General features: G+C 42.6%; 59 protein-coding genes (2 of these 59 cut by a window edge). 5 read left to right on the top strand and 54 right to left on the bottom strand.

Annotated features, from left to right (window positions below):
- From MKX60_RS18760 to MKX60_RS18675, 18 genes are all read right to left on the bottom strand, one after another.
- Positions 1-225, bottom strand: the 5' portion of a protein-coding gene (locus MKX60_RS18760; RefSeq protein ID WP_341061133.1) for a GNAT family N-acetyltransferase. Its footprint begins 12 nt before the window's first position; only the first 225 of its 237 coding nucleotides appear in the window; the start codon lies at positions 223-225; the stop codon falls past the left edge of the window.
- Positions 226-335: 110 nt separating this feature from the next.
- On the bottom strand, positions 336-605 hold the full coding sequence (locus MKX60_RS18755) for a PQ-loop domain-containing transporter (protein ID WP_076286400.1): 270 nt from the start codon (positions 603-605) through the stop codon (positions 336-338).
- A gap of 87 nt (positions 606-692) precedes the next feature.
- Complete coding sequence (locus MKX60_RS18750) at positions 693-1,667, bottom strand: ROK family protein (protein WP_076286401.1); 975 nt, start codon at positions 1,665-1,667, stop codon at positions 693-695.
- A 106-nt stretch (positions 1,668-1,773) separates the two neighbouring features.
- Entirely contained in the window at positions 1,774-3,282 is a 1,509-nt protein-coding gene (gene pdxR / locus MKX60_RS18745; RefSeq protein ID WP_076286402.1) for a MocR-like pyridoxine biosynthesis transcription factor PdxR, read from the bottom strand.
- A gap of 33 nt (positions 3,283-3,315) precedes the next feature.
- Complete coding sequence (locus MKX60_RS18740) at positions 3,316-3,627, bottom strand: AzlD domain-containing protein (protein WP_042187788.1); 312 nt, start codon at positions 3,625-3,627, stop codon at positions 3,316-3,318.
- Positions 3,624-4,367 (bottom strand): AzlC family ABC transporter permease, encoded by a 744-nt coding sequence (locus tag MKX60_RS18735; RefSeq protein WP_076286403.1) that lies wholly within the window; start codon positions 4,365-4,367, stop codon positions 3,624-3,626. Before MKX60_RS18735 ends, MKX60_RS18740 begins: the two co-directional genes overlap by 4 nt.
- Positions 4,368-4,513: 146 nt before the next feature.
- Positions 4,514-5,617, bottom strand: coding sequence for a PRK06851 family protein (locus MKX60_RS18730; protein WP_076298901.1), 1,104 nt, complete (start codon positions 5,615-5,617; stop codon positions 4,514-4,516).
- A 91-nt stretch (positions 5,618-5,708) separates the two neighbouring features.
- Positions 5,709-6,164 (bottom strand): NUDIX hydrolase, encoded by a 456-nt coding sequence (locus MKX60_RS18725; RefSeq protein WP_076298900.1) that lies wholly within the window; start codon positions 6,162-6,164, stop codon positions 5,709-5,711.
- A gap of 154 nt (positions 6,165-6,318) precedes the next feature.
- Positions 6,319-7,086 (bottom strand): SDR family NAD(P)-dependent oxidoreductase, encoded by a 768-nt coding sequence (locus MKX60_RS18720; RefSeq protein WP_341060647.1) that lies wholly within the window; start codon positions 7,084-7,086, stop codon positions 6,319-6,321.
- A gap of 160 nt (positions 7,087-7,246) precedes the next feature.
- Positions 7,247-7,867: a thermonuclease family protein gene (locus tag MKX60_RS18715; RefSeq protein WP_341060646.1), complete on the bottom strand. Its 621-nt coding sequence runs from the start codon at positions 7,865-7,867 to the stop codon at positions 7,247-7,249.
- Between the two features lie 171 nt (positions 7,868-8,038).
- A complete protein-coding gene (locus tag MKX60_RS18710) occupies positions 8,039-9,217 on the bottom strand; it encodes an MFS transporter (RefSeq protein ID WP_341060645.1) in 1,179 nt (392 codons plus the stop codon).
- 82 nt (positions 9,218-9,299) lie between these two features.
- The gene (locus MKX60_RS18705) at positions 9,300-9,611 is read right to left on the bottom strand and encodes an ArsR/SmtB family transcription factor (RefSeq protein WP_060624147.1); all 312 of its coding nucleotides are present in this window, start codon (positions 9,609-9,611) and stop codon (positions 9,300-9,302) included.
- Positions 9,612-9,658: 47 nt separating this feature from the next.
- The gene (gene mraY, locus MKX60_RS18700) at positions 9,659-10,612 is read right to left on the bottom strand and encodes a phospho-N-acetylmuramoyl-pentapeptide-transferase (RefSeq protein WP_341060644.1); all 954 of its coding nucleotides are present in this window, start codon (positions 10,610-10,612) and stop codon (positions 9,659-9,661) included.
- Positions 10,613-10,933: 321 nt separating this feature from the next.
- Positions 10,934-11,563 carry a hypothetical protein gene (locus MKX60_RS18695; RefSeq protein WP_341060643.1) on the bottom strand — a complete coding sequence of 210 codons (630 nt, stop codon included), beginning with the start codon at positions 11,561-11,563 and terminating at the stop codon, positions 10,934-10,936.
- A gap of 115 nt (positions 11,564-11,678) precedes the next feature.
- Entirely contained in the window at positions 11,679-12,422 is a 744-nt protein-coding gene (locus MKX60_RS18690; protein WP_179085851.1) for an ABC transporter permease, read from the bottom strand.
- 48 nt (positions 12,423-12,470) lie between these two features.
- Positions 12,471-13,220 carry an ABC transporter permease gene (locus tag MKX60_RS18685; protein WP_042193809.1) on the bottom strand — a complete coding sequence of 250 codons (750 nt, stop codon included), beginning with the start codon at positions 13,218-13,220 and terminating at the stop codon, positions 12,471-12,473.
- Positions 13,221-13,347: 127 nt separating this feature from the next.
- Positions 13,348-14,403 carry an ABC transporter ATP-binding protein gene (locus MKX60_RS18680; protein WP_042187774.1) on the bottom strand — a complete coding sequence of 352 codons (1,056 nt, stop codon included), beginning with the start codon at positions 14,401-14,403 and terminating at the stop codon, positions 13,348-13,350.
- 78 nt (positions 14,404-14,481) lie between these two features.
- A complete protein-coding gene (locus MKX60_RS18675) occupies positions 14,482-15,261 on the bottom strand; it encodes a GTP cyclohydrolase II (protein ID WP_341060642.1) in 780 nt (259 codons plus the stop codon).
- Between the two features lie 193 nt (positions 15,262-15,454).
- On the opposite strand from MKX60_RS18675, the gene MKX60_RS18670 reads away from it, so the two are divergent.
- Positions 15,455-15,781, top strand: a complete 327-nt coding sequence (locus tag MKX60_RS18670) for a winged helix-turn-helix transcriptional regulator (protein WP_042127276.1) — start codon at positions 15,455-15,457, stop codon at positions 15,779-15,781.
- A 91-nt stretch (positions 15,782-15,872) separates the two neighbouring features.
- On the opposite strand, the gene MKX60_RS18665 is transcribed toward MKX60_RS18670, so the two are convergent.
- From MKX60_RS18665 to MKX60_RS18580, 18 genes are all read right to left on the bottom strand, one after another.
- Positions 15,873-16,757: an ABC transporter permease subunit gene (locus MKX60_RS18665; RefSeq protein WP_341060641.1), complete on the bottom strand. Its 885-nt coding sequence runs from the start codon at positions 16,755-16,757 to the stop codon at positions 15,873-15,875.
- Complete coding sequence (locus MKX60_RS18660) at positions 16,754-17,716, bottom strand: ABC transporter ATP-binding protein (protein WP_042187768.1); 963 nt, start codon at positions 17,714-17,716, stop codon at positions 16,754-16,756. The genes MKX60_RS18665 and MKX60_RS18660 overlap by 4 nt, the downstream gene beginning before the upstream one ends.
- On the bottom strand, positions 17,713-18,834 hold the full coding sequence (locus MKX60_RS18655) for a hypothetical protein (protein ID WP_341060640.1): 1,122 nt from the start codon (positions 18,832-18,834) through the stop codon (positions 17,713-17,715). The genes MKX60_RS18660 and MKX60_RS18655 overlap by 4 nt, the downstream gene beginning before the upstream one ends.
- Positions 18,835-18,887: 53 nt before the next feature.
- Positions 18,888-19,406: a sigma-70 family RNA polymerase sigma factor gene (locus tag MKX60_RS18650; protein WP_076286416.1), complete on the bottom strand. Its 519-nt coding sequence runs from the start codon at positions 19,404-19,406 to the stop codon at positions 18,888-18,890.
- A gap of 173 nt (positions 19,407-19,579) precedes the next feature.
- The gene (locus MKX60_RS18645) at positions 19,580-19,897 is read right to left on the bottom strand and encodes a hypothetical protein (RefSeq protein ID WP_341060639.1); all 318 of its coding nucleotides are present in this window, start codon (positions 19,895-19,897) and stop codon (positions 19,580-19,582) included.
- Between the two features lie 146 nt (positions 19,898-20,043).
- A complete protein-coding gene (nagE, locus tag MKX60_RS18640) occupies positions 20,044-21,498 on the bottom strand; it encodes an N-acetylglucosamine-specific PTS transporter subunit IIBC (RefSeq protein ID WP_076286417.1) in 1,455 nt (484 codons plus the stop codon).
- Positions 21,499-21,546: 48 nt separating this feature from the next.
- Complete coding sequence (locus tag MKX60_RS18635; protein WP_042187759.1) at positions 21,547-22,053, bottom strand: PTS sugar transporter subunit IIA; 507 nt, start codon at positions 22,051-22,053, stop codon at positions 21,547-21,549.
- A gap of 22 nt (positions 22,054-22,075) precedes the next feature.
- Positions 22,076-22,948: a PRD domain-containing protein gene (locus MKX60_RS18630; protein ID WP_076286418.1), complete on the bottom strand. Its 873-nt coding sequence runs from the start codon at positions 22,946-22,948 to the stop codon at positions 22,076-22,078.
- Between the two features lie 214 nt (positions 22,949-23,162).
- Positions 23,163-23,549 carry a DivIVA domain-containing protein gene (locus MKX60_RS18625; RefSeq protein WP_042187755.1) on the bottom strand — a complete coding sequence of 129 codons (387 nt, stop codon included), beginning with the start codon at positions 23,547-23,549 and terminating at the stop codon, positions 23,163-23,165.
- A gap of 93 nt (positions 23,550-23,642) precedes the next feature.
- Complete coding sequence (locus tag MKX60_RS18620; protein ID WP_042187753.1) at positions 23,643-24,002, bottom strand: helix-turn-helix transcriptional regulator; 360 nt, start codon at positions 24,000-24,002, stop codon at positions 23,643-23,645.
- A gap of 307 nt (positions 24,003-24,309) precedes the next feature.
- Entirely contained in the window at positions 24,310-25,326 is a 1,017-nt protein-coding gene (locus MKX60_RS18615) for an extracellular solute-binding protein (RefSeq protein ID WP_341060638.1), read from the bottom strand.
- 108 nt (positions 25,327-25,434) lie between these two features.
- Positions 25,435-26,517, bottom strand: a complete 1,083-nt coding sequence (locus tag MKX60_RS18610; protein WP_042187748.1) for an ABC transporter ATP-binding protein — start codon at positions 26,515-26,517, stop codon at positions 25,435-25,437.
- 23 nt (positions 26,518-26,540) lie between these two features.
- Positions 26,541-28,196 (bottom strand): ABC transporter permease, encoded by a 1,656-nt coding sequence (locus MKX60_RS18605; RefSeq protein WP_076286420.1) that lies wholly within the window; start codon positions 28,194-28,196, stop codon positions 26,541-26,543.
- A 91-nt stretch (positions 28,197-28,287) separates the two neighbouring features.
- Positions 28,288-29,325: an ABC transporter substrate-binding protein gene (locus MKX60_RS18600; RefSeq protein WP_076286421.1), complete on the bottom strand. Its 1,038-nt coding sequence runs from the start codon at positions 29,323-29,325 to the stop codon at positions 28,288-28,290.
- Positions 29,326-29,347: 22 nt separating this feature from the next.
- A complete protein-coding gene (locus tag MKX60_RS18595) occupies positions 29,348-30,136 on the bottom strand; it encodes a DUF3919 family protein (RefSeq protein ID WP_042187743.1) in 789 nt (262 codons plus the stop codon).
- Positions 30,137-30,206: 70 nt separating this feature from the next.
- Positions 30,207-31,613 (bottom strand): sensor histidine kinase, encoded by a 1,407-nt coding sequence (locus tag MKX60_RS18590; RefSeq protein ID WP_341060637.1) that lies wholly within the window; start codon positions 31,611-31,613, stop codon positions 30,207-30,209.
- Positions 31,614-31,616: 3 nt separating this feature from the next.
- On the bottom strand, positions 31,617-32,282 hold the full coding sequence (locus MKX60_RS18585; protein ID WP_076298889.1) for a response regulator transcription factor: 666 nt from the start codon (positions 32,280-32,282) through the stop codon (positions 31,617-31,619).
- A 275-nt stretch (positions 32,283-32,557) separates the two neighbouring features.
- Entirely contained in the window at positions 32,558-33,133 is a 576-nt protein-coding gene (locus MKX60_RS18580) for a GNAT family N-acetyltransferase (protein ID WP_076298888.1), read from the bottom strand.
- 121 nt (positions 33,134-33,254) lie between these two features.
- Between MKX60_RS18580 and MKX60_RS18575 the strand changes: the two genes are divergently transcribed.
- Positions 33,255-34,145: a GNAT family N-acetyltransferase gene (locus MKX60_RS18575; RefSeq protein ID WP_341060636.1), complete on the top strand. Its 891-nt coding sequence runs from the start codon at positions 33,255-33,257 to the stop codon at positions 34,143-34,145.
- 88 nt (positions 34,146-34,233) lie between these two features.
- On the opposite strand, the gene MKX60_RS18570 is transcribed toward MKX60_RS18575, so the two are convergent.
- From MKX60_RS18570 to hrpB, 6 genes are all read right to left on the bottom strand, one after another.
- Positions 34,234-34,596, bottom strand: coding sequence for a YmaF family protein (locus MKX60_RS18570; RefSeq protein WP_076298886.1), 363 nt, complete (start codon positions 34,594-34,596; stop codon positions 34,234-34,236).
- A gap of 102 nt (positions 34,597-34,698) precedes the next feature.
- A complete protein-coding gene (locus MKX60_RS18565) occupies positions 34,699-35,637 on the bottom strand; it encodes a GNAT family N-acetyltransferase (RefSeq protein WP_341060635.1) in 939 nt (312 codons plus the stop codon).
- A gap of 407 nt (positions 35,638-36,044) precedes the next feature.
- A complete protein-coding gene (locus MKX60_RS18560) occupies positions 36,045-36,173 on the bottom strand; it encodes a hypothetical protein (protein WP_256716254.1) in 129 nt (42 codons plus the stop codon).
- A 26-nt stretch (positions 36,174-36,199) separates the two neighbouring features.
- Entirely contained in the window at positions 36,200-37,066 is an 867-nt protein-coding gene (locus MKX60_RS18555; RefSeq protein ID WP_341060634.1) for an NAD-dependent epimerase/dehydratase family protein, read from the bottom strand.
- Positions 37,067-37,297: 231 nt separating this feature from the next.
- Positions 37,298-37,882 (bottom strand): general stress protein, encoded by a 585-nt coding sequence (locus tag MKX60_RS18550; RefSeq protein ID WP_341060633.1) that lies wholly within the window; start codon positions 37,880-37,882, stop codon positions 37,298-37,300.
- Between the two features lie 96 nt (positions 37,883-37,978).
- The gene (gene hrpB / locus MKX60_RS18545) at positions 37,979-40,471 is read right to left on the bottom strand and encodes an ATP-dependent helicase HrpB (protein WP_341060631.1); all 2,493 of its coding nucleotides are present in this window, start codon (positions 40,469-40,471) and stop codon (positions 37,979-37,981) included.
- A 157-nt stretch (positions 40,472-40,628) separates the two neighbouring features.
- On the opposite strand from hrpB, the gene MKX60_RS18540 reads away from it, so the two are divergent.
- On the top strand, positions 40,629-41,048 hold the full coding sequence (locus tag MKX60_RS18540; protein WP_076298882.1) for a GNAT family N-acetyltransferase: 420 nt from the start codon (positions 40,629-40,631) through the stop codon (positions 41,046-41,048).
- Between the two features lie 119 nt (positions 41,049-41,167).
- Here MKX60_RS18540 and MKX60_RS18535 read toward each other — a convergent pair whose 3' ends face one another.
- Complete coding sequence (locus MKX60_RS18535; protein ID WP_341060630.1) at positions 41,168-41,566, bottom strand: DnaJ family domain-containing protein; 399 nt, start codon at positions 41,564-41,566, stop codon at positions 41,168-41,170.
- A gap of 1,208 nt (positions 41,567-42,774) precedes the next feature.
- Between MKX60_RS18535 and MKX60_RS18530 the strand changes: the two genes are divergently transcribed.
- Positions 42,775-43,254, top strand: coding sequence for an SRPBCC family protein (locus MKX60_RS18530; protein WP_076298880.1), 480 nt, complete (start codon positions 42,775-42,777; stop codon positions 43,252-43,254).
- On the opposite strand, the gene MKX60_RS18525 is transcribed toward MKX60_RS18530, so the two are convergent.
- From MKX60_RS18525 to MKX60_RS18510, 4 genes are all read right to left on the bottom strand, one after another.
- Positions 43,243-44,052, bottom strand: a complete 810-nt coding sequence (locus tag MKX60_RS18525) for an SDR family oxidoreductase (RefSeq protein WP_042187718.1) — start codon at positions 44,050-44,052, stop codon at positions 43,243-43,245. The genes MKX60_RS18530 and MKX60_RS18525 overlap by 12 nt on opposite strands.
- Positions 44,053-44,190: 138 nt before the next feature.
- On the bottom strand, positions 44,191-45,057 hold the full coding sequence (locus MKX60_RS18520; RefSeq protein ID WP_042187715.1) for a transglutaminase family protein: 867 nt from the start codon (positions 45,055-45,057) through the stop codon (positions 44,191-44,193).
- Positions 45,054-46,007, bottom strand: a complete 954-nt coding sequence (locus MKX60_RS18515) for an alpha-E domain-containing protein (protein ID WP_076282772.1) — start codon at positions 46,005-46,007, stop codon at positions 45,054-45,056. Before MKX60_RS18515 ends, MKX60_RS18520 begins: the two co-directional genes overlap by 4 nt.
- A 72-nt stretch (positions 46,008-46,079) precedes the next feature.
- Positions 46,080-47,543, bottom strand: a complete 1,464-nt coding sequence (locus tag MKX60_RS18510; RefSeq protein ID WP_076282773.1) for a circularly permuted type 2 ATP-grasp protein — start codon at positions 47,541-47,543, stop codon at positions 46,080-46,082.
- Positions 47,544-47,895: 352 nt separating this feature from the next.
- On the opposite strand from MKX60_RS18510, the gene MKX60_RS18505 reads away from it, so the two are divergent.
- Entirely contained in the window at positions 47,896-48,783 is an 888-nt protein-coding gene (locus MKX60_RS18505) for a DUF1835 domain-containing protein (RefSeq protein WP_341060629.1), read from the top strand.
- A gap of 127 nt (positions 48,784-48,910) precedes the next feature.
- Here MKX60_RS18505 and ftsY read toward each other — a convergent pair whose 3' ends face one another.
- The 7 genes from ftsY to fabD all read right to left on the bottom strand — a co-directional run.
- A complete protein-coding gene (gene ftsY / locus MKX60_RS18500; RefSeq protein WP_042187710.1) occupies positions 48,911-49,909 on the bottom strand; it encodes a signal recognition particle-docking protein FtsY in 999 nt (332 codons plus the stop codon).
- 105 nt (positions 49,910-50,014) lie between these two features.
- Positions 50,015-53,584 carry a chromosome segregation protein SMC gene (smc, locus tag MKX60_RS18495; protein WP_341060628.1) on the bottom strand — a complete coding sequence of 1,190 codons (3,570 nt, stop codon included), beginning with the start codon at positions 53,582-53,584 and terminating at the stop codon, positions 50,015-50,017.
- Between the two features lie 171 nt (positions 53,585-53,755).
- Positions 53,756-54,460: a ribonuclease III gene (gene rnc, locus MKX60_RS18490; protein WP_042127220.1), complete on the bottom strand. Its 705-nt coding sequence runs from the start codon at positions 54,458-54,460 to the stop codon at positions 53,756-53,758.
- 12 nt (positions 54,461-54,472) lie between these two features.
- A complete protein-coding gene (fabF, locus tag MKX60_RS18485; protein ID WP_076282776.1) occupies positions 54,473-55,711 on the bottom strand; it encodes a beta-ketoacyl-ACP synthase II in 1,239 nt (412 codons plus the stop codon).
- Between the two features lie 218 nt (positions 55,712-55,929).
- Positions 55,930-56,163, bottom strand: a complete 234-nt coding sequence (locus tag MKX60_RS18480; protein ID WP_036686493.1) for an acyl carrier protein — start codon at positions 56,161-56,163, stop codon at positions 55,930-55,932.
- 225 nt (positions 56,164-56,388) lie between these two features.
- Positions 56,389-57,138 (bottom strand): 3-oxoacyl-[acyl-carrier-protein] reductase, encoded by a 750-nt coding sequence (fabG, locus tag MKX60_RS18475; protein WP_042187706.1) that lies wholly within the window; start codon positions 57,136-57,138, stop codon positions 56,389-56,391.
- A 52-nt stretch (positions 57,139-57,190) separates the two neighbouring features.
- Positions 57,191-57,671 carry the 3' portion of an ACP S-malonyltransferase gene (gene fabD / locus MKX60_RS18470; protein ID WP_341060627.1) on the bottom strand. The gene runs 443 nt beyond the window's last position, so only the last 481 of its 924 coding nucleotides appear in the window; the start codon falls outside the window, past its right edge; it ends in the stop codon at positions 57,191-57,193.

Below are 57,671 nucleotides of genomic sequence, written 5' to 3'. Positions count from 1 at the left end.
TATTTTCATAAAGATTCCAGCGATGAATGTTTCATGAGGACTTGTTCTTTTAACAATTTCATACGGCTTAAACCCTAACCTGGAGTATAATAACATCCCTTTAGTATTCACATTATGACAAACTAGATGTAACTCTTGAAGCTGTAAGTCCTCTTTAGCAGCAGCAAGCATGGTACGAATCAAATACTCCGCGGCTCCCTTACCTCTATAATCGGGTGAAACAATAATATTTCATAGCCAGTACAAATCTTGTTCTTGTCATATTGCGGCATAATCCGTAGATGCGGCTTTTCGATAACTGTACGTCATTCCGTTTCCTACCTTCTTAACTTCAATCATGATCTTGCTCGATATTTAAGCACTAGAATAATAACCAGCAACACAACACATAAGGACATCGTATTCGTAATCAAAAAAGCTAAACCTACTCCCGTAACCGCCAAACTTATCGCATATGCTTCCATTAGACTAATACCGAGCAGCATAAGTAAATACGACTTTAAATTTAAATCGGCTACGGATTTTGATTTAAGGATTTGAATAATTTGAGGAATCCATCCCAAAGACAGGATCACCCCACCTATTAATTGCATGATTGCAAACATATGAGCACCTCCACGGATTTTATTACTGTTGTATTCCGGGCGGCTCCATCTGGTTCCAGTTCATACTAAATTAACAATTATTTTTAGCTACTCTGCTTCTTTAAGCTTACTATATGCATAAGAGGCAGCACCAATAGTTCCGGCCCGACTTCCCAGCGAAGCTTGAACAATTTCACACTTACTTCCAGATAGCTTCAACGCATGCTGACTTACAGTTTCTCTTACAGGTTGGAGCAACTTATCGCCCGCTGCTGCCATCCCCCCACCTACAATAATAAGATCAGGGTTGAGCATATTCACTACATTCGCTAATCCAAAGCCAAGTATAGTCCCTGTCTCCTGCATGACCTCCATAGAGAGAGCGTCTCCGAGTTCGTAGGCTTCAGATATCATTAGCGCGGTAATTTGCTCTTCTTGATTATTTGTCCAGGTCTGAATCATGCTGGTTCGGCCTTCCTTCAGCTTCTCTTTAAAAGTGTTCACCATGCCAAGCGCGGAGACATATCGTCCCAAGCAGCCCGAGCTCCCACATTTACAAGGTCGTCCGTTCCTGTACATATTCATGTGCCCAATTTCACCAGCGCTATAAGACGTGCCGTAGATTACTTTCCCGTTGTTCACAATACCCGATCCTAAACCCGTTCCCAAAGTAATCAGAACTAGATTGTTATAACCTCTGCCTGCACCTTGCTGCCATTCTCCATACAGATTAACCCTTACATCGTTATCAATGAAAATAGGGAAATCATAAAACTGCTTCATCACGTCAACAACATGTACTTGCTCCCACCCCGGAAAATTAGGCGAGAAAAAAGAAATGCCCGCTACCGGATCAAGTAATCCGGGCACTCCGATTCCCATACCTTCTACTAAATCTAACGAAATATCCGCTTCAACCGTAATCAAACGTACAGCTTCTCTAATCCGTTCCAGCACATGTAACGGGCCTTTGGCTGCCTCTGTAGGTGTAGATATTTCTTTTACAGCTATAAAATCGAAATCATAAATTCCTGCTTTGATATTCGTTCCACCGAGATCAATTCCTATAATGTAGCGTTTCATAAGAACCTCCAGAATTAGAAATAACTTCACCTTTTATTATGAATGTCTGAAGGCTGAAACTATAGAGGGAACATACAAGTTATATGATAAAGTTCCAACATTTCTATTACAAATGACTACTACTAACTGTCGCTTCTACTTCGGCTAACATCAATCTGTTCACACCCATCTTAATCTGATTCTCAGTAAGATTAGAATAGCCTAGTAGAAACACAGGTCCCTTAGGTTTACTCTCCAGAAAATAAGAGGATGCAGGATATACACGAACTCCGTAACGGAGCGCCACTTCAGCTATACGATTCTCTTCGGCATCCGACTCCAGCTCAATCAGTAAGTGTAGCCCCGCTTCCTCGCCATAATATCGCACTCGACTCCCAAATTCAGTATTCAAGCTATTTACGAGACAGGCTCTACGAGAGGCATACAGCTTACCCATCTGTGTAACATGCCTTGCATAGTGACCATTCTGAATAAATTCAGCTAAAGCTTCCTGATCCAAAGCAGAAGACATGCGATCTGTAATCCATTTAACGGCCAAAAAAGGTTGAAGCAAAGCCGGAGGCAGCACAACATAACCTATCCGCAGAGAAGGAAATAATACTTTACTAAAGCTGCCTACATAAATGACTCGACCCTCAACATCTAGACCAGCAAGCGCGGATAATTTCGGACCCTCGTATCTATATTCACTGTCATAATCGTCTTCAATAATAAAAGCATGATTAGCTTTCGCCCAATCCAACAGCTGAACTCTTCGTTTCAAGGACAGTGTCGTCCCAAAAGGAAACTGGTGAGAAGGCGTAACATAGACTAGCTTTGGCGATTTTTTAAGATTACCTTCTTTATCGTTATCACTGTTTGTCTGGATCTCTTCCACACAGATGCCATCTTGATCTACTTTAACAGGTATGACCTCTACCCCAGCAAAAGAAAATATTTCACGCACAACGCTATGTGATGGATCTTCAACAATGACTTGATCACCTTTAAATAAGAAAATCCTCGATAAAATATCAAGAGCTTGCGTAGCTCCAGAAGTAATCACGATTTGTTCTGGAACAACGGGCATAGACCGCGTGGAACGTAATAAACGAGCAATTTCTCTGCGTAGTCCCAGTGAACCCTCCGCAGGGCCATAGCCTAAAGTATCCGGTGAAGCGCGACGGCATGCATTCATTAAAGCTTTTTGCCATTGATCCATAGGAAACGCATCCCAAGCAGGTACACCATGTCGAAAATCGCAAAATACCGGGTTCAAATGATCAACTTCTCTAGTAGAAGGAGGATTAAGCGTAAGGATATCAGGTCCCTTCGTTATAAAATTGTAAGGGCTCTCATAATCTTTTGTAACTTTCTCCTCCAACGTCAACTCCGCAATAAACGTTCCCGCCCCTTTTCTCATCTCCAGATACCCTTCTGCCTGTAGAAGCTCATAGGATTGAAGGACCACGCTTCTGGATACTCCAAGCTGATTGGCCAAAGTTCTAGACGGAGGCAGGGGGTCCCCCCCGCTTAAAGCTCCTGAATGGATAGCATTTCGAACTTGCTCGTAAATTTGACGGCTAAATGGTATCTGTCGTTCTTTATCGAGTGTGATCAGCAAATCATGCTTCATAAGAGGTCCTCCCCTTCTGTTCCGACTTTTGATTTAAAAATATAGGGTTAGCATTTTTACGAGTATTGCTGCGGAAACAGAGCCTAGAATCACGAAGAGCAGCGGAATTTTTCTAATTAATACCAGTATAACAGCGACAGTCCCTGATGCGATACCCACAAGATTAACATCTGGGTCTACCTGAATGATTCCAGGTACCGTTAATGCACTAAGAACCGCTATGGGCAAATACTCCAGTAGCGCTTGGACTTTGGAAGAACCATTCGTATGGTTCGTAAGCAGTAAAGGCACAAAACGAAATAAAAATGTAATAACAGCCATACCTATGATGATTAATATAGTCATATGGATACCCCCTTCTCCGCTTTGACTTGCCCTTTAATTAAGGAACCCACTGCCATGCCGATCAACATAGCTATAAGAATCGAAGAGTTTCCCAGCAAAGGGTTCAGTAGCCAAGATGATCCTGCAGCTGATATACATATAGCCATATTCCGTAAGCTGCCTTTCAATTGAGGTACAACAAGTGCAATTAGTAAGGCATATAATGACGTGTTTAGCGCCGGTAAATATAAAGCTGGGATATAGGAGGCAAGGGTGATCCCCGAAGCTGTTGCTATCAGGTTAGCGACATAGGGAGGGATTTGTAGGCCTAGCAGATAAGGAAGTCCTAATGGCTGGTTCATTTTTTCATTCTCCGTTTTACGATTTACTTCTTCTCGTGGGATCATACTAACGGCATATACCTCTTCTGTTAAACTGAAGCCAATCCAAGTTCTCGCTAGTACACTGATGTTACGATTTAACTGCCCTCCAAAGGATAAGCTGATAAACAAATATCTTAAGTTAATGATCAGAGTAAGCAGTAAGATCACTGGAGCGGCTGCTCCTGCGGCAAGCATTTTTACACCGATAAATTGACTAGCCCCCGCAAATACGAGCGCTGACAATAAGAATACTTCCAGACTTCCTAGACCTAACCCCTTACCGACCAATCCAAACGTAAAGCAAGCTGGGATAAATCCTGCAACAATTGCGATAGAATCTTTTAGCCCTGTTCTAAACATTACTTTTTGATCATTCATAAGTTTCTCTCCTTATCGTTGTTACTAGAGAGAGCATACTTGGATACAGTTCCAGTGGAAATAACCACATTGGTGCGTATGTACCATACCAATTTCTTTTCTCACAAAAAAAGACCGCCCTCTAGAGAGCGATCTTAAATGTAGGTTTAAACCTCCAGTGGACTTTCAACAATCTCATTGATTTCCTCTAAAATCTGCGATTTAATCTGGTCTACTCGATCAAAATTCAGGGTAGAAGTATAGATTTGCTTTAATGCAACTAGGAATACTTTTGCGTCTGTAAGATGTTGTGTGGATTGTTTCATGGTACTCGAATATCGCTCTTTAATGCCGGCTATAGCTTCGGAATATTCTTCATCTGTACCAGGCAGTATACAGCGGGAATACATATCGACGATCTCGTCGGTTGCCCGATCAGGGTAGTACTCATGTGGAGCCGTACTATCAAAAATAGCAAATCCAAGCTCACGCACGATAATCATATCAAGGCTATTTGGATCGAAGCCACAGTGGTAAATTTCAACATCGAAACCACGTTTGATGCCTTCAGCCGCTATTTTCTTCAACAGTGTAGATTTTCCGGAGCCCGCACGTCCTTTAACCAAATATCTTTTTAGTCCTGAGGTTAGATTAGGAACAAAATCCACTGCCCCCTTAGGCGTCGCCGCACCTAAAAAACGATGATCTACCCGGCTGGATTTTTCAGATTTCTGATCACCATACAGAAGCTTAATATACTCCTGTGTCAGTTCGTCGGCTGCTTGAAAATCCATTTTCGCGATATAAATTGCTTCCCATTCGTCATGAATGCGAAGAGCTTCTGCAAAGCCAGCATAAGCCAATTCATGTTCTTGTTTAATGGCTCCGACTAAATTATCGATTTCCAACTTCTGCTGGCACAACTGGAACTGATCAGCGGCCTGCTCCAAATCTACAAATACGATGGACTCTTCAGGCAGTTCAGGGTTTATTACTCGCGGAGCTGTTCCATCCACAATTCCTATATTTAATTTGGGAATAATCACACCGTCGAATGAATCGTTATCTGATGCAGTGTGGATGAACCAGATCTCATAACCTTGTTGATTCAACTGCTCTCCAATTTCTCTAATCAGTTTGGTCTGCCCCGTACCTGGGCCTCCTTTTAAAACATATAGACGCGTTAAACTTTGCAATGACGACTCATAGAGGCTGTAAAAGCCGTGAGCCGTATTCCCGCCAGCAAAGAAATTGAGGATTGTTCCGTTCATAATCGCACACCTTTCCGGGCTAATGTCATGGTTCATATTTCATCGTATTATGGTTCCCTGGGAAAGGTGACACTTTAAGTGAGATGTGGTCTTACTTCATAAAATGATCCATAAATCTCTTAATGACTGGAACATCAGGAGGTGATAACTCGCTAGGCAATTCTCCATAATTAAAAAAACGGACTTCTTGCACTTCAATTCCATCTTCTTTAAGCGCACCGTCAAATTCTGTACATAGATAAGCGGCTACAACATTATATACTTCATCACCGTTTGGATATTTGTAATAAAGCTCTTGTCCAGAAAACATGTCGAACAATTCAAGTCCTCTGGCTTGTAAACCTGTCTCCTCAAAAAGTTCCCTTTTAGCAACCTCTTCCAAAGTCTCCCCAAGCTCCATCGAGCCACCTGGCAACCCCCAGCAACCGTTGTCCATTCTACGTTGTAATAGTAATTGCTGCTCGCTACACAACAAAACACAGGCTCCTGCCATAATAAGCGGCCTGGTACCTACTAGTTTTCTTAGCTCCATAATATAATTGCTCATTACACAGCATCCTTTTCCTTAATGGCTTGTTTTTTTGTTCTTTTCCAGAAATTCAGCTTCAGTAAGTCCAGATCCGATCATCATCCTGCCAATAATAAATGCTGTAATCTATATCTCGCATAATACACTCCGAAAAGTAGTTATTTTAGTCTGTTTATATACTTAAATGCTGTTGAAGTTTTGAGTAATCATAAATATCCACAACTGCACCGTGTTCAAAATTAGGCTTAAACAAAAACTCAATGATTTGTTGTGCTGTTTCCTGTGCTGTTGTGAGCATCCCAGTATCCTTAACCACCTCAAATATCTCTGCTGATGGAAATGTTGATTTATCCTGGCTTCTAGCCTCTTTTTGCAGATTGGTATCAATCATTCCTGGCCAGATCGATACAATTCCAACTGGTGTTTTGGAGTGATTCTGTTCTAGTCCCACACATTGTGAAAAAACATCTAGTCCAGCTTTCGCTGCTGAATACAGACTCATGCCAGGATGATGATCTTTAGCAGAAGAGGATGATATATTTAAGATCCTTTTGTCGATTAGATGACCATTTGTATACTTTATAAACATTGAGGTTAGTATAATGGGAGCTAATAAATTCACATTTATATTTCCCATTATTTCATCAACCCTAGCTGTATCAATAAATGAGACAGGAGCAATCATTGAAGCATTATTAATAAGGTAGATTCCCTCCGCTTTTGACACGTCAATAGAATTGAAAATACTCCCCATCAGAGATTCAATCAGATGAATGTGATTCAAATCAAATTCATAATAGGTTATATTACTACTTTTGCTCACTAAACTCTCATTTCTTTCACGTGAGATACAAAACAAATAGTGATCAGGAGAGACTAGTTGTTCTGCTATTGACTCTCCAATTCCTCTTGAAGTTCCTGTAATAATGAAGTATTTCATAAGGGCAATCCTCCTCGAATTATAACCTGATACTAATACCAACTACTAGAGTATCCCATTTAAAGAATCGCCTTGTCAAATACATCCATTCTGTGTATGTTCTCCCTAATATAAAAAAAGCTACCTCATGGTAGCTCTATAAATCCTGATTACTAGATAATCATTTCGTTTTTGGAACATGAAAACCATTGTTTTGCGCGTAATTTTCAATACTCCAGATGCCGATTCCCTGCTCTCTTGCTTTATCCTGTATAGCTCTAAATTGATCTACGTATTTCGTATTAGGTGCAAATACATATGCCACACGTGCATAACCCTGCTCTAGCAGAAGCTCATTAAACATTTTGCCATCGATATAGAGATAACAGAGTAGACGACCATATTTATCTCGTTCTGATACATCTAGTTCAATTTGCACATCTTTATTAGTAAGCATCTTTTTGGCATAATCAGAGGCTTCTATCGAAAATGGCTGTGGCTCAGGAATGTTCGGATTAACGGATTCAGGGGTATCGACTAGTAGCAAGCGTACTGTTTCTTTTTTACCGTCGATAGTCAGCTTCATGGTGTCACCATCAACTACCCGTGTTACCTTAGCATCTAATAAACGTCTGTTATCCTCTTGTGTATTCTTTGCCGTAGCATCAGATTTAGGGCTAGGACTTGTTGTTATAGATGGAGCTTGATCTGGAGTAGACTGCTCGGCGAAAGTACAAGCGGTAGCTGTTCCGAGTATGAGGGTGATGGCTAAGCAGATTTTTAATAGATACGTTTTACTCATGGATAAACCTCTTTCTTATACATATGTAATAGCTTCATGGGGTCTAATTAAAATAAATCAAAATAGTAAAAAACACAAGTTTGTAATACTTAATATAGAAAACAACAACAGCTATGTACCAGAAAAATAAGATACATGACTGTCGCTGTTTTAATAAATTCATAATCTCCGTTAATCACCCAGCTTAGCTTCTGTTACGTTTAAGTTGTAAATTTTTATTTTGATTATGATCGATAAGAAAGCAAGCAAGGAAAAAATAATTCCAATCCAGAGGAGTTCATGTATACCCGAGCGAGAAATAAACCAACCACCGATAGAAGTTCCTATCGTAATTCCAAGATTGGAGAATGAAATAAACAAGCTGTTACCGAATTCGGGAGCTTCTTTCGCCTCGGTCGTTAACCATGCTTGACTGATAATGAGTCCGCCGGAATGCACTGCCCCCCAAATGATTATGATAATAACCATCGGAATGAAATAAGATCCTAGATAATAAACGAAGAGGTAAGTTACAGCGTATAGCAGAGGAAACATGATGACGGTCTTTGGAATGCTTTTATGTAAAAGGCCCCCAAATAAAAAGTTCCCAAAAATCATGACTATACCAAAGGCCATCAACATGATACTAATCCATGATCCATTCATATGTGTTACTTGTCCAAGATACTCAGCGAAGTAACTATATACAGAAAACATAGCTGCAAAAATAAAAATAACAGTCACAATATTTAACCACAATAGGGGTTTGCGTAGTATACCAAGCTGCTTGCCATAAGACATTTTTTCTTTAACAGGCATGGAAGGAAGCCAAGCGAGTATCCCTAAAAAGGCAATTATACTTACAACAGCACCAAACAGGAAAGCAACTTCTAATGATATTTTGTCCGCGAGATAAGAAGTCAAAGGCACACCAAAAGCAAACCCGACTGTGATTCCGGCGAAAACCTTTGTAACTGCTTTAGTACTCTTTTCTGGTGGGACAAGTTGAGCAGCGGTCACAAGAGCAACTGAAAAAAAGACAGGATGAAAAATAGCAGGGATAATACGAAAAATCAGCATTACTTCAAACATTGTTGTATAAGCGTACACAACATTTGAAATTGCAAAAATAAGTACAGCCGTTAATAGAATAACTTTACGATTAATACCAGAAGCCAGTAATGTTAGAAATGGACCAGAAATAGCAACGACTAAAGCAAATATACTTACAAGCCATCCAGTCTGTGAAGTCGATATATTAAATTTTTGAGTTATCTGCGGTAGAACACCTATAATCCCCATTTCCGTAGTGATAATACCAAATACACCTAAAGCCAGAATAATGATAAGCAACGGGTTAATCTTTTTCATTTTTAAAATAATCCTCCATTTATATTCACATATACAGATTTGTAGATATGTATTATCAAAAAAAAGTCTTCCCTCCTCTCATTTATAGTTTCTGTTTAATATACTCGGAAAATTCCTGAATTGTCTTCTCGTTCCGACGATAGTACGTCCACTTCCCAATTCGCTCAGATTCCAACAAACCAGCTTTTTGCATTGTCAACAAATAACTCGAGATAACAGACTGTGCAAGTCCCGCTTTAGCTTGAATATCTCCCACGCATATTCCAGTTCGAAAACTAAGGCCTTGTTGTAAATAAGGCTTCTCATCAAAGAATTCCTCTGGAGTTTTTAACCACATCATAATCTGACTACGCGTCTCGTTAGACAAAGCTTTAAATATCACTAAAGGTTCCATGCATTTTATTATATCTACTTTTATAGATTTGTAAATGCAAAATTTATTTAGTGCATGAGATATTTCCAAATTAACCAGCAAATCAGTACGGATACCCAAGAAATGAAACCGAAAATCATCACGATTTTGTTTTCGCTCCATCCATATTTTAAGCTGAAATGGTAATGAATCGGAGCCATTCGGAACAGACGCAGCTTAGTTCGTTTATAGTACCAAACTTGTAATATGACCGACAACTGCTCCGCAAAATAGACGAAAAACAAAATCGGTATCAAAAGCTCGACCTTCTCAATGACAGCTAAAATGGAAAGAGAGCCACCGATCGCCAGCGATCCTGTATCGCCCATAAACGCTCTTGCCGGATAAATATTGTAAAGGAACAGCCCAAGCAGACAGCCGATCATAACAAGGGAAAATGTCTGCACTTCAGGTTTGTCCGAAATCATAAAAAAGAAAAAATACGTCGGAATGGCTACATTGATCAGTAGCCCATCAAGACCGTCCGTAAAATTGATGGCATTTGCGGAGCCCACTACAAACAGCAAAATGATTCCGACATAAAGGTACAAAGGCAATTGCAGATAGTGCCCTTGAAATAACACAATATTGCTCGTTAGGCCGAACGATTGGAACAACACATACAAAATGATTCCAGTAAAAATAAATTGAAGCACTAGCTTTGAGCGGCCGGTGATGCCGGACGGATTTTGCCAAAAAGCCTTTTTGAAATCATCCAGAAATCCGACCGAGCTAAACAACAAAAACGTGATGCATAAGAGTAACATTAGAGGTCCGGGATGAAACTGTAACGAGATCGCTATCCCGATAAGCAGGACCAACCCTGCCATAAGTGGTGTACCACGTTTGGCCTGATGATCCGCTGGTAACTCGGAGCGAATTGGCTGCGTTAGCCTCAGCCTGTGCAGTGTCCTGATCAACAACGGCGTAAATAGCGCCACTAGAAGAAAAGACAGGCCGGAAATAGCCATAATTCCAAACATATAACAAACTCCCCTCTTTGAAAAGCATCATTTTATCACTTCCACTCCAAGTGCTCCTACTCTGGAACCTAACTCACACTCACAAAATTGTTTTGAGAGTTATTAAGATCGCTTGAATTATGTAAAGTTTTATCCCTCTCACTTGTATCTTTAGTAAAATGATATATGTAAATAAAACTTTGATAAAGAGAAAGTATTCTGTTTTTATTTCCTATTTTCGCTCCTCATTAAGAAATACTTCCGATCAATAAATAAAGGACTGCCTATCGGCAGCCCTTCATTTATTTCACATCCCCCTTTGTTTTCAAAATCGATAATTACCTAAGAGTCTAGCTCTGCTAACTCCTGAAGGATTTTCTCAATATCACCATCAGGATTTAACGCTTTGATCATCTCTTTTGTAATAGCTGCACCCTCATAAACTTGTGCAACAACCTCTAAGGGGAGTGTGAGTTCAAAATAACCTTCGGCAAATTCCACAAAATCCTCAGCTGTGCGGAAAATAGTCCCTAGCAAAAAGTCCGAACCATCTTCTGTCCCCGCTGGAATCTCTACCTTCCCCTTTTGCCACGTCAAGTCATTATTTTCACGCCAAAAACAAAAAGTAACATCATCCTTAGTTATCGCCTCATCTTCCAGTAAAGACAATAGTGAGGTTGGGACTTCTTCATAGATTCCTGGCCAAACTTCATGTTCGTCGCGCGCATATGGACTTACTTCGGATTCATGATCAAAACCTTTAATTATCGTTCCTTGAGGTGCAAAAATAATAAACAAATGATCACCTGAGCCATTATCGATCGATGCTAGAGAAACATTCTTATCAAATTTAGAATCAAAACTATGATAGCGAAGCCATTCCTCTGAACATAGGACAATATTTAGAGAAGCAAGTATTTTCATGAGTTTTTTTAAGTTTTCGGGTGCTGGTAAAATATCTAACACATTCATCTATGATTCCTCCCCATTCTAGTTATTAATGATTTTAGCATATTGATGAATTAGGAGTGAAAAAAAAAGACTACCCGAAGGTAGCCTTTCCAACTTAACAAGACAATAGCTTAGCTTAAGATCCCGCGCCCTTATATCTTCTAACCCCATAACTCCAAGCTAACAGACCAATCCCAAGGAATATCGCACCTACAACAGGTGTCATCAGCGCCAGGCTCGTCATTTCTTCACGCTGCAGGAAGAGCGCTGCTGGATATACCCCGACAAATGCAAACGGGATAATCCAAGTTAGAAGTACCTGAATAGCACGATTGTAAATCGTTACCGGATAACGGCCATAAGTCTGAATGTTGTACATTAACGGAAGAATGCCAGTAGGAGCATCCGAATAGAAAGACAATGAAGTCAATGTTGTATAAATCCCAGTATAGATGGCGACGGCACTTAACGTAAGAATGATCAAAGCCGGTATCGTCCACCATTCAAAGGGAAGACCCAGATTACTACCACTGATGGCCATAATAATAATACCTATGAATGAGCCCATTAGTGCTGGTGGATCAACATTTTCCAAAAAGATCTGGAACAGATTATGCGCCGGACGTGTCAAAATACGGTCCATCTCACCTTTGACGATATAACGCTCACTAAATCCCCATAGATTCACAAAACAACTAAACACCCCAAAAGGCACCATAAAGAACCCATAAACGAACACTACTTCGTTCTGATTCCAGCCGCCAAGGCTATCCGTATGCATGAAGATTACTAGTATAAAGATAAAATTTGTAGCCTGAAAGAGCAAATCTGATATGACCTCTACCCAAAAATCGGCGCGATAGGTGAGCCGGGACTTCATATAGTTTTTAATGTATTCAATTAATAATCCAAGGTAATACACGTTTCCTCAACCTCCCTGCACGAAGAGACGCTGCCGCGCCGCATGATATAACCAGACAATTGGAATCAGTAATGCCAGGAACCAAACGATCTGTATCCCTAGTACATTCCAAATCCCAACCCCTTGCACCCGTCCTGTAAATACAGAACCTGGCAAGTAAGTAATCGCCTGAAACGGCAGCACCTTAAGTATAGAAGATAGCCAGTCAGGAAACAGACTGATCGGCACGATCAGACCAGAGAACAGATCAACAATTACCCGCTTCATACGCATCATGCCCTCATTATTCTCAACAAAGAAAGCCGAGAGCCCAGTAATAATATTGATCTGTGAATTAATCAAAAAGCTGAAAAAGAGCATTACAAGAAAACCCGCCCATGCAGATGGCGCTGTCGGTAATTGAACCGGGAACAGCAGCATCGCTATCGCCATGCCGGGAATCATAAATAAGAGGAAGCGGAACATTCCCTCTCCAAGACCTTGCATCATTTTGACTAAGACATAGTTATAGGGCCTTATAAACTGGATAGCGATACTTCCATCACGGATATCTGTAGAGATCTCGCGATCTAGGTTATTAAAATAAAAGGCTCGAGCCATCCACGACACAGCAACATATGATGTCATTTGCGTTGCAGTAAAGCCACCAAGTGAATCCCCATTACCATAGATGGCCATCCAAGTGAAATAGTTAACCCCAATATTCAGTGAATAGATAAGAATACCTGAGTAGTAGTTAATCCGATAAGCAAGCATGGTAAGGAACCGGATCCGTATAAAATCTAAGTACGCCCCAAACAGTAATCTACGACTATTCTCTGGAGGACCACCTGAAGACGAACCTCCTGAGGACGAAGACATAGCTGTTGCAGCATTAAGCTTATCAGACATGTAAAGCCTCTCTTTCATCCTTCAGAGCGGCAGCTTGTTTCTCTGGTTTATCCGCAGACCCGGATTGATAAATACTGCGAACAATATCGTCCGTATTCGTCTCAATGATTTTGATATCAGTAATGTCGGCTTTCCCTACTACCCGTCCCAAAACATCGGATACATTAATATCCAGCGGTATCCAAACCGATGCTCCAAGATCGTTGTCTGCAGACCAAGTAACCGGCATCCCTTCAGTCCAAAGCTCAAGCAATTGCCGTTTCGTTGCATTTCCGAATTGAAATTGAACTTCACGTCCGGTTCCCCAGCGCTGTTTCAGATCTTCTAGTCCGCCGTCATAAATAATTCGACCATCATCAAGCATAATCACCCGCGAGCAAAGGGCTTCAATATCTTGCAGGTCATGTGTAGTCAACAGTATGGTTGTTCCATGCTCACGGTTCATATCTTTAAGGAATTCACGGATCTCTGACTTCACCACAATATCTAAACCAATGGTTGGCTCGTCCAGAAATACAATCGAAGGGTTATGAAGTAATGCTGCGACTAATTCACAACGCATCCGCTGACCGAGACTGAGCTTACGAACAGGACGATTCAGTAGTTCTTGCAACTGCAATCGTTCGACCAATTCATCCAGCCGTTTCTTGAAGTCTTGTTCAGATACCCGGTATACCTTGCGCAGCAGCTGGAAGGATTCAATGACCCCAATGTCCCACCATAGCTGGCTGCGTTGCCCGAACACCACACCGATATTCTTCACGAATTTCTCGCGCTCCAAATAAGGAACATAACCACCCACCGTAAGATTTCCTGAAGTTGGTACGAGAATACCCGTGAGCATTTTGATCGTGGTTGATTTCCCAGCACCGTTCTCGCCGATATAACCACAAATCTCACCTTCGGGAATGGAAAAGGAAATATCCTTTACAGCAGTTACTTCCGTATACTCCCTTTTAAACAAATCAGCGAAGGCCCCTTTGAGACCTTCGCGGTTTTTTTGTACTTTGAATGTTTTGCGTAAGTCTTGTACTTGAATAGCAGTCATATTGTACCTCACTAAGCTTAAAGTTGGGTTCCAGTAACCCATTATAATTGAAGAAGTGCAAAAGCACTACCTCAATTTTTACTTAGCCAGTCTTCCTACAATTGGATTCGCTTCTTTCACTGCCTCTAGATGTCCTGAACGAGCCACTTTGGTGCGTAAGTATTTCTCGTTAAAAGAAGATACATCTCCCCACAGCGGTACTCTTTTCACAGCATTCATACCTGCAGTCTTGAGAGCTTCCAGTTTCTTCGGATTGTTCGTAATTAACGTGACTGGTTTATGACGTAGATGTTGTAGAACGCTAATCGCTTCTTCATAATTTCTTGAATCATCAGAAAAACCCAGCTCTAAATTAGCCTCAACTGTATCGTATCCTTCTTCTTGTAAAAGATACGCTAAAGATTTGCTAAACAGTCCAATGCCTCTACCCTCATGGTTAGCAAGATAGAATAACGCACCTGAACCGTGCTCGACGATCATTTTCATGGACTGATGCAGTTGGAAGCCACAATCACAACGTTTGCTGCCAAAAATATCGCCGGTATGACAAATGCTGTGCATCCGAATCAAAGCTTCATCTGAACCTTCGAAATCACCATATACTAAAACACTGGATTGCTGACCATCTGCGAGGCTCATGGATGGTAACTTTGAAATCAAAGCGGCTGTTGCTTCACTATTATCACCAAGAAGCTCTCCATCCGTAGTGTTCAGCCAGTTGTACCATTTAAAAGTAACAGTCTCTCCGTCTAAATTCACGGGTAAAGTAATCGGTCCAACCAATATATTTGTACTGTTTTCTAAAGGAATCCGAGTAATTTTATTTTGTAGGATAGAAATAATATCTGGTTTTGTCATGTGTAACACCTTCCTCAATTTCATCTGGTATAGCTATAGCTATACATAAGGATCGAATATTAGTTAAAATATAAGTAACTATTTGTAAGTAAGTTTATCATTGTAATATAACTTCGTCAAGTTATAATATATCTTTAAATATTTATAATTACTTTATGTAAGTTTATGATATAATGAATGTCGAGGTGATATTATGAATGATTTCAACATGTGTCCTCGCTTTGAAAAAGCGGTAGACTTGCTAAGTAAACGTTGGGTCGCGCTGATCGTTTTCGTGCTTATGCCAGGTCCACGTCGTTTTGGCGAAATAGAAAGCTGTCTGTCCAATCTAAGTGGTAAAGTGTTATCTGACCGATTAAAAGAAATGGAAATCGAAGGTATTATTGAGCGAACCGTATATCCAGAAATGCCAGTACGCATTGAGTACTCCCTTACTCCAAAAGGAACCGCGTTGGCTCCTATACTTGGTGAAATTGGAAATTGGTCTACAGACTGGATTGAGCTTGGTGTTACAAATTAATCCGACTTAAACTAACTTGAAGAGCCCTTTTTGTTCCGTAAATCCGGAAACAAAAAGGGCATTTTAAGTTCTTCGATATATTGTTAAACTGCTATAGATCCTTCCGTTGAAAACGATACAATCCGATTAAGAACGCGATTAGTGTATAGAAGATCGCATAGACGATAAATGAATTAGATGGGACTGAGGTGAAGTTATCTAACCCAAACAGACTATTGGAAGCGTTAAACATCCCGTTCATTTCGTTAATACTAAACAGTTCAGCAGTCATTCTGCGCTGTAACCCATCTACAGGCATAAGTAAGGACATTATACCCGTCATATTATTTAGAGTGCTGAGTGCTTCGGGCTTAGATAATAAAGAACTACTTACCTTGTCAATCATTCCTCCTAGCCATCCTGCTCCATAAAGCATCGTCATAAAGACTCCATTCCCAAGGGCTGAGAAGAATCCTGAACCCAGCATAGAAACAGTTATTAGCAACGGTACGATGGAAGAAAAGAGCAAAAATGATTTGAATAACGCTAATCCATCTCTTGGAATTGCGGTATGGGCTTGCGTAATTAGCAATATAGAAACAAATAAAATAAGTGCATAACCTATTCCTAGTGTTACATAACCAAGCCAGCGACCTGCGTACCATTTCCAGCGTGGAATTGGTCTTGGAAGCAAGGCTTGCATCACTCCCTGCTCTGCCTCACCTGAAATGGCGGAAAACGAACTAAAAATAGCTAAAAAAGCAATTACAAATGCTCCGAAGAAAAATCCAAACGATAAAATAAATAAACCATTTGTAAAACGAATAAGGAGTTCTTCTCCGCTTGGAAAACTCGATCCGTGAGACATAGAACTTTGCCCGATCGTACCCGCAATAAACCAAAACCCAATAAGAAAGACCACGGTCATAATTAATGTCAGCACCATTACTCTTTTGCGTATCAGTTCTTTCCAGGTCATACCCATTATAATTCTCATTCGTGTTCACCTCTGTGGCTTAGTCCTGATACAGCATTCATAAACCACTCTTCTAGACGTTCTTGCTGATGTGAAACTTCATATAAGGTCATCCCTTGTTCAATAATCAGTGTATTCAGCCAACCCACCTGCTCTTCACTTTCCAGCTCCGCTTCCAACCAAACCCTACTACTGTCTATGGATTCTTCGGTATGGGAAGACACCCGGATCTGCAAGCCTGTCTGATCTTTTAGCCACGACAATAAAATAGGCGCAAAGCCGCCTACTTTAAATCGCCAGCTCATACGCTTGTTTAACACCTCGGACACTTTACCATGCCGGAGAATAACTCCGTTATTAAGTAGCGCCATTCGGTCGCAAAGTACTTCAACGTCCTCTAACAGATGAGAGTTTAGAAATATCGTAACCCCTTTTTCTTTTAGATTCTGTAATATACGCCGGACTTCCTGACGTCCGATTGGATCTAGTGCCGATGATGGCTCATCCAAAAATACGATAGCCGGCTCATTAACAAGTGCACAAGCTAAACCCAGTCTTTGCTGCATTCCCTTAGAGTAATGCTTCACTCGGTCACGTCCACGCTTACCAATTCCAACCTCATCAAGAAGTTGTGGAATTCTCTTATCTGCTACAGACCGCTGCATTCCGCATAGTCTTGCATGCAGCCTCACAACCTCCTCACCCGTTAGCCATTCCTGATAACGATACAATTCGGGTAAATAACCGATTAGTGATTTAGCTTCTAGCGAACCAATCTTATGCCCGAACAGAGTTCCACTGCCACTTGATGGATGAATAAGACCTACAAGCATTTTTACAAAGGTGCTTTTACCTGCACCGTTAGGGCCGAGGAAGCCAAAGGCTTCCCCTTTCCCTACAGTAATACTTACATTTCGACAACCGCGTCCGTTATCATATTCTTTAGTTAGGGACTTGGCTTCAATTGCTGCAGTACTCATGATTCAATCAGCTCCTGAACCTTGGTCATAAGCTTCTCTTTACTCGAATAGAGCTCACCTGACAAATTGAATAGCTGTCCATCCTGAATCCATGTAGCTTGATATACAGGACCGCGGCTGTATTCATAATTGTCAACTATAACTAAAGTGTCACCCACAGTTATTTGCTCCGTATTTTCACCAGCGATTAACGGCATTGGGATTTCTCCGGATAAGACCCTGCTTTGCATTAAGCTAGTCTTCAAGTAATCTGGGAGCAGTGGGAAATTCATTACAGCTTCCAAAGCCTCTTCCACTTTAATAGAAGGATCAACGTTAAGTACAGGTGCATTCATCTGCGACAGACTTGCCCAGTGCGTTTCGTCAGATGAGAGATTGTAATTCACAAATTCCGGGATATGAAGTGTAATTGGTTTACCGTCAATCGATTCGGGCAGCAGATGTTCTGCTCCAATTTTTTTCAGGGCTTTGTTCACTTCGTCCACTTTCAGATTAAGCGTGATATCTTGTGAAGCACCCACCGTAACTGAATTATGCCCTTCCACTAAAGCAGCGGTTTTCGCTGGATAGCCTAGGGTAGCCTTCAGTTGATCCGCAGGCAACTCACCAATGTAAGCCCCGCTAGCGTTTGTAAACTCACCGAATTGATTAATTGATCGATTAAGTTCACCGTCTTCAGCCACCTGTGTAAAAATATTACGCAGATCACTCTCATGAACAACCGTAACCTGTTCCATCCGGAACTGATTCAGAATGGATGCCATTGCTGTGTTTCCAATTGGGGTCGCGAGAATGACTGCAAAAACAGCTACACTCGCAGCTACAACTCCTAGCTTCCGACGACGGTTCATACGCAGTCGACTCGGACGTTGTACTTTCTTATCATGGGTAGTTACAAGTATGTCCTGTACTACCGTTGGAGTTGACTCTGATTCAAGGTTCTCTAGATTTTCTGGCTGACTTAAGTTAACAGAATCCTCAACTTGGGCTTCCGTATTTTGACTCCATTTTGCCCATTGAGGATTATAAGGCTCATTCTCTAACTTACTCTGTAGCTTGGCCCAGGCTTCGTCTGTACTTTGCTTATCTTTATCTTGCTTTCCTGAATAGTTATTCATTATTATACCTCCTGATTTTAAAGATTACTTCGTAACTTCTCCTCAAAAGAAGTCTACTTCGTCTGGGGTATCGCCTTCGTTGCATTTTGTCTTAGTTTCTCTGTCGCTCGGTGAAGCAGGGTCCCTACTACTGGAGGCCTTACTCCAAGCTCTCCCGCGATTTCCACATAACTGTACCCCGAGTAGCGAAGAAGAAGCGCTTGTCTGTCTCTTTCAGGCAATTCATTCAGCCAGATGTGTACATCTTCCTGATCTAGCTTACTAATTATGACTTCTTCACCTGAAGGGGGAGATTCACTAGCATCATAAAGCTGCTCTTGTTTATTCTGCAGTCGCCGTTCCCTTGCTTTTTTGTCCAAATAATCATATCCAATACGAGTTAGGACTCTATGAAGCCAGGCACCCAGCGCTGCTGGATCATCTGGTGGATTACGGTACAATCTCAGAAAAACTTCTTGAGCTAAATCATCAGCCGCCGATTCATCACGTACCAAAGCGGCAAGCTTACGGCGGACAACAGGGTAATGTTCATAAAATATTGTTTTAAAAATTTCAGATTCCGGAATTTCCATCGTGTAAATCCTCCTTATCAGCTGCAGCTATAAGTAAGACGACTGTCAGTACATTTTTGTATCAGAATTCTTCATAATTATCATAATGCATTATAAAACATACAAAAAGACAGCCCCCAATTAATAAGGTAACTGTCTTCATTATTGGTCTTACCTATCTGTTTTGATTCCAATTATCGAATTCGAATATATCGGTTAAGAATCTTCTTGGACAAAATACTTCGCTCCAGCTTAAGCTCCAGCAGTTGTTCTTTCCAATGTAACACTTCATCTGATTCTTCATTCTTACTCAGCTTCTCAAACAACTTCATGATCAATATGTTAACGGAATCAAACCGTGACCATAATTCTATCACACTTTCTTCTTGAACCTGAGGTTCTTCCGATACTGTGTTAAGATTCTTTAAGCTCTCTATGATGTCAGCCTGCCACTGTCCATCGTTAATTGCTTTGGCATAATTTAAAAGGTCCAGATAATCGTCGACTGACATATGTACCGACTCCTTTGTATGGTTATACCAAGTATTATACTAGGTATTATGTATATTGCAACACTTTATCCCTGTAAGTATACAAAAAAACAAGGGCTAGTATGCGGACTAGCCCTTGCTAATAAATTTAAACGGAGTACGTTAAGTTATAGTAACTTCTCGATTTCCTCTTTGTATTGCTCCGATTTCGGACCAAATACGATTTGTACAGCACCTTGACCAAGTCTCATTACACCCGAAGCACCGAGTTGTTTCAGAGCGGAATCTTTAACGGCTTTTTCGTCTTTAACGATCAGACGAAGGCGTGTAATACAAGCATCGATATTTTCGATGTTTGAAGGTCCGCCGATGTGCTCAAGAATTTGAGCAGCCTTAGAAGAAACAGCTGAACCTGTTCCGTTACCTCCAGTTGGTGCTACAAGCGCATCATCATCATCTTCGCGACCAGGGGTCTTAAGCTTGAACTTCGTGATGATAAAGCGGAACAACACATAGTACAGAACGAAGAAGCACAGACCTACAGGGATAAGAATCCATGCATTAGTGGATAGTTTCATGTTCACCAGGTAGTCAATCAAACCAGCGGAGAAGCCGAAACCAAGCTTAACATCTAGAATGTACATTAACGCCATAGAGAAACCAGTAAGTAAAGCATGCACTAAGTACAATACTGGTGCCAAGAACATAAAGGAGAATTCAAGGGGTTCTGTGATCCCTGTTAAGAAGGAAGCGATAGCAGAACCGATAAAGATGGAAGCAACCATTTTTCGTTTTTCTGGTTTAGCTGTATGAATAAATGCAAGAGCTGCACCTGGAAGCGCAAACATCATGATTGGGAAGAAGCCTGTCATAAACATCCCAGCTGTTTTGTCTCCAGCGAAGAAGCGATACAAGTCACCGTGTACCAATTCACCAGCTGCATTCGTAAAGTCACCAATTTGGAACCAAGCAATCGTATTAAGTACGTGGTGAAGTCCAATCGGAATCAACAAGCGGTTAGCTGTACCAAAGATGAAAGCTCCAACTGCACCCAGGGATACAACCCAGTTTCCGAAATCACTAATTACGTCTTGAATCGGACTCCAAATCATTCCAATTAATACGGCAAGAACCATCGTGGATGCTGCGGTAATAATTGGAACAAAACGTTTACCAGCAAAGAACCCGAGCCAATCTGGCATCTTTATACTGTGATATCTCTTATATAGGAATGCTGCCCAAGCACCGGCAAATATACCTCCGAGCACACCCATATTCAACACTACATCATCATTGATGAAGGAGAATTGAAGTGGTACGACAGCTAGTATCTTAGTCAGTACCATATATGCAATTACTGCTGACAAGGCTGCTACAGCGTCCTTGGCAAATCCAATGGCAACCCCGACAGCAAATATCAAAGCAAGATTTCCGAAGATCGCATTCGCACCGGCATTTAGGAATGGAGCAAAATATTGATTCAGGAATCCCCCTACTGTAGCTCCTAGATGCAAATCTTTTTCATAGTTAAGCAATCCAAACCCTTGAAGAATAGCTGCCGCTGGCATAGTAGCAACTGGAAGCATAAGCGACTTACCTAATTTTTGTAGAAAAGCCAACATAACAATATCATCCTTTCGATTCAATAGTAGTAATGCTGTATTAGCTTATTACTTTGAAGCCACTGTAAGAATCAGATCCTGTCCTGCTGTAACCTGACCATAATGTCCGTTCACTTGAGGTGGTGTTTCCTCTGTACTAGTCACGATTACAGGTGAAATTGTGTCACAGCCTGCTGCGCGAATAACGTCCAGATCAAATTCGATTAAGGTTTGACCTGCCTTCACTTGATCTCCAGAGGCAATATGACTGACAAATCCGTTGCCCTTAAGACTGACAGTATCGATTCCGATATGTAACAACAATTGCACACCGGAGGAATGTTCCAGAATAACTGCATGACTCGATTTCACGATATGAGCAACCGTGCCATCAAAAGGAGCCTTTAGGATCCCCTCGGAAGGTCTGATTGCAACTCCGCTACCCATATGACCACCAGCAAAGGTTTCATCCGGAACCTCTGTTAATGAAACTGCTTCTCCGCTGATTGGTGCCATGATTTCGATTGTATGTCCAGTATGTTTCTCTTCTTTTTTTGATTTCCATTTGGAAAACATATGCTCCACTCCTCTAAAGATGTTAGTTTTGTTTCACTAAAGTCTGAAATAATCGGTGTAAGTGCATCGCCAGGAAACACAGCTCTTCCTCCGGGATATCTACACCAAGAGATTTTTGCATCACTTTACCGAGCTTTTGAGATAACTTGTATTCCTCTTTGTATTCCTTCTTAATATGTTTCACAAAAGGATTATCTATTAGTGATCCTTTCAAAATACGTTCCAGCGAAAACCGTAAGTGGATCATTAATCGAATATGATTCATACTGCCATGCTCAAAAGTTATATTCCGTTCTTGCTGAATCATGTCTAGAAGTTCACTCACGATATTAGATGCTTTTACTAACTGACCCACCGATACATTGTTAACTGCGGAGTACACATGATAAGTTAGAAATCCAACCTCGTCTTCGGGAATTTGCACCTGAAATTCAGCATTGATCTTCTCTGATGCCTTGTAAGCGATATCAAATTCCTTCGGAAAAGACATCTTAGTTTCTTGTAAAAAAGGATTAATAATATCCATCCCGTTGCGCAGACGGTAAATGGTGAACTGAATGTGGCTCGGGAGTGCCAAATAAATCTTGTCGTTTAATTTGTCAGGAAATTGACTTTGGATATCAGCAATTATTTCATCAGTTATTTTCATCACTTTGGGATCTATGTCTTCCAGCAATATTTGATACTGACTCCAGGATTCGCGGTCTTCTAGACGAAACAATTTCTCAATACGAGGATCGTTTCCTTCAATCACACCTGAACCTTTCACAGCAAAACCAATGCCTTTACCGATAATGACATATTCCTTGCCGTTCTTGCTTCCCTGAACCATTACAACGTTGTTCCCAATCACACGCTGTACTTGAAATTGCTCGATCTCCCGCGACAAGCTCATCACTCCTTTCCCATATTATCGTCAATTAGGAACAAAAAAAGCCAAGAAATGTCTCATCGAGATGAAGACAATCCTTGGCTCATGCCCTTAACGGTAACACGCCACTAAAATATAAATGATCATTTATGAACATATCATAAATCATGAACTGCTAACTCGTCAATGGTAAATTTATAAATGTCAAGCGCAGCTCCTGAACTCAAAAATTCACAAGTTATAAATAGCTTTCAATTTGGGGAAGCTTTTCTTTAAGCTGACGGACATTGGTCTCCAGTTTTAGAATGACCTCTTCTAATTCCTTTGGGTCGATGCCTCTAAGTACTGGGACCTGAATAACCTCTGTGGCTTTGGTTTCTGATTTTAATTCTCGCATCTCCAGCTGCTGTTCTTGCCATTTATCCATCAGATCAGCAATTGTCGCATAAAAACGCTCATAATCCTTGATTACGCTATCTAAAAATGTATCCACTTCCTCCGCATCGTAACCACGAAGCTTCATACTGAATTCTTTTTCATGTATGGTTAGAGCATCTAGTGTGATGCCAAGTTGGCTGAATAGCTTACGTTGTTTGTCCAATCGACGTTTCATATGTTCATCCATCATTTGTTACCTCCAAGTATATACTGCAATTATCCGGCAGTAACCATTATAACAGGGTGAGAGCATCCTGAAAATATAACTATAGTTCCAGTTCTAGAAGTTATCCGCAACCGCCTTGTTCAAAATACCTAAGCAGCGATCAAGATCCGTCTTCACCTGCTTCTTATATAGCTTCGCTTTCTCTTCTCCATCAGTTGTGAAATGGTATAAGACGATTTCTTGAAAATCCACCTTCGGGTCATTCCCTTTTAGCTGTTTAGTACGATATAAAATCCCTTGCTGTACCAGCTCATGCAGCGCGCGATAAATTTCGCTCTGTGGAGGGGAATATCCATGTGCCTTGAAATCTCGACGTAAATCCTCAAGCATTTGGTATCCATACCCGCGATGTTGTTCTACCATTGTTATAAGATACACCTTGATAAAAGCCCGTTGAGCAATCATAAACGCCATATAAACCCTCCTCATGTTGTGTTTTTTTGGTTAATCTTACCTTCTATAACTCTAGTATAAGCACTATTTTCCAACTTTCACAACCTGAAATGTGGTAGTGGGTTCACTTTTTCCGATTTGTATAGAAATTTAATAGGGATAGATGATGAAATTATTGAAAGTAACTAGATAGAGTTGTTTATTTTGTGATTTTCTATTGTGAATTTTTCATATGATGAAAGTTGGTTATCTCGAGTAATAAATAACGGCCATTGAGAACTTAACCATAAAGTTCTCGATGGCCGTTGAATAATGAGTGAACAATACCTTAGCGTTTATCGGCCTCATGCCATTTAGCGAGTAATTCCTCTCGGTTCGCAGCAGCGATATCGAATCGATACGTAATCATTAATTTTTCCAGCTTAACAGAAGACAATAGCGGATGGATCTTAATATTCGGCATCACAGGTAAGGAAAATGCGGAATTCATATAATCTGTCTGAGCATCTGTTGACAGTACAAAATCTACCAGCTGCTTAGCAGCAGTCACGTTGTTCCCACCTTTCAAGATCGACACTGCACCTATCTCCCATCCAGCTTGTGGAGGAATAGAAGATTGTATAGCATATCCCGAATTCTTAAATCGAAGCTGGTCGCCCATAAAGCTGATAACAGCAGCAACTTCACCTACTGCAAGCCGCTGGGCAGAACTAATTCCTGAGAATGTAGTTGATGAACTCTGCTTCTTAAGAGCACTCACCAATGCTAGAGCTTGCTCCTCCCCACGTTCTTGTGCAAGAGAGGCTAGCAATGTGTATCCTGTACCTGAGGTTTCTGGGTCCGGAATTTCAATTTTCCCCTTGAGCTCGGGACGTAATAAGTCTTCGTAGCGTTCTGGAAGAGGTAAAGCTACAAGCTGAGGATCTTGATTCCAGACCTGCTCATTTACACCAATAGCCAATGCACCCATGTATATACCTGTCCAATAGCCCATTTTATCTTTATAGATGTCGGGGATCTCATCAGCAACATGTGATGAATAGCGAATTAATTTCCCTTTGTTCTTGAGCTGCTCATGAAGATCAGCAGGCCCACCGAGAACAACATCAATGCCAGTCTTATTGATCGACATCAAATGGTAGCTTGCCTCACCGCCAGACATGCGAATAAGCTCATAAGACTGTCCCGTCTTCTTCTTATATTTCTCCAACAGAATACGCGCTTCATCCTCTTGAAAAATTACATATACTTTGAGAGGCTGATTGCTTTTCTGTCCAGGATAGAAATATATTAGAAGAAGTATTGTTACCGCAACCAATGACAGGATAATCACCTTTGTTCTCAATTAGAACGTCTCCTCCTGATAGACTAGCCTATAGCCGTCGTTCTATATAAAACGATACGCCAAAAAAGGAAAACGACTGTTTTCCTTTTTTGGAACATCTACTTCAGTTTACGGACTAACCTTTTTAATAATATGAATTTTGTCTATTGCCGCACTCATCCGAACTTGACCATCGAAAGTCTTTTGACCAATATCATAAGCATCGACAATCCATTCTTTGCCCCATTGATCTGCAAGGAAATATCTTTCCTTTTCTCCTAGAAACATCGAGGATTGGACTACTCCCATGATGTTAAATCCGCTAATATCCGGATGATTTAGTCGCAATGATTCGGGGCGAACACTCAGAAGAACTTCCTCACCCTCTGTCAACTTTTCATCTGTAGTAATAGTAACGTTATCCCCTCCAAAGCCGTAGCTAACTGTTGCCGTACCCTCTTTACTTTGCATAACTACTGCCTCAATAAAATTGGTAGAACCAATAAAATCAGCTACATATTGTGTACGAGGTTTATAATATATTTCATGCGGCGTACCGTACTGATCAATAGCTCCTTTATTAAAAACAACGATCTGATCTGACATCGACAAAGCTTCCAATTGATCATGCGTTACATATATTACGGTTAGTCCAAGTTCCTGTTGAATTGTTCGCAGTTCAACGCGTACCTCTTCACGTAATTTAGCATCTAGATTACTTAGTGGCTCATCCAGGAGAATAATCGGCGAATTCATCACTAAGGCACGAGCCATAGCTACACGTTGCTGTTGTCCACCAGACATTTCATGGGGATATCGTTCTTCAAGTCCGGATAATTTGACCTGGGCCATAACAGCCATTACCCGTTCCTGTACTTCTGCTTCAGGTCTTTTCTTAATATCTAGTCCATAAGCAATATTATCAAATACCGTCATATGCGGGAACAAGGCATATTCCTGGAACACCATTGGAGTGCCCCTTTTATATGGAGGTAATTCATTAACCAAATTCCCGTCAATCCACACCTCACCATCATCGATGGTATAGAAACCCGCGATGGAACGTAATAAAGTCGTCTTCCCACAACCACTCGGACCAAGGAAGGTGATGAACTTCCCCCGTTCAATCTTTAAGTTGATATTTTTCAAGACATGGTTATTGCCGAACACTTTATTCACATTTTTCAAATCTAGTAGTATGTTGGATTCCATCGTGCCCACTCCCTTCAAAATCATTAGAAATCAAATATTTTCACTTTGGAACGGAAGATCAGCTTGATCACTCCCAGTGTTCCAAGCGTTGCACCCATCAAACCCACTGCCACAGCGGCTGCCCAATAATAGGTTCCCGTTTCGGCATAGTTAAAGATCGATACTGCTGCAACAACCCATTTAGGGGTAATTAGGAAGATTATCGTACTCAAAGTATTCATATTTTTCATAAACGCATAGACAAAGTTCGCTACGACGGTTTTTTGCAACATTGGAAATACAATCGTTGTTAGCGTCTTACGGCTACTCGCACCCAGATTGGTGGCTGCTTCTTCGATCGATTTATCCACTTGTTTAAAAGACGCAGTCAAGCCCCGATAACCTACAGGCATCTGTTTAAGTAACATCGCAATGACAATCAATGCTGCAGATCCCTGCAAAACAATCGGACCTTTACTAAACGCAACAATCAGTGCAAGACCAACGAATGTTCCTGGAAGCGCAATTGGAAGAACCGCGCTGAAATCTAGTAATTTTTTACCTGGAAAAGGTTTGCGAACTACTATATAGGCGAGCACTAATGCAAGAGCCACCGCCAGCAACGCACTAATTAGCGATAACACTAAGCTGTTCAAAACGGCTGGACTAGATGAACTAAAGACAACTTTCATAATATGATCCAGTGTGAACGTATTATCTCGACCAAAGTTTTTCGTAAAGGCGAAAAGAATGGTGATCGCAAACATCGAAATAATGAACAATGAGATTAAACTGTTAAAAGAGAAAAGTAATGCATCTGTCCTCTTAGATGTAGTGATCCGTTTCAAACCAGATACCGGCTTACCAGTTATCGTTGAGTAGGAGCCTTTAGATAAAATCTTATTCTGAACCCAGAATACAATCAGTGCAGGAATTACTAAGATAATCCCCATGACCGAAGCTAGTCCTGCCTCGTTATTAATAATTTCTCCGTAAATTTCAACTGCTAAAAGTGAATAGTTCCCACCAATTAGCTTTGGATTCCCGAAGTCAGCGAAGCAGTTAATCGCTACCAGCAAGAATGCGTTAATAACACCTGGAAGTGCAAGTTTCAGCGTAATCGTCCTGAATAATTTAAATCCTCTAGCTCCAAGGTTCTGTGCTGCTATCTCCAGATTCGGTGATATAGCGCGGAGCACACCCGTTATAGTCATGTAGGCAAGTGGAAAATAGGATATCGTCTGAACAATCCACAGCCCCGGTAATCCATACAAATCAAGCTCAAAATTAAAGTTGGTATTTAACCATTGTGAGATCATTCCCCCACGTCCAAAAAGCAATAGGAATGCTAAACCACTCATAACCGAAGGAGCTAATAATGGAATAAAGGCTATAAATCGAAAGAACTTCTTTCCTCTGATGTTACTGTAGTGAATCGCATACGCATAAATAAATCCAAACACTGTTGCTGTAAAAGCGGATAATGATGAGCTAACTACCGTATTTAATAGCGCTTTTCCATAACGGGGTTTACTAAAAAACGTTGCCCAATTATCAAATCCAGATGTAAACACAACGACTACCAGCGGATAAATAACAAATAGAATGAGAAATGCAAAGCTAGTCAGTACAAGTACGAGTGACGATGGATCTTTAAAGAGCCTGTTGATCGACTCCCCAATGCCTTTTTTTTCTTTCATAGGGGGCGACTCCCACCTTTCTGCCATCCAATTTGAGGGGCATTACAGTCACCATATATGGTACAGCCATGCAATACCCCTATTGGCTCTTTTATTTCAAATCTTTTAATGCATTTTGCAACTCTTTACGCTGCGATGCTGCTTTTAACAAATCATAAGCATCGTTGTATTTCGTTGTTTTAATATCAATGCCACCTTTAGGAATCGGTACTGATGCTTTAACGGATACTGCGTATGCAGATTGCGTATACAACTCACCCGGTTCATTAGTAAGCATATAGTCCATAAGCTTCTTCGCAGCCTCTGTATTAGGTCCACCCTTAACAATGGATAAAGCTCCAACTTCATAACCTGCTGCTTCTGGAACAACACTAACAATTGGGTTGCCTTGGTATTTAATCTTCAATTGATCGCCTAGGAAAGTCACGCCAATTGTATACTCTCCTTTAGCAGCTTTCTGAATTGGCTCAATGCCAGACTTAGGTCTTTCCTTAAGGTTAGGCAGCAACTGTTTGATATAGTTCAACATCTCATCATCACCCCATACTTGGGCTAAAGAAGCGACTGCTGTATATGCTGTACCCGATGTCGCTGGATCGGACATACCAATTTCACCTTTGAATTTAGGATCAAGCAAATCCTTAAAAGTTTCAGGGTATGGATCACTACCATATTTCTCTTTCCAACGTTCTTCATTAATACCTATAGCGATTGGATTTAGATAAAACCCTGTCCAGAAGCCATCTTTGTCTTTCATATTGTCAGCGATGTCAGAAGCATTCGGAGAAGCATAAGCTTCCAATGAACCTGCCTCTTTCAGTACTTGGTGCGAATCCGCTGGCCCTCCCATCAGAAAGTCGGCTTGTGGATTCGACATTTCATTCTGTACACGGGATACCGCTTCTCCACTTGGTAAACGTAGGATGTCATAGTCAATTCCGGTTTCAGCTTTGAATTTATCCAGAATTTTACGAGCCTCTTCCTCTTGAAAAATGGAATATACGGTAATTTTTTTGATTTCTTTACCGCCAAATACTCCTGATTTATACATGAAGAACCCCGCTACCAACACAACTACTATGACTGACAATAAAATGACTGACTTACTGTTTTTTTTCTTTCTCGCCATAGACTAAACCATCCCTTCAAGATCAGTATGAGGCATTATTTAGTTTGAAATAGACTCTTTGATTGGTCTCATCCAGAAGGTCATAGACCACGAAGTAAGCGCCGTTATAGCGATCCACATGGATCCAGTGCTTTTTCACTCGATAATCATTCGTGAGCTGAATGACAAAGTGAGCATCGGGTGTACGTTGTAAGTCATCAAAATGGCTGAAATCGATAATACGCTCTGCTGCACGAATCTGCGATATCAACGCCTTCCTCTCAACCTGAGTGAGAGCTGTAAGTACTCCCTGCTGTAGTGTGAACACATCATTAATCTTGTTTTCCACAGCAGATCCAATACTCGACGTTGTTAACATCTTATCGATGAGTGTACTTTGCAGCTTGCGGATAGTAGCACTTACATTAAGCGAATTAACTGACTCCGCACCGAAGTGAAACGCATTCGTTTCCACTTGAAAAGGAATATCTTCTTGATCCAGATAGGCCATCGTTCCAGTCAACAGAAGTCTCGGAACCAACTGTTGTGGACGCTGCATTCCTGATGATAACAACCCAGAAAAAGTAGATCTCAATTTCAGCAATTCCTTCGGATCCTCAATGGATATCGTCCCTAGGCCTGGATACGTAATATCCACGCGCATCGGAACGCCAGCAATGCGGTCAAGTTGATCCTCCTGTCGAGGTACAACATGCACTTCATCAAGAGGTATTCGAAAAGTGTAAGCGCACATGCCGATTAGCAGACTGCCTATGATGACTTGTAACAAGATGAGGCGAAACCATGAAAGCCCTTTCTTATCCTCTGGCACTTACTTTAACCTCCTCATATATCAGAAAAATTTTAAATTTGTATCAGTTTTGTAACAGCGCTTACATTTGTTATGTTAAGGGGAATCTCAGCTGAATCTCTGTCCCCTTCTTCTCCGAGCTAGTAATGACGATACTCCCTCCTTGAAGTTCCATAAACTGTTTACATAGAGGTAATCCTAACCCATGTGATTCGTTTGAAATAATACGATCCTGTTTCTCTGCCGAGGGTAGAAATAATATACTTTGCAATTGTTGCGATATCCCTCTCCCGTTATCTATGATACGAACCAGCCCAAAGCCCTCATGCTCCGTTAACTCGATATAGAGATTTGTGCATTCGCTATGCTTAATAGCGTTATCAATCACGTTAAATAGAACTTGCTGAGTTCTCTTGGGATCTAAATTCACTTCACAAGATGAGATCTTTAGCGTGGTAACAATCGCGGATTTTTGAAGGGTCGGCTCTAAGATACGTAGACTATCCATAATGACAGCCCCTAAATCAGTACACTCCAGCTTGATACGCCAAGCCTCATCACCAATCAGTGAGGTCTGTAACAAATCCTCAACCATATTTAACAACCGAGTACTCTCTTTACGGATATAGGTATTACATTCCTGTATATCATCCTTCTTATTCATTCTTTCAATTAAATCCGAAAACCCGATAATCGAAGTTAATGGTGTTTTTAATTCATGAGTTATGTTGTCGTAGAAAGCTTTCTGCTTTCCCTGTTCATACTTTAACATTTTGATATGATGTTGCAGCGCATCCGACATATGATTGAAATCCTTGGCTAATTCTCCTACCTCATCCTGACTACTCGCCTGTATCTTTCTGCTAAAATCGCCAATGGATACAAGCTTAAGCGCCTGCTGCAAGGCATGTAGAGGCCTCACCAACAAAGATGAAAATGAATAGCTGACCATAAGCGAAAAAATTAAACATCCTACAGCTGCAGCGATGAACCATGTGCGCATCTGGTTTAATGTCTGCAAATTCTCATGGAGGTCCAATAAATATCGAAATCCACCCACAATTTCTCCTTCATACCAGAAGGGAACTGAGTAGATTAGATATTGTGTACCTTCACCTGCAGTTATGACTGTGGCAGCATTACCAGTAAGCGCTTTCTGAATATCGTTACGTTTAAGTAAGTTTTCTTTATCGCTGCTGCTCCCAACAATCGTCTCATCTAGTGCGAATAGTTGTACTTGAAAATTGCTGTTTGACGCCAAATGCGACGCAATAAAGGGGGCGTACTTACCTGAAAATAATTGTTCTATATTAATTTTCTGATCACTGACAATCTTCAATGCCTCAATACGATGTAAGCCAAAATACTGACTTAACGTCTGAGTATCCCGTTTAATCATACTTTGGTTAAGCGTATAATTAACGATAAAAAACATCGCTGTGAGCAGCATAACAATCGTAACGGCATGCTGAATAAACATTTTATTTCGCAGTCCCATCTTCTATACCTCCAGCTTATAGCCTGTCCCATGTATAGTAGCGATCAGATGCTCGTTGGGTTTCATTTTCTCCCGAAGACGGTTTACCACCATGTCCACGGATCTTGTATGCCCATAATAATCATAACCCCAGACCTGATCAAGCAAGTCTTCGCGAGTGAAAACTTTCTTAGGATGAGCACATAAGAGCCACATAAAGTCAAACTCTTTACTGGTTGTCTTAAGCCATTGTTCCCCTATCTTACAGGTACGTCCATTCTTATCAATTTCAATAGGTCCAATCTTGATCACTTCAGGAGGCGCCACCATCTTCATTCGTCTCATAACTGCCTTAATGCGCTCGATAAGTTCCCTTGTCTCAAAAGGTTTCGTTAGATAATCGTCTGCTCCCAACTGAAAGCCAAGGATTTTATCATTCATTTCATTCTTAGCGGTGAGCACGATTACCGGGACTGACTTATACTGTTGTTGAAGCATTTGAAGAAGCTCGAACCCGGAACGGTCAGGTAACATAAGATCTAACAGAATTAAATCGGCAGACCATGTTGCAAGTTCATCCCACGCCTTAGTCACCGTTCCTACAGCTTTCGTCTGATACCCTTCCACCTCTAAGCTCAATTTTAGCAGCATTTGAATGCTGGGATCGTCTTCAATAATTAAAATATTCATACGTAGCCCTCTTTTCCTTAGATGCTATTTTACACTGAACTTTCATATTTTTAGTTACCCTCTTATAATAGCGGATATCGTTCAATACGAAAACGCTTTCCAAATATCTACAATTAAAAATACAAATCAAATAATTGACTATAAACTTACATTTTATGTCTCTGTATAGTAAGTAAAATCCACAAAAAAACTCCCACATAATGGGAGTTCTACGGATTTAGGATTTTGTAGAACGGACTATACCACTCGAAAATCCCTTAATCGAGCGATTGCGCTCATGATTGCTCATCTCTGTTTTTCTCCATAAATTCTTCCTTCGTCAATCCAAACAATATCAAATCATAATATCGTCCGTTCGTGTAAATGACTTTCCGCCGCACGCCCTCTTGCACACAGCCGACTTTCTTTAACATCCCTATAGAACCTTCATTACCTTCAAGCGCACATTCATTGAATTTATTTAGCCGTCGCTCGAAAAAAGCATATTTTAAGAGGATGGTTATAGCTCTCGTTCCATACCCTTTACCTCGATGATCTTTATCCACCTGCACACCAATGCTGAACGTACCATTTTTCTCATCAATGCTATTTAGATTTACGCCTCCGACATTTTCACCATGCAAATCTTCAATCGTAAACATTAGTCTATTCGATGAGAATTCAGCGTAAGTCTCCGCAAAATTTTTAGCTTCGGCAATGGTGGGTGGTAGTTCAACTGCACATTGTAAGAGTCGTCGTGCTGGGGTATCAAAACGATTCGTATAATAGCCTTCCCAATCCCCTTCTTGTATTGATCGTAATCTTATTTTCTCGTCTTTCCAGTAATAATTGCTATAATCTATCTCTCTCATTTTCTAGCCTCCAAATAATATTGGGATTGTTTTTTTATAATAAACATTACTTTATAACCATGTAGTAAGATATAACCATTAAACGTGACTATGAAAAACACTTTGGAAAAGAGGCAAACTTATGAGTGATTACCAATTGGTCAGTGATTATAAGCATATCGAAAAATATAAAGAAAGCTTTAATGCCTTAGCTAAATCAATCTTCGGGATTGATTTCTCGCCATGGTATGAACAAGGAGGCTGGAGTGACAAGTATATTTGTTATTCCTATATCGATGGGGACCATGTGATCGCTAATGCGTCCATAAACAAAATGACGATTCTCATAAATCAAAAAGAGTATAACGCCATTCAAATTGGCACTGTAATGACACATCCTGATTATCGCATGCAAGGATTATCCAGGAAATTAATAGATCATATTATCGCGAAATACGAACATGAATATGACTTCATATACTTATTTGCAAACGACAGTGCTTTGGACTTTTATCCTAAATTCGGATTTGAACGTATGCAAGAAAGCAGCTTTTCGATTAACGCTTCTAATCTTAGAAATCAAACGTCTAAAATCTTCTCTGTGCGTCCCTTATCTATGAATAACTCCGTTGATTTCACCATGATAAAAAAATTCGCTGAAGAAAAAGTTCCGGTGTCCTCTATACTCAGCGTTGTAAACAATGAACATCAGCTGCTGTTTTATTTTATCCTTCCTTTCCATGATTCTTTTTACTATATTGAAGAAGCTGACGTCGTAGTGGTCTTTAGACATGAGGAGCATCAGCTTCATATTTTTGATATTATCAGTACTAAAAGTATAGATATTAACGCGATATTGAATAGCATTATTTCTCCTGAAACGGAGGTTATACATTTTTATTTCACACCAGATTATGCCATAGATCACATAGAGTCAGCATTAATTCCCCAGAGTGAGGATACGTTATTTGTACGTCCATTTTTAAAAGAACTACCTAAACATTTCATGTTTCCCATAACCTCACATGCCTAGATAGAATGAAGAAGGCTGCCATCCGGCAGCCTTTTTTTTATTTGCTCTTTCATTCCTTCAGAGCTTCATTTCATACCAGATTTATTCATTAAACAAGTGGAGCTTGAATCAATGTTGCGAAATTGAATCGATGGACATGACCATCATTTAATGTAGTTTGGCCAGATACAAAATGTACGTGTTTGCCATTTCCGACTGAAATAGCAGGGCCTGTTCTTATCTTTTTCAGATTATGAAAGTGGTTCAAGAAATCAGTTCTACTAAGATCAATTTCATGAATATGGCTATTCCCTACTCGAATCGCCTGCCCCGTAACACCTGCAAAGCGATGGTTATGTCGATCTGCACCTTCTTCAGCCAATTTCGTACTACCTTCAAATTCATGTACATGTCTCTGCGCATATTGAGAATATAATGTTTTCTTCTTTAGAGTAGCTTTTTTCTTTACCATCTGTTGTGAACCTCCCTATAAACATGAACTTCACAACATTCTATTAAGAAAACACATTTTAAGTTCTAGGCAGGTGTCTAAGTAACCATTATGATTTGTTCGCTAATCCTTTACAGGAATATACATGCTCTGTATCTCTTGTACTCCAGGAACAAATCCTAGATTTGTATAAACAGACTCCGCGTCATTACCTTCCATGACATATAATCTAAGGAGAGGATACTTATCTTTAAGGAGACTTAGTCCTCTTTTCATCATCAGTGTCGCTAACCCTTTGCCTCTATAACTGGGCATTACACCAATACTATAAACCGCTGCGTAATCGTCTTGTAAACCCAAGAGACAATTCGCAATTAACTGTCCCGATTTCCTATCATACACAAGCGTTGACGCGGTAAGTAATGCTTCATTCGTATAATTCGGTTCTTCACTTGGAATAAAATCTTCATAAGAGAATTTTTTTCTTCTAGTCGCCTCGAGACTTCCATTAAAGCTTGCATAGCTACATTCGGCGATCTGATCTTCCAGAATAAAGCGTTTAGCTCCTTTTCCATCCTCTTCGATCTGTGGACTTTCAATTCTAAATTCTTCGTTCCATTCCACCTCGAAATGATCTGTAGGACGCTGCATCCAGCGACATCTGAACTCATCAGGCCAAAATCCTGCCCGCGCAAATAAATGAACTTGATCCGGTAGAACCTCAAATGTTTTTATAGGCTCCGTTCGGTCAGACCAATATATCAAAAGCTTTTTTAGAAGTTTAAGCACCACAAATGTATCGTTAAAAGGTGGAATAACAAATAAATGATAGATCCGATTAGGCGACATCCTTACTCCACCTATTTTCGCCTCCCCTTTATAGATCCAAAAAGCATTCTTTTGGGCAGAATTGAACCCATCTTCTCTAAAAAAGCCAATATACTGAATATTATAATAAATGGAGCAATACACTCCCCACTCTTTCGAATCAGCCTTACGAATTGAATAATCATTACTTAGCTCATACGATATTTCATCCTCAGACCATCCCATTAATTGCATGTACAATTCCTCCTCGCTGCTACTTCACCTTCTATTTTCTATAGTATCACTTCTTAAAGTAAATGATTGGTAATAAACACTTATAATGATTATTTACTAAACTACAGCAAGTGTAATTGCATCTGGAAGTCCAATATATAAGAAGAAACCTTATAATATAAAAAAACTGCCTATTGGCAGTCTTCTCCTTAATAAATTCTAGAACATAGCCAAATGGCGGTTCCCACAGCGATAATACCTGCTAATGTTACAAATAGGACATACCCTCTCTTTGTTCTAGTAACCGTGTGATTATCATAAAATTCAGGTTTTCGTACGATTCCAAACCATAGATCCGCGATTAAATTCACGACCACTAGAGAGAAATTTTTTATTACCCCCACGTCATCACTCCTTTTCAACTTTAGCTAGCCAAGTTTATTATTAATTTCACTTAGTGACTCATTCATTTCGTCCATTTTCTTGATCATCGCATATTGATTGCTAATCATCATGATTAAACCAATAAAGAACAAAATCACAAGAAGTAAACTCATACTGCACTTCCTTTCAGTAGCTGAATTCATTCACTCTGGACATTCAAGCTCCGAGCAAATCCTGACCTCCATGACGGGTACAGTGGACTCCATTCGTAATCCATTCGAGCTTTCGTATTGGAGGCTCCGCGTTCCCATCCTGCTCTGCCTTCTTGAACATTAGGAGCAGGAGCACCTATGGTATCTGAATAAGTTGATAACCAATCCAATCCATTAACAGGCTCGTCGTCTACGATATTCACAGGGCCTGAAGGCCAGTTCAGAGCAAGCACCGCTGCGTTAGCTGCATCCTCCACATGTAGGAATGAGACAACGGCATCTGTCGCTGTCATTCGTTCTTGACGAATTTCCTCTGCCATATAGCCATTAGTGTCATACCATGTTCCTTGGCCGTACAACATTCCATACCGCAAGATCACATGATTGGGGATCTCGGCAACTGCTTTCTCTAGTGAGTATATACCTTCAATCGTTCTTCTCCGAGGCTCTAAAGCCTTAAGATCTAAAGGAGTTTCCTCCGTAGCTGGCTCCTCTCCAGCTTCATAAGCCCATGAAATACTTTGTGCAATGATTTGCTCCACGCCAGCTGCAAGGGATGCGTCCACAATATTGCGTGTTCCTTCTATTCTTATCCTGGAATTATCTGAGAAATTCCGCTGACTTAGTGAAGTTAGCTGATGGATAACCACTTCTGGCTGTGCTTTGTGAATGGACGCAAATATGGCCTCTCGATCGAAGACATCCGCGATTACCGCCTGTGCTCCACACTTCTCAATAAATGCTCTATTTTCTTCCTTATGGGTCATTCCGACAACCTCATGCCCCGCTTCTAATAACTTAGGTAGCAATAGCCGTCCAATCACGCCCGCTGCACCAGCTACAAATATCTTCATTTAAGCCCTCCTTTAGAACAGCTCCTAAAGCATAAACATTGCTATGTGTATCAGAAATAACTGCCGGTATCTACTTTGTTCCTTTTCCGTTATCTCTAAAATGCCTATTAATAATTTGGATTATTATCCATATCATACCACATGTATAATAAAGACTGCACCTCACAGCTTATCGCTGTGAGGTGCAGTCTTTGATGGATTGTTTATAGTAAAAGTAGGTCGATTAACATTTTAGATTTTATCGCGGTTGTAAACTTCAGCCGTTCGGTCTGCTCTGTTAGCCATCGAATTACCTAGTCGAGTGTCTTCGGAATAGACACCTTCGTAACGCTGAACATTTAGTGAGCGATTGTCTCGGAACACATCATGCGCTTGATACCCTCGTCCATTATCCTCAACAAGCACAAGGATCTTGCCACTTTCAACGTATCCTTCGTACTCTTTTGCCTCATCCTCAGGAATGCCAAGACCGATCAAGCCACCAACTAAGCCACCTGCACCTGCACCCACGGCTACCCCTGTTAACGTTGCCACAATAGGTCCCGCTGCCAGAATAGGACCAATCCCCGGAATTGCGAGCGCTCCGATACCTGCTAGCAGTCCGGTAACACCACCCAATACGCCGCCTGTAGCTGCACCTGTTGCAACACCCTCGGGAGCTTTTGTGCCTGTATCATCCGAAATATGTCTTAGCTCATCACGATCACGTGTGATTACTGATATTTCATCATTACTGAACCCTTGATTGTGAAGTCCTTCAATTGCTCTGGTTGCTTCTTGTTCTGTATCAAAGATACCTACGATTTTTTTAGTCACTTGAAGCCCTCCTTAGTAATTGTCTTCGCTAGTTAATTACCCTGTAAGCTGAAGACAAAACATCTAATTAAAATTTCAAGTGCACGAAGGACCCTATTATTTCTTGGGACGTGCTCGATTGGTCGGAATTGCTTGCAAGGGGTCGTCTGGCCAATAGTGCTTAGGATAACGTCCTTTTAGATCCTTTTTAACCTCAAAATAAGTGCCACGCCAAAAGCTTGCAAGGTCAGAAGTCACCTGCATCGGCCTTCTTGCCGGTGACAAAAGATGAAGTAAAACAGGTACCTTTCCCCCACCAATTCTAGGGGTGTCTATCTGTCCAAACATCTCTTGTAATCGTACCGCCAGTACGGGAGCAGCAGGATTAGCATAGTCCACGGGCACACGCGAACCACTAGGAACTGTTATATGTGTCGGCGCTTCCTGTTCAAGAAGCTGTCGCTGATTCCAGTCCAGCAACCCCTCAAGCGCACGGGATAACGGGATTCGCTGAAGGTCGCGCAAGTTACGCATACCGTGAATGTAAGGTAATAGCCATTCATCAAGCATCTCAATTAATGCTTCATCAGAGACATCCGGCCAATCTGAACGTAAGGCGTGCATAAACATTAGCCGCTCACGAAGCTGCAGAGGTCCCTTTTCCCACGGTAAGATATCAATCCCATCCTCTGCGATTACAGTTAGCAGTACTTTCGCTGTTTCTTCTGCGGAGGGTCTTTCATGTGACGTTTCTTTTAAGACAAGAGCGCCAAGCAGCGTTCGGCGGCGTTTCTTCACACTTCCACTTACTTTATCCCAATACACGTCAGAATCCTCTGTGATGTGATCTATATGATATTTAAGCAGTTGTCCTTCTTCTAGCTCAGCTGCCAGCAAGATTGCACCTTGTGTGGCTCGATCGTCAACAGACGCGGCCACAATATAAGCGGATCGGGCCAGCGGTTGCCCTTCCCGCATGGCCACGCCACGACCGGCGGAGAGCAGAAACGCGCCATCACCGCGTTTCTGCCCGATACGGTCGGGATAGGCGAACGACAGAAGCAGCCCGCAGAGGCTGATGTCGTTCACGGTCCCGCCCGGCGCTGCTTGCAGCTGCGCCAGGAAATTGCGGCTCTCGCGCACCACCGCGCGCAGAGCCGCAGGGTCCGCTCCGCCCGTATCGGCGGAGCGTTCGAACCGGAGCAGCGCCTCTACGCGGAGCGTGAGGTCGCAATCTAGTGCCGCGGGACCCTTGAACAGGTCCCGCTCTTGCAGCAGCGCCGCCAGCCGGCAGGCGAGCGGTGCTGCGTTAAGCTCTGCCGCGCGCAGCAGCATATGCGCGGCTCGCGGGTGCGCGCCAAGCGCGGCCATGCTACGGCCGTGCCGCGTGATGGCGCCGCCGGCGTCCAGCGCGCCGAGCTGGCACAGCAGCGCGGTGCCCTGCGCATAAGGCGCAGCGGGCGGCGTGTCAAGCCAAGCTAGCGCGGCAGGATCGCGCACGCCCCACAGCGCCAGCTCCAAAGCGAGCTGCGCAAGATCCGTCTCCATAATCTCCGGCACATTGTCATCCGGAAGGCGATTATGCTCCTCCTGACTCCACAGCCTGTAGCATACACCCGGAGCTGTCCGCCCGGCCCGTCCTCGCCGCTGATCGGCAGAGGCTTTCGATACCGGAACCGTCGTAAGACTTGGCATTCCCGTACGCGGAGAGAAAATCTGCGTACGACGCAGCCCTGTATCAATTACCGTTCGCACACCTTCGATCGTCAAGCTTGTCTCCGCAATGGAGGTCGCTAGTACGACTTTACGTTCGCCGTTTATGGATGGAGCCACTGCAGCATCCTGCATAGCCTGTGGTAATTGTCCGTATAAAGGACGAAGCACTATCCCGTCAGGCAGTTTTCCATGTTCCAACTCATTTTGGGTTCTGCGAATCTCCCGTTCACCCGGCAAGAATACAAGGACATCTCCCGGCTGTTCAGCAAGCGCATGTCTCACTGCGGCTGTGGCCGATTTTTCAATCGGAAGATTCCCTGTGGTTGGGGTATAAATAGTTTCCACCGGATAGGTTCGTCCCGGACAATCAACTACTGGCGCATCGCCCAGCATAACCGAGACCCGTTCACTATCCAGTGTTGCTGACATAATCAGAATCCGAAGATCATCACGCAGCACTGCCTGCGCTTCCAGCGCCAGAGCAAGTCCCAGATCCGCATGTAGACTACGCTCATGGAACTCATCAAAAATAATCAGACCCACATCCCCTAGTGATGGATCACTCTGAAGCATCCTCGTTAAGACACCTTCAGTCACTACAACAATTCGTGTATTCTTGCCTACCTTAGTGTCGTTCCGCATCCGATAACCTACCGTCTGTCCAACACTTTCTCCAAGATTGGACGCCATGTAAGTTGCAGCTGATCTAGCGGCAAGTCTTCTAGGCTCAAGCATAAGAATGCTTTTACCAGCCATCCATGGCTCGTCCAGAAATGCCGGAGGCGTTCCAGTTGTTTTGCCCGCACCGGGTTCTGCGATCAGAACAGCTGCCCGTGTTGAGCGAAGTATGTGTTTCAGGTCTGGAAGCACCTGTATAATTGGAAGCTGTTTCATTATATCTCTCCATCGTTTGTAATAATATGTTATGATTTCCTTTGATGTGGTCTAAACCCTATTCATCATGTGCGAAAAAACTTCAAAGATCAAGACAATCTGTACTTACCATTTCAAGTATAACTTTCTTATATTATAAAAAAGGAGACTTTCTAAAATGCTCGTAACTAAAGCCACTATTTCAGATTTATCTATACTCAGCAAGATCGATAGCATGGTCATTGGCAGCGAAATTCGCAAACCTAAAATTGAACAATATATTCTAAATGAGCAATGTGTTGTAGCATCGATTAACAGTGAGCCTGTCGGTTTTGCTTGTTACGATACCACTTTTTTCGAATGCTGTTTTATTCAGCTCGTAATTGTGAATCCCAATTTCAGACGTCTTGGCATTGCCGGTGCACTTATTCGTTACATTGAAGAACACTCTCCAACCCCCAAGCTGTTTACTTCCACCAATGAATCCAATACGATCATGCAGCAAGTGTGTCTTTCTCTAGGATTTGTAAGAAGCGGAATCATTGAGAATTTAGACGATGGTGATCCAGAATGGGTATATTTCAAGCAAGTAAAATGAAATACACTTGTGAAGCGAAGCACGCAAAAAGGCAGCTCTTTCGTCTCTTTATGGACTAAGAGCTGCCTTTATATCACACTATTTATCCTCATGTCCATACAACATGACCCTAATAAGCGTTATTCTTCTTCCCTAATCATCTGTTCATGTATTTGAACACTGTATTGCATATAAGCAGGATTACTATCTAAGCCTCGTTCACGCAGAAGCTCTTGCAGACGCAGCCTTTTCAAAGACAATTTTGCCCGGATTGCCTTACCTTCACTAGTTTCAGTTCCTCCGCTATTGTGGCAGGCAGCAAGCAGCCCTTCGAGGGTAACGCATTCTGCACGCAAAGATACTTCTTCGGGCACCAGCCCGGAATTCTTCATAATTTTGAAAGACATGCGTAATTCTTCTGGCACGCCCGATAAATCCTCAAGCTCCAGTGGCTTGCCATGCCCAGGTAAATCTCCAAATTCCCCATTCCGCATAGATTCCTGAATCCGCTGCTCAACCAGCCAGGACATCATCCCCATATACGCAGCCTCCTTCACCAATACCACTACTATGATCTATCCCGCCTAAGCAAAAGTATGGTAAGCAGAATTGCGTCTATTTTAGCATAAAAACAGTAGATTTACATCAAACTGCCGCAATGCATTCTTATAAAAGACGATCCTTCTCCGTTCTATGAATCTTCCTCGTCATCGCAGATCGTTCGGACTAAGGAGCCCTTATTTCGCAATTTCAGGCTATTTTGCTACACTATCGGACTCAGTTGCACCTATTCACGCAAATACACCCTATTTTTAATAGAAATTGTGGAAATAAGAGCTATGCAGTCCGATACCGCTAAAATAAGCACTAAAAAGCTCAAATAGCTGCAATGCAGTCCGAAAAGTCTGCGCATCCTCATATTCGCCTCCGCAGATCGCTCAGGACTCAAGAGTCCCCATTCCGCAAATTCAATTCATTCTGCTACACCATCATTCTCTGCTCCCTGTCCGCAACATATTACAGACGCCTAACCAAACCGTACAATAGTTTTTTTTCATGCGAACAATTGTTATACTCGTTCTAATAAGCCTCAACTCAACAAGAAAAACGCCTGACGTCGTCCTTGGAGGTAGAGTTACAAGCTGAGTACATCCGTAATTCCATACTCGTATCCATATACACCTTCGTAGTGAGGTTCCGCTTACGGACCGAATGGCTTTATTTCGATGAAATGAGCACATATATTAGGGACGGACCGTATTGCACTTATTCCCTAATAACAAGCCCCTTCCCGGGTGATCTGGGGCGAATAACAGCGCTGGCTCATTTACGTTACCGGCGGCACATTGTATTCGGTTTTTCGCATACATTTGGCTCGTTTACGTTACCGGCGGCACATTGTATTCGATTTTTCGCATACATTTGGCTCGTTTATGTTACCGTCGGCACATTGTATTCGATTTTTCGCATACATTTGGCTCATTTACGTTACTGGCGGCACATTTGTATTCGGTTTTTCGCATACATTTGTCCGTAGGCTCGACTAAAACATGCATTTCGGAGGATATAAGGTCCGCTAGGTTTTTAGAATCTGACGGATGACTCCTCGTTTATTTCGTGTCTCCTGCTTCTTCACGTTCACCCCTCCTTCCTCTTTCTTCGGAGTTATCCACATTTTTTTTGTATTGTATAATTTCCTAAACAATAAAAAAAGGACTACAGCAGTAGTCCAAAGGAGAAATATAACATGATAGCTAACCTCAAAAAAGCAGATGATCATTATGTCGCTCGTTTCGAACGTCAACTAAAACATCCCGCATCAGAATTATGGTCCTTTCTGACAGAGAATGAGAAGCTAGCTTTATGGTTCACTGAATTACGTGTTGAAGACCTGTGTGAAGGTGGATTAATCAAGTTTGATATGCAAGACGGAACCTTTGAGGAAATGACGATTACCGCCTTGCAACATGAATCTGTTCTTGAATTTACGTGGGCTGAAGATTCCGTTCGCTTTGAGCTATATCCTAATTCAGAAGGCTGCCTTCTCGTCTTGAATGAAACGATCCGAACGCTCACGCCACACACACCCCGAGATTTAGCTGGCTGGCATGTATGTCTGGACGTGATCCAGCATCTTCTGGATGGTACGACGCTGGAGTCACGAAAAGCTGAATGGAACGTTTGGTATGAACGATACCGGGAAGCGATCTCTAAATTAGGACAATAAGGATTCTGCTCCATCAATCACAATTTGCGCACCTGTAATATGAATAGATTCATCGGAAGCCAAAAAAGAAACTAGATCGGCAACATTATCCGGTTTACCCGGCCCATCCGCCAGCGGCTGCGCACCATCGGGAAATTCAATCGGAATGACGATCGCTTCTACTTCTTCGTTCATTTCAGTGGTTTCATCTATATTGGTAGCAATCGCCCCGGGGCAGATCACATTCACTCGAATTTTAAACTTAGCTAGCTCAAGTGCAGCCATTTTGGCAAAAGCTACCTGTCCAGCTTTGGTAGTACTATACGTAGACCACCCAAAGCTGGCAAATCTAGTATTCCCATTGATGGAGCTAGTGATGATAATGCTACCTTTCCCTTTATCCTTCAGATGAGGGATCGTATATTTCAAGGTCAAAAAGGTCCCCGTCAAGTTCACCGACATCGTGCGCTCCCAATCACTCAGGCTCAGTTCCTCTATTGGTCCCACCGCACCATTGATTCCCGCGTTAGCGAATACTACATCTAAGCCGCCGAATTGTTCGACAGTCCTGCGAACGGCTTCCTCCATCCCTTTTTCATCTGAAGTATCTACCTCTATGGCCAATGCGCAATCTTTCCGAAACTTGTTCAGCTTATCCGCCAAAGATGAGGTACGTTCAAGATTCAAATCAAAAAGCGCTACATTAGCACCTTCCCTCGCCAGCTTAATAGCGGTAGCCCGACCAATTCCTGAGCCCGCTCCGGTAATAATTGCTGTTTTTCCAATGAATCTTTGTTTCTTAGCTATGTTTGGACTCATATGTAATCTCTCCCTTAAGATCTCTTAGTGATGTACTATGGATCAAGATTACCCAAATACATGCACACTGGAATCATCTTCACAAAAAAACTCCCCGTTCAAAAGCTTGAACTGAGAGTTTCATCTAGATCTATACATCTAATTGTCCAACTTCCGCACATCCACTTTCACGGTCAGAGTGCCTGCTCCACCACGATATACACCTTTTACAGGTACAATATCTTTGTAGTCCCGTCCGTGACCTAACTTAATATAACGCCAATTGACCTCAACATTATTCGTCGGATCGAAACCAAGCCAACCTGTACCCGGAATGTGAGTCTCCACCCAAGCATGTGAAGCTTGCTCAAAATTAGCATTGCTCCCTTGCAAATCACCGACAAAATGATATCCACTCACATATCTGGACGGCAGACCGACACTACGGCAGACAGCAATCATTAGATGAGCATAATCCTGACATACACCGCGTTTAAGCTTCAGTGCTTTTTTTACCGTAGTATTTACACTTGTAGCCTCAGGGTCATAGGTGAACTGTTCATAAATCGTCGCCGATAATTTAAGAATCCATTCATACATATCCTCTGCTTCATTAAAAGGGTACTGTGAGGCAAACTCCACTAATTCAGGCGTCACCTCGGTATAACGAGTCGGCAATATAAACTCAATATAACGGTTCTGAAATCCCTCGTCATTTAACAATCTAATTTGTTCTTCAAGAGATGTTCTCGGGAGATCTGTCCCCTGAGCTTTATCCAGTGTAACTACAGTAGCTTTAGTGTGGATGACCATCTCCGTATGCGGCTTATTAACCGAATAGGCATGGACCCGATTCCCGAAGAAATCCTCATAGGTTAATAGATTGGCTGGCGGGTAAATATCCACTTCATGGTGATAACAGGATTGGCGATAATTCGTGCGTGGCGTGAGTCTGATCTCATTGACACTGTCCGTAACCGGCTCTGGATAGCTGTATGTGGTGGTATGATTGATTTGAATCTTCATACAGACACTCCTTCTCGCCGAAAAAAGGCGCCCTCCATTGTTTTACCAAGTTTTTGACAGGATATCACCAGCGATTTAAGCACATCTTCCACTAGCTCGCCGGACATTTCTTCCTTTTCCATATAATCCAGCTCTGCTTTTAGCTTACCCGCTTGCCGGATAACCTTCTCATGACCTGAACCTTTCTCTGAGGGATCTAGTTCAAGCTTTGCTAAATGCTCTTCCAGCTGATGAAAAGAAAAACGAATGGAACGCGGAAATTTGGGATTCGCAATCAAGAAATCTAAAATGCTCTCCGGGGACATAGCATCTGCATAATAACGGCGAAACGCCTGGTACCCACTAACGGATTTAAGCACCGCCTGCAACTGAGTATAAACCGCGTCAAGCTCCTTAAATCGGCATGAGGCAATGACCGCCTGCAAGATACGAGTTGTATTCTCTGCCCGCTCTAGAAACCGTCCGCTCTCAATGAAATGCCACTCATTCCCTCTAAGCATTACCGACTGCTCTGCTCCGAGAAACATGGCTGTACGCTCCTTAACCTGCTGATAGAACTGATGTGGGCCGCTCATAATATCTGCAACAGACCGCTCACCAAGCCATAGGTTGAAGCTGTTGACAACATCCCATAATTCACTTGGAAGCTGCTGACGGAGTGTTCGCAGATTATTTCTGGCATGATGTACACAAGAGAATAATGAATTAGAATTGCCTAAATCAAGTGTGATGAAAGATAGGACATCCTGCTCGGAAAAGGTTTCGAACTGCTGCATATATTCACCTCGAACGCCTAGCGCATCGATTAACCTTGACCATTTATGTCCTTCTTCATGAAAATCCTCTTCCTGCTGGATATGATAATGAACATTGATTAGCCGCGCATGATTCTCTGCCCTTTCAATATATCTGCCGATCCAGAACAAAGCTTCAGCATTTCGATTCAGCATCTCCAGCCACTCCCTTATTTAACAAATTGATGCTGCATTTTGTTAATCATCAACAAGCCTCACTAGGTTGTATCAAGCCATGACCCAAGTATCTTTTACGCCACCACCTTGCGAGGAGTTTACGACCAAAGACCCTTCTTTCATAGCCACCCGTGTCAATCCCCCAGGGATAACATGTGGCTTACGGTCAGCACCCATTAATACAAAAGCTCGAAGGTCGATATGTCTCGGTGCCATTGTTCCTCCTGACAATACCGGTGCTCTAGATAGAGACATGATCGGCTGCGCAATATAACGCTCCGGATCTGCGATAATCTTCATTCGAAATTCAGCGAGTTCTTCTTTCGTAGCTTCGCTTCCGATCAACATTCCATATCCCCCGGATAAAGAGGTTTCCTTAACAACCATTTCAGATAGGTTCTCAAGGACATATAAACGTTCATCAGGCCTGCCTAGCAGATAGGTCGGGACATTCCCAAGAATCGGTTCTTCATTCAGATAATAACGAATCATATCCGGTACATAGACATACATCGCTTTATCATCAGCAACACCAGTCCCCGGGGCATTAGCAATCGCTACATTCCCTGCCCGATACGCATTCATCAGACCCGCCACCCCTAGAAGTGAATCCGGCTGAAAAGCTAACGGATCGATGAAATCATCATCCAAACGGCGATATAGTACATCTACGCGGCGAAGTCCGTTCATTTCTTTCAAATATATTTTGTGATCCTTTGCAACCAAATCTCGTCCTTCAACCAAATGTATACCCATCTGTTGTGCTAGAAAAGCATGCTCATAATAAGCAGAATTGTATTCCCCAGGTGTAAGAAGTGCTATAACCGGATCTGACTTTCGTGAGGGTGATAAACTACGTAGAACGGATAAGAAGCGATTCAAGCTATGATCAACATCTCGGATGGAGCTGGCAAAGGACAATTCAGGAAACAACTGATTCATAAGGGTTCTGCCTTTAAAAAGATATGAAAAACCTGAAGGCGTTCGTAGATTATCTTCAAGCACATAATATTGCCCATCATGATGGCGAATCAGATCGATTCCCGAGGTAGTGATGTAGGCTCCACCAGGCACCCTTAGACCAGTCATTTCTGGCCGGAAATAACAGTTGGAGATGATCATACGCCTTGGGACTATTCCATCCTTTACGATGTACTGCTCATGGTAGATATCATGAATGAACAGATTCAAAGCCGTGATACGCTGAATAATTCCAGCCTCTAGCCTCTCCCATTCATTCTTAGGAATAATGCGTGGAATCATATCGAAGGGAATCGTACGCTCCATGGGATGATCCTGAGCCGGATTGTATAGCGTAAAAGTAATTCCTTCCTCCATCATCCTGCGCTGCATCAAATTCTGCTTACCCTGCAGCTCTTCGGAGCTCATTCCGGAAAACATGCGATTCACATGTCTATAATGCGGCCGGACATTTCTCTTATCTGCATACATTTCATCGAAAAAATGTTGCAGCGGATACGGAGACAGACCTGGCAGAGGATCTAATTTGGACATGAGCCCGACTCCTTTCGATAATGTTATCTTTACTAACAACCTATACTTTAATTTCTGAAAATATCCTTGAAAATATTGTTTTGTATTCCCATAATACGTAAATTCTATTGCCGATGTCAATATATATAACAGAGAAATGTGATCTCTGAATATTTCCGTGTTTTGGAATCGCTTCCTTTCTCTCTTATATAGGTTGCCGGAGCTGAAATGTAGTTTCTTCATTGAATTGTATGCAGGAGTAGTGACAAGCATTACTATTATGAATTTTTCATATGTTGGTTTTTTTATATAGTTGTCTGGGAAAGTAATTTCAGTTATATGGTATAATTTGGAGCGTTAGGAGAGTGAACAAATGGATCACAAATATACTATGACCATGGAGCAGGAAGAGGCTAGGCGGAAGCATATTTATCTTTTATTTGGTTTGTCAGAAGCTGGTTCGATGAAGGTAGCACTTAGTCGTGTAGGCAGTCGTCATTTAATAAGAGTACTTTCATTTAATGAGACGTTCTCTGCTGGACCGCTGTGCAAATTACATAATGATGAAGGGTGTCATGCCCGTGAGTTATGGTTTCAAGAACGATTTCCGGATCAGGGTTATCATCTCAATCCCCAGCATAAACTGGGAGCCATGATTCAGACCTTAAAAGAAATTCCCGAGGACAAAAAAATCACTATTTGGTGCGGAAACAACTCCCATGATCAGACAGGTTTACGATTTGCACTTTCTGTTCTTAGTGAGAGGAAGCAACCTATTTATGTTATAAATCCAATCGAAGCTTATGAGGAGCTTCCTGGGATTACTGAACAATATAGCATTGACTTATCTCCCCAGTCCCTGGGTCAGCTCCCAAACGAAGCTGTGCAAACTATTATCAAAAACACCGAAAATACGCAACCCCTTACCTCCGCGCAGAGAAAACAGTATGAGCTGGAGTGGCAAGAAATCAGCAACACTGAGGCTATGCTTCGAGTATGGTCCAAAGGTCAGCTAACGAATGTACCCGAAACATACTATGACGAATACATTCTATCCTTAATTCTGCAACTGCAAAAGAATGAACAGGGAGATCATTTCGTAAATGCAGGACTTATTGTAGGTGCAATTATAGGGCAGTGGAATTTATTTATCAGTACCTCATTTATAGAATATCGCTTCTGGAGGCTTATTAGTGAGGGAAAGCTGTTATTTAAAGGGATACCCTACGCGATGCATTTGTACTTTTTAAGAATTCCTTAGAGGTCACTACATTAACAACTAACAATCATTTTATAAAAAAGGAATGCCCTCATAAACTAAATATAGCTTCGAGGACATTCCTTGTAAATATGACTTCTTTAAGATCATGTGTAGGTATGGATTACACTTACTCTTCCGATTCTTCTGACTCTTCCTCAGCAATTAATCCGGCAAAAAGAGCATGCACGAACTGCTGAGAATCAAATGGCTGCAAGTCTTCCATCTTTTCTCCGAGCCCTACGAGCTTCACTGGTAAGTTCATTTCCTGACGAATGGCTACTACAATTCCGCCTTTAGCTGTACCATCCAGCTTCGTCAAGACGAGCCCTGTTACCCCACTCTTTTCACCAAATAGCTTGGCTTGAGTAAGCGCATTTTGACCTGTGGTCGCATCTAGCACCATCAGTACTTCATGCGGAGCACTAGGAATTTCTCTTTGAATAACGCGGAAAATCTTGTTGAGCTCTTCCATCAGATTGCTCTTATTCTGAAGTCTGCCTGCCGTATCGCAAATCAAGATATCTACATTCCGCTGCTTAGCCGCTTGAACAGCATCGAACATAACAGCGGCTGGGTCAGAGCCAGCTTGTTGCTTAATTACGTCTACGCCAGCACGTTGACCCCAAACTTCGAGCTGTTCAATCGCTCCGGCACGGAACGTATCCCCTGCGGCCAAAAGAACTTTTTTACCCTCTTGTTTGTAACGATGTGCTAATTTACCGATCGTAGTCGTCTTGCCTACTCCATTTACCCCAACGAACAAGATAACTGTAATGCCATCCGGATTTTCCTTCAGGCTGTTATCGTCATCGCCGCGCAGCAATTCCATGAGCTTACGAGACAAAATGGGTTGCAGCTCAGCTGCATCTTCAATTCGTTTTTGTTTCACTTCGGCGCGCAGATCCTCGACAAGTGTCATTACTGTATTAACACCTACGTCCGCACCAATCAAGATTTCTTCCAGCTCTTCGTAGAACTCTTCATCTATTTTTTTACGGCGGATAATCAGGTCTGCTACCTTCTCGACAAAGCCTTTACGGGTTTTCTCTAATCCGTCGCGGAATTGTTTGGTTACACTTTCCGTTTTGCCGGAAATGCTTTCTTTTAACTTCCTGAAAAAGCTCATTTGTTTCCTCCTAAAAATTTTGTGAGCGACACTTCATTGATTTAACTTCGTACAAAACTCGCTTCGAAAGCAGATACTTAAAAAAATCACCATTTTGGCAAGCCGTTAAGCGATCTCTGCTTCCTCATCCTCTAAACGTACAGAGACAAGCTTAGATACTCCGCCTTCTTCCATCGTCACTCCGTAGAGCACATCCGCCTCTTCCATCGTTCCTTTGCGGTGTGTAACGACGATAAATTGCGTTTGTTCCGAGAACTCACGCAAATACTGTGCAAAACGCACGACATTCGCTTCATCTAACGCAGCCTCTACCTCATCCAGTACGCAGAACGGAACCGGCTTCACTTGCAGGATGGCAAACAAGAGGGCCATCGCAGTTAAGGCGCGTTCCCCACCAGATAGGAGCTGCAGGTTTTGAAGCTTTTTACCCGGTGGTTGGGCTACAATATCTATACCTGTTTCAAGCATATGTTCTGGATCCAGCAGCATGAGATCAGCTCGACCGCCTCCGAACAGCTTCGAGAACACCGTACCGAATTGTTTACGGATTGCATCAAAGGTCTGTTTGAAGCGTTTGGACATTTCATCCTCCATCTCACGGATAACTTGATACAGGGTAGTCTTGGCTTCGACCAGGTCATCTTTTTGTCCACTGAGGAAGGTATAACGCTCATGAACACGCTGATATTCTTCAATCGCACCTAAGTTCACTTCGCCCAATGCAGAAATACTGCGTTTCAGACGCTGTACATCCGCTTGTGCGGCAGGCACATCTTCGGGCACAGGATAACGTTGCTTCGCTAGTTCATAGCTTAGCTCGTAATCATCACTCAGCTTACGAAGAATATTATCAAGTTCAACATCGAGACGACCCACAGAAACTTCAGTAGAACGCAGCTTGTCCTCCACGACTCTAAGTGCCTGACGCTGATCCTTGGTCTTGCCCTCCTCTAGCTCAAGCTTACGGGTTAATGCTGAACGTTCCGCCCGAGCTAGATCCAAAGTACCGGCTGTCTCTTCCTTCTTCAGACGATAACTATTCAAATCTTCTTTCTGTTTCACGGTTTCCAAAGCATTACTAGCCAAATCCTGTTCGATCGTATGTAACAGATTACGATTCTGGCGCAGCTCTTTATCCTGTGATCCCGCATCTTGTCTTAGACGACGTAATTGCTCCTCCAAGGAGAAGATCTCCTGATCGAGCTTGCCTTCCGAAACCTTCATACTGGTCAGCTTACCTTGCAACTCTTCCTTAGCGGATTCATTCGCTTTACGCGCCGATTCGGCATTACGGATACCCTCATGAGCGTCCTTCTCTTCCTTCTCGAGACGTTCAAGCTCAGCAGAGGCTTGTTTCCGAGTCTCCTCAAGCGTGCGGACCTCACTTTCAAAGCCACTACGTTCCGCGCCTGTGCTTTCCACTTGTTCCTGCACATGCCGAAGCTCCTGTTCAAGCTGCTTCAAATCGCCAGAAACACGTTGCTCTTCCAGTCTCTTCTCATCACCATCACGGCGCAGGTCCTCTAGCTTCACGCTAGCGTTCTCCTGCTCTTCACGAAGTCTGGCTATGCCTTGTTTCAGCTTAACAATTTGACGCTCGCTCTCTTCGATCTCACTGCTCAGCTGATCCAGCTGGCGTTTACGACTAAGTAAGCTATTGTTCTTCTTATGCTGGCTACCACCAGTCATGGAGCCCCCGGCATTGACTACATCACCCTCTAGCGTAACCACACGATAACGATACTGGCATCTAGCGGCGATGCGGTTGGCCTGCTCCAGGCTCTCAGCAATAACTACATTGCCAAGCAAACTGCCAACAATACTTGCATACTTATCATCGTACCCAACGAGTTCGGAACCAATTCCAACAAAACCTTCAGCATCTTCCACCATTCCTCGGTCGCTACCGGAAATTTGGCGTGGCCGGATAACATCGAGTGGTAGAAAAGTAGCTCGTCCCAATTGACGTTGCTTCAGGAAAGATATCGCTTGACGAGACACGCTCTCATTATCCATAACCACGTGTTGCAGCGATGCACCCAGCGCAGTCTCAACAGCCATTTCCAGCTTCTCAGGAACAGAGATGAGTTCAGCAACCGCACCATGCACACCGTTAAGCTGTCCTTTACGAGCTCCTTTGAGAACTTCTTTAACCCCAAGCATAAAGCCATCGAAATCATCCTGCATTTCTTTCATGGTCTCGTGACGGGAGACTTGTGCTTCCCGCTTCTGTTCCCACTTTCTCAGACCTGATTGCGTCTCTTCAATCAGCTTCTGACGTTTACTAAGTTGTTCACTTTCAGTAATATAAGCACCACGAAGATTGCTTAGTTCTTTTCCAAGCTGGGCAATCTTGTCTTTTAATCCTTTCTGGTTAGCAGACAGCTCTTCATGCCGTGCAGTCCATTTGCCGCTTTCTTCTTCACTGCGGCTCATACGACGCTCCAGGTTCTCCTTCTGTTGATCCGCGTAACGAATTTCGTTACGTGCATTCGCCATAAGGTTCATTAACTCCAGGAGAGCACTTTTCAGCTTCTCCTCCTGGCTCTGACTAATACCGTCAGCGACACCTTCGAGTCTTGCCTCTTCCGCTTCGATCTGTTTCCGAAGCTCAACAAGCTTAAGCCGGGACGCTTCGAGCTTAGCTTCTAAATCCCCAAGCTCACGCTGTCGGTCCGCAGAACGCTCACCTACAGAACCTAATGTGAGCATTAACTGTTCACGGTTGCTCTCAAGATTACGCTTGCGTTCCTTCAACACTTCCCCGTAACCTTCGCTCTTCTCATAAGCTTCACTATAACGGAGCAATTGCTCTTGCTGCTTCTCAATCTGTTCTTCTAACGCGCGCAGTTCAGCACGTCCGCTTTCCAGCTTCGCATCATGAGCAGAGACAACTGTAGATAATTCCAGTTGCTCATCCTTTAAAGTTTCGAGCTTAGCGTTACCTTCCTGCCAAGCTGTATGAATGCCTTCAATCTGATGCACATAGACTGAAATTTCCTGATGCTTCAGTTGTTCCCGAAGCTCTTTAAAGCGAATGGCCTTCTCCGATTGATCCTTTAGGGGACCAATCTGATCCTCAAGCTCACTAATCAAATCGTGAATACGAAGCAAGTTTTGCTCCGTGTCGTCAAGCTTTCGACTTGCATCTTTTTTGCGCGATTTATATTTTACAATACCCGATGCCTCTTCGAAGATGCCTCGCCGATCCTCGGAACGAGTACTCAGAATCTCTTCAATCCGACCCTGTCCGATAATCGAATAAGCCTCACGCCCGATACCAGTATCCATGAACAGCTCTGTGATATCCTTCAGTCGGCAGGATTGCTTATTAATTAAATATTCACTCTCACCACTGCGGTGAACACGCCGAGTCACTGTAACTTCGCTGAAATCCAGTGGAAGCGTGTGATCCTCATTATCGAGCGTAAGTGATACTTCACCATAATTCACAGCTTTACGCGCGTCACTACCGGCAAAAATAATATCTTCCATCTTGCCGCCACGCAGTGATTTAGCACTCTGTTCGCCGAGCACCCAGCGTATGCCGTCAGAAATATTGCTCTTGCCGCTTCCGTTCGGACCCACTACGGCCGTTATTCCGCGCACAAATTCCATTTCTGTTTTGTCGGCAAATGATTTAAAACCAGCTAATTCTATCCGTTTCAAAAACATACTTGCCTATCACCTCTGACCCATTATACCATAGCGTTTATTCGCCTAAAATAGCTTCAAAATGAAGCTTGGCTATTCTTTCGAAAAAGAGCAGCAACGGTCTGAGCTCCGCCTAAACGCCGGTATTCAGACCTTTGCTGCTCTCCTCCGCTTGTCCACATGATGCAAAATTCAGGCACCATCTTCTTTCAGATGCAACAGTGCAGCTGCTGCAGCCTGCTGCTCTGCTTCCTTCTTCGAGCGGCCGCTCCCTTTACCAAGTGAACGGTTAGTCATTAACACTTCAGAGACGAATTCACGCTCATGCGCGGGTCCCCGTTCTTCAATGATCCGATATTCCAACGTACCCATATTGTGCTGCTGAATTAGCTCTTGCAGTTCCGTCTTATAATCGGTCATCTGCATTTGCAGTTTCCCATCCGTCTCCACAAGTGGAAATACGTGATTATCAAGAAAAGACCGTACAGTTTCCAGCCCTTGGTCAAGATAAAGCGCTCCCACGAAGGATTCGAACACATCAGCCAGCAGGGCCGGGCGAGTACGTCCGCCCGTAAGTTCTTCCCCTTTTCCCAGCAGTACATAACGGCCAAAACCTAAACTCTCAGCGAACTTAACCAGCGAAGGCTCGCATACGATAGCGGCACGTAGCTTGGTCAGTTCCCCTTCAGGTCGATCTGGCAACAGATTGTACAAATATTCAGAAACCGTCAGCTCCAGTACAGCATCCCCTAGAAATTCGAGACGCTCATTGTCCTGATGCTGATTGAAACGGTGTTCATTCACATAAGATGCATGGGTAAAGGCCTGCTTCAGAAGCACAGAATCGTGAAATTGGATTTGAAGTTGCTGTTGTAACTGCTTCAGTTCTCCTTTCACCGCGCTGTCCCCTTACTGATTATATTTTTTTAGAATAACTGTTGCGTTATGTCCCCCGAATCCAAACGAATTCGACATTACAATATCAAGATCCGCTTTACGTGGAACATTTGGTACATAATCCAAATCACATTCCGGGTCCTGGTTGTCCAAATTAATCGTTGGAGCAATCATGCCCTTTTGCAAAGAGAGTCCGCAGATAATAGCTTCTACTCCACCAGCAGCACCTAGAAGATGACCTGTCATGGATTTCGTTGAGCTAATAGCTACTTTATAGGCATGTTCGCCTAATGCTTTCTTAACAGCAGCCGTTTCTGATCGATCTCCTACAGGCGTTGAAGTACCATGTGCGTTGATGTAATCAATATCTTCAGGAGAGATACCAGCATCACGGATTGCCATCTTCATGCAGCGAGCTGCTCCATCTGGATCCGGTTCAGTCATATGGTGAGCATCAGCACTTAGACCATAGCCGATTACCTCAGCATAAATCTTCGCTCCACGTTTCTCCGCATGTTCAAGGGATTCCAGAATCAAGATCCCAGCACCCTCTCCCATAACGAAACCATCGCGATCTACATCAAATGGCCGACTAGCCTTCTCCGGCTCATCATTACGAGTGGACATCGCTCTCATTGCACAGAATCCTGCCATTCCTGTTGGACGAATGGTCGCTTCCGAACCGCCGCAGATCATAGCATCCGCGTCTCCACGTTGAATCAGACGGAATGATTCCCCAATGGAATGACTTCCTGTAGCACAGGCTGTCACTGTAGTCGTATTCGGTCCCTTTGCACCGAGGTTAATGGACAGCTGCCCAGAACCCATGTTAGCGATCATCATCGGGATAAAGAACGGGCTAACCCGTTTCGGCCCTTTTTCAAGCAACAGATTATGATTATCTTCCCAAGTACCAAGACCGCCGATACCCGAACCAACAGACACACCGATCCGTTCAGCATCGATATCTTCACCGATCTTAAGTCCACTGTCTCTCAATGCATCTTCACCAGCAGCCACTGCAAATTGTACAAAACGGTCCATTTTGCGGGCTTCCTTGCGGCCAAAAAGCGCCTCAGGATCAAAGTCTTTAACTGATGAAGCAATTTGCGTAGTGTATTCACTGACATCAAACGCTTCAACCATCGATACACCTGATTTACCGCTCATCAGATTATCCCAGAACGTCTCCAAGTCTTTCCCCAGTGACGTAATTACGCCCATCCCGGTTACAACCACTCTATGACTCAAACACAATCACCCCATCTATAGGCTGTATACATTATATTCAGTACTTATATACTGCAAATTATTACTATATGAACAGCGATCACCGCATCTTTAAAGCTTCCGCGGTTCTGTTATAATCCCTATGAAGCTGCACATTGCAACCTGTAATACATCTTTAATGCTGTATAAATGAGGAGAAGCCCCGCCCAAGTTGGAACGGGACTCTCAATCATATGACTCTAGGTATGAGATTGTATGTACTTCACAACTTCACCCACGGTCGTAATCGTCTCTGCATCTTCATCAGAGATTTCCATGTCGAATTCATCTTCCAATTCCATAACCAATTCTACTACATCTAGAGAATCAGCACCTAAATCATCTTTGAAAGACGCTTCTAATGTTACCTCAGCTTCATCGGCACCTAAGCGGTCGATGACAATGCGTTTTACACGTTCTAATACATCGGACATCCGGTTCACCTCCTCTTTTGGTATTATACGAGATATGAGGTCAAAATACCATAGACCGCAAAAAACGCTTTCCTGATCCCTCACATTTCATCTTTAAAACAGCGTAATTTCTCCCAAGCATAAAACCCTTCGGCGTCCTTATAAGGACGGTAAGTGTTTAAGCGAGAAATATAAGGATAAAAGTATATTGTGAAACTTATACTTTCTTATATTTTCAAAGGAGAATTACATATACATCCCGCCATCCACGTGTAGTGTCTGGCCGGTCATATAAGCGGCGCCTTCAGAAGCTAAGAAAACAACTGTCATAGCTACTTCTTCCGGACGCCCAAGGCGAGCTAGTGGAATGCCCTTCTCTAGCTCACTGCGAACTTCTTCAGAGAGCTCACGTGTCATATCTGTATCAATAAACCCAGGAGCAATACAGTTGACGGTGATGCCCCGCGAAGAAAGCTCACGAGCCGATGCCTTCGTTAAACCGATGACACCAGCCTTAGCTGCAGAGTAATTAGCCTGACCAGGGTTACCTGTCACGCCCACAACCGAGGAAATATTAATGATTCGGCCATAGCGCTGTTTCATCATCGGACGTGTTGCTGCCTTAAGGCAATTAAACACACCTTTCAGATTCGTCTCAATCACTTGATCGAACTCTTCCTCTTTCATGCGCATAATCAGGTTGTCCCTAGTAATGCCGGCATTATTGACAACAATGTCAATACGTCCCCAGGTATTAAGAACCTCTTTCACAAGGCTCTCGGCCTGTTCACTATTGCCGACATCTCCACGGAGTGCAATACCCTCCGAGCCAAGCTCGACAATACGGGCCACAGTCTCCTGTGCCGCCGCTTCACTTCCTGCATAGTTCACAGCCACCTTTACACCGTGTTCTGCAAGAGCAAGCGCGATACTACGACCAATGCCACGTGAGCCGCCAGTTACAAGGGCCGTTTGGCCCCGCAATGCTGAAAACATAGTCTAATCCCCTTTCAATCGTGATGCTGTTGTCAAAATGTTAAACCATTTCTTACAAAACAGTTTGGACACTTTCAAGTGTATTAATGTTGATTACTTTGACTGCTTTATCTATTTTTCGGATCAGACCTGCCAGAACACTGCCAGAACCAATCTCAACAAAAGTGTCAACACCATCCGCAATCAACCATTCAATACTGTCTTGCCAAAGCACAGGAGAATACACCTGACGAACAAGCAGTTCGCGAATTTCTTCGGGATCTGTTACCGGTGATGCAGTGACGTTAACGATGACAGGTACATTTGGAGTGTTGAAGGTTACTTTCTTCAACTCTTCTGCCAAACGATCTGCAGCAGCTCTCATCATAGAAGAGTGAAAAGGTCCACTTACTTCTAGCGGAATTGCCCGCTTGCCACCAGCTTCTTTAACACGCTGCACAACACCATTTACGCCTTCCTGAGATCCGGAAACAACGATCTGACCTGGACAGTTAACGTTAGCCAGTTCTACAACACCATTCTCTTCAGAGATA

The organism is Paenibacillus sp. FSL R5-0914 (assembly GCF_038004525.1).
Classification (GTDB): Bacteria; Bacillota; Bacilli; order Paenibacillales; family Paenibacillaceae; genus Paenibacillus_AQ.
The sequence above is the reverse complement of the archived record's forward strand: the minus strand, read 5'-3'. Positions and strand labels throughout refer to the sequence as shown.

Coding starts and splice junctions, on each gene's coding strand:
- MKX60_RS18510 (WP_076282773.1), bottom strand. CDS start 47,543: ATGTCCAAATTAGATCCTCTGCCAGGTCTGTCTCCGTATCCGCTGCAA.
- MKX60_RS18685 (WP_042193809.1), bottom strand. CDS start 13,220: ATGCTTGCTTATCGGATTAACTACTACTCAGGTATTCTTATCTATTCA.
- nagE (WP_076286417.1), bottom strand. CDS start 21,498: ATGTTGGCTTTTCTACAAAAATTAGGTAAGTCGCTTATGCTTCCAGTT.
- MKX60_RS18520 (WP_042187715.1), bottom strand. CDS start 45,057: ATGAAGATTCAAATCAATCATACCACCACATACAGCTATCCAGAGCCG.
- smc (WP_341060628.1), bottom strand. CDS start 53,584: ATGTTTTTGAAACGGATAGAATTAGCTGGTTTTAAATCATTTGCCGAC.
- MKX60_RS18725 (WP_076298900.1), bottom strand. CDS start 6,164: ATGAGCAATTATATTATGGAGCTAAGAAAACTAGTAGGTACCAGGCCG.
- MKX60_RS18565 (WP_341060635.1), bottom strand. CDS start 35,637: ATGCAATTAATGGGATGGTCTGAGGATGAAATATCGTATGAGCTAAGT.
- MKX60_RS18650 (WP_076286416.1), bottom strand. CDS start 19,406: ATGGAAATTCCGGAATCTGAAATTTTTAAAACAATATTTTATGAACAT.
- MKX60_RS18585 (WP_076298889.1), bottom strand. CDS start 32,282: ATGAATATTTTAATTATTGAAGACGATCCCAGCATTCAAATGCTGCTA.
- MKX60_RS18575 (WP_341060636.1), top strand. CDS start 33,255: ATGAGTGATTACCAATTGGTCAGTGATTATAAGCATATCGAAAAATAT.
- MKX60_RS18750 (WP_076286401.1), bottom strand. CDS start 1,667: ATGAAACGCTACATTATAGGAATTGATCTCGGTGGAACGAATATCAAA.
- MKX60_RS18655 (WP_341060640.1), bottom strand. CDS start 18,834: ATGAATAACTATTCAGGAAAGCAAGATAAAGATAAGCAAAGTACAGAC.
- MKX60_RS18480 (WP_036686493.1), bottom strand. CDS start 56,163: ATGTCCGATGTATTAGAACGTGTAAAACGCATTGTCATCGACCGCTTA.
- MKX60_RS18580 (WP_076298888.1), bottom strand. CDS start 33,133: ATGAGAGAGATAGATTATAGCAATTATTACTGGAAAGACGAGAAAATA.
- ftsY (WP_042187710.1), bottom strand. CDS start 49,909: ATGAGCTTTTTCAGGAAGTTAAAAGAAAGCATTTCCGGCAAAACGGAA.
- MKX60_RS18730 (WP_076298901.1), bottom strand. CDS start 5,617: ATGAACGGAACAATCCTCAATTTCTTTGCTGGCGGGAATACGGCTCAC.
- MKX60_RS18645 (WP_341060639.1), bottom strand. CDS start 19,897: ATGTCAGTCGACGATTATCTGGACCTTTTAAATTATGCCAAAGCAATT.
- MKX60_RS18720 (WP_341060647.1), bottom strand. CDS start 7,086: ATGAAATACTTCATTATTACAGGAACTTCAAGAGGAATTGGAGAGTCA.
- MKX60_RS18570 (WP_076298886.1), bottom strand. CDS start 34,596: ATGGTAAAGAAAAAAGCTACTCTAAAGAAGAAAACATTATATTCTCAA.
- MKX60_RS18715 (WP_341060646.1), bottom strand. CDS start 7,867: ATGAGTAAAACGTATCTATTAAAAATCTGCTTAGCCATCACCCTCATA.
- mraY (WP_341060644.1), bottom strand. CDS start 10,612: ATGTTTGGAATTATGGCTATTTCCGGCCTGTCTTTTCTTCTAGTGGCG.
- MKX60_RS18625 (WP_042187755.1), bottom strand. CDS start 23,549: ATGGATGAACATATGAAACGTCGATTGGACAAACAACGTAAGCTATTC.
- MKX60_RS18590 (WP_341060637.1), bottom strand. CDS start 31,613: ATGGGACTGCGAAATAAAATGTTTATTCAGCATGCCGTTACGATTGTT.
- MKX60_RS18705 (WP_060624147.1), bottom strand. CDS start 9,611: ATGGAACCTTTAGTGATATTTAAAGCTTTGTCTAACGAGACGCGTAGT.
- MKX60_RS18505 (WP_341060629.1), top strand. CDS start 47,896: ATGGATCACAAATATACTATGACCATGGAGCAGGAAGAGGCTAGGCGG.
- MKX60_RS18680 (WP_042187774.1), bottom strand. CDS start 14,403: ATGACTGCTATTCAAGTACAAGACTTACGCAAAACATTCAAAGTACAA.
- MKX60_RS18675 (WP_341060642.1), bottom strand. CDS start 15,261: ATGACAAAACCAGATATTATTTCTATCCTACAAAATAAAATTACTCGG.
- MKX60_RS18635 (WP_042187759.1), bottom strand. CDS start 22,053: ATGTTTTCCAAATGGAAATCAAAAAAAGAAGAGAAACATACTGGACAT.
- MKX60_RS18525 (WP_042187718.1), bottom strand. CDS start 44,052: ATGAGTCCAAACATAGCTAAGAAACAAAGATTCATTGGAAAAACAGCA.
- MKX60_RS18690 (WP_179085851.1), bottom strand. CDS start 12,422: ATGAAGTCCCGGCTCACCTATCGCGCCGATTTTTGGGTAGAGGTCATA.
- MKX60_RS18740 (WP_042187788.1), bottom strand. CDS start 3,627: ATGACTATATTAATCATCATAGGTATGGCTGTTATTACATTTTTATTT.
- MKX60_RS18695 (WP_341060643.1), bottom strand. CDS start 11,563: ATGAATGTGTTAGATATTTTACCAGCACCCGAAAACTTAAAAAAACTC.
- MKX60_RS18600 (WP_076286421.1), bottom strand. CDS start 29,325: ATGGCGAGAAAGAAAAAAAACAGTAAGTCAGTCATTTTATTGTCAGTC.
- MKX60_RS18535 (WP_341060630.1), bottom strand. CDS start 41,566: ATGGGGATGATGTCCTGGCTGGTTGAGCAGCGGATTCAGGAATCTATG.
- MKX60_RS18530 (WP_076298880.1), top strand. CDS start 42,775: ATGATAGCTAACCTCAAAAAAGCAGATGATCATTATGTCGCTCGTTTC.
- MKX60_RS18755 (WP_076286400.1), bottom strand. CDS start 605: ATGTTTGCAATCATGCAATTAATAGGTGGGGTGATCCTGTCTTTGGGA.
- MKX60_RS18660 (WP_042187768.1), bottom strand. CDS start 17,716: ATGAGTACTGCAGCAATTGAAGCCAAGTCCCTAACTAAAGAATATGAT.
- hrpB (WP_341060631.1), bottom strand. CDS start 40,471: ATGAAACAGCTTCCAATTATACAGGTGCTTCCAGACCTGAAACACATA.
- MKX60_RS18710 (WP_341060645.1), bottom strand. CDS start 9,217: ATGAAAAAGATTAACCCGTTGCTTATCATTATTCTGGCTTTAGGTGTA.
- MKX60_RS18540 (WP_076298882.1), top strand. CDS start 40,629: ATGCTCGTAACTAAAGCCACTATTTCAGATTTATCTATACTCAGCAAG.
- MKX60_RS18515 (WP_076282772.1), bottom strand. CDS start 46,007: ATGCTGAATCGAAATGCTGAAGCTTTGTTCTGGATCGGCAGATATATT.
- MKX60_RS18555 (WP_341060634.1), bottom strand. CDS start 37,066: ATGAAGATATTTGTAGCTGGTGCAGCGGGCGTGATTGGACGGCTATTG.
- MKX60_RS18605 (WP_076286420.1), bottom strand. CDS start 28,196: ATGAAAGAAAAAAAAGGCATTGGGGAGTCGATCAACAGGCTCTTTAAA.
- MKX60_RS18665 (WP_341060641.1), bottom strand. CDS start 16,757: ATGAGAATTATAATGGGTATGACCTGGAAAGAACTGATACGCAAAAGA.
- MKX60_RS18670 (WP_042127276.1), top strand. CDS start 15,455: ATGAATGATTTCAACATGTGTCCTCGCTTTGAAAAAGCGGTAGACTTG.
- MKX60_RS18735 (WP_076286403.1), bottom strand. CDS start 4,367: ATGAATGATCAAAAAGTAATGTTTAGAACAGGGCTAAAAGATTCTATC.
- MKX60_RS18610 (WP_042187748.1), bottom strand. CDS start 26,517: ATGGAATCCAACATACTACTAGATTTGAAAAATGTGAATAAAGTGTTC.
- fabG (WP_042187706.1), bottom strand. CDS start 57,138: ATGTTTTCAGCATTGCGGGGCCAAACGGCCCTTGTAACTGGCGGCTCA.
- MKX60_RS18560 (WP_256716254.1), bottom strand. CDS start 36,173: ATGAGTTTACTTCTTGTGATTTTGTTCTTTATTGGTTTAATCATGATG.
- pdxR (WP_076286402.1), bottom strand. CDS start 3,282: ATGAAGCATGATTTGCTGATCACACTCGATAAAGAACGACAGATACCA.
- MKX60_RS18630 (WP_076286418.1), bottom strand. CDS start 22,948: ATGAGCTTGTCGCGGGAGATCGAGCAATTTCAAGTACAGCGTGTGATT.
- MKX60_RS18620 (WP_042187753.1), bottom strand. CDS start 24,002: ATGGCGTTTATGATTGCTCAACGGGCTTTTATCAAGGTGTATCTTATA.